This is a genomic window from Isoptericola chiayiensis (assembly GCF_013149805.1).
GTDB classification, from domain to species: domain Bacteria; phylum Actinomycetota; class Actinomycetes; order Actinomycetales; family Cellulomonadaceae; genus Isoptericola; species Isoptericola chiayiensis.
Genome location: NZ_JABEZT010000007.1, coordinates 1 through 57671 on the forward strand (window position 1 = coordinate 1; position 57671 = coordinate 57671).

Consider the following 57671-nt stretch of genomic DNA (forward strand, 5'->3'; position numbering starts at 1 on the left):
TAACCCTCCAGCGGCGTCGCCACCACCTTCACCCCGCCGTCGTTCTTGCGCGTCTCGACATACTCGACCCCCTCGACGACAGGCAACGGAGCACCCGTGACGTTGCCCGGACCGCACTCGTCCGTCCAGGTCGGACGCTCCGGCGTCACCTCCAACAGCTCGGGGGCGACGTCGACCGGATCGACGCTCGTCAGCGTCGGCACGACCGGCTGCATCAGCCCGTCGTCACCGAACGTCAGGCGGTCGATCGTGGTCTCGCGGTGCGTCCCGTCCCCGCCCGGGATCTGGAAGCGGTGGTAGGCGATGTACCAGTCGTCGGTCCCCTCGACGTTCAGGATCGAGCTGTGTCCCGTCCCGAGGATCCCCTGCGAGGTGTCCTTCGACAGGATCACGCCCTGGTAGTCCCAGGGAGCGTCGATGCTGTCCGACGTGGCGTACCCGACGCGGTAGTCCTCCGAACCGGTGTCGTCGATCGAGTACGTCAGGTGGTACAGCCCGTCGCGGAAGTTGACGAACAGTCCCTCGCGGAACCCGTCCAGCCCGTCGATCCGCGCGATCGTGTCCTGCTTCACCGACAGCATGTCGTCGCTGAGCTCGGCGTACACCGGCGACCCGTTGCCCCAGAACAGGTAGTGCTTGCCGGTCGCCGGGTCCTCGTAGGCGGCCGGGTCGATCGCCTGCCCGGAGGTGACGGCCTCGGTGTTGGTGATCATCGCCTCGGGCTGGGCGACGAACGGTCCCTCGGGGTCGTCCGCCACGGCCACGCCGATGGTCTTGTGCCCGTGGTCCGGGTTCTGGCCGGAGAAGTAGAAGTAGTACTTCCCGTCCTTCTCGATGATCGTCGGGGCCCAGGCGTTGCCGGTCGCCCACGGCACGTCACCGTCCTCGCCGTCCAGCGTGAGGAACGGCTCGTCCGACCGCTCCCAGTCGACCAGGTTCGTGGACGACCAGACGTAGAACTCCTGGCCGCCCCAGCCCGGGTACCCGTCCGACGTCGCGTACAGGTAGAAGGTGTCGCCGAACTGGGCGATGTTCGGGTCGGCGTAGTTGCCCGGCAGCACCGGGCTGTTCATCTCGACGGCCCGCAGGGTCCAGGTCCGCTCCGCGCCGTCCGGCCCGGTCAGGGTGTACTCCACCGGCTCGCTGAAGTCCTGCACCGAGCCGTTCGACGGCGCGACCTCGGCCTGGTCCGAGACCTCGAGCGTGGGAGCGAGAGCAGAGGTGTCCGTCCCGGGCTCGACAGGCAGCGTGACCGTGCTGGTCGAGCCGTCGACGATCGCGTCGACCTTCAGCTCGGCGAGCTCCACACCCGTCACCGCCGTGTGGTCGACTCCGATCGTCGCGACCTCGCCCGCGTCGAGGGCCCGGTCGTAGATCCGGAAGTCGGCGACGTCGCCGTGGAGGTGGTTGTCGCCGGAGTAGAGCGAGCGACCGAGGTAGTTCGCCACGGTCTCGCCGTCGCCGATGTCGGCGGGGTCGATCGTGACGCCCGACTGACGCGCGACCTCGACACCGTCCTCGTACAGGACCGCGGTGCTGCCCTCGAGGGTGTAGGTGAGGTTCTTCCACACGCCGCGATCGAGGTTCGAGCCCTTGGCCACGGTCTGCTCCGTGGTCCAGTTGCCCGTCGCGATGGACGTCCGGTACCCGTTGCCGGTCGTGAACAGGTATCCGTCCCCGGCCGACCCGCTGGAGTTGCCCAGCCCGTAGATGAAGTACGGGCTCGACTGCGCGTCGTCGATCCGGACGTCGAGCGTCACGGTGACGTCCTCGATGCCGGCGAGCAGGTTGTCCGGCAGGTCGACGAAGTCGTCCACGCCGTCCAGCGCGACACCCGTCCCCGTGAACGACGCCCCGTTCTCCAGCGTCGCATCGGCGAAGGCGCCGCCCGCCGTGTTCGCCGCCGTCGTGCCCGACGTCTCGTCGAGCGGGTAGCGGACCACGAGCCCGGGGATCTCGGTCGTGACCGTCACCGGGACGTCCACGCCGAACGCCCCGTCCGCCGTCGTCGCCGTGACGACCGTGGTCCCCTCGGCGACGCCGACGACGACGCCGTCCGCGGAGACCGTGGCGACCGTGCCGTCCGCGACCGACCAGGTGACCTCCCGGGCCGTGGCGTTGGCCGGGAGCACCGTCGCGCTCAGCGCACGCTCACCACCGACGGCGAGCTCCAGGCTCTCCGGGGCCACGGACAGCGACTCCACGGCGACGGGCTCGTCCGTCACCGTGACGACGGCGCTCGCCGGCAGGGAGACGCCCTGCCCGAGGACGCCCGCGACCTCGAACTGGCCGGCCTCCGCGTACTCGGCCGGGTCGATCTCGTCCCAGGTGACCTCGGCGGTACCGGTCGACCCGTCGGCGTAGGTCACCGGCACGGCGTCCGGCAGGATCGGCGCGTCACCGGTCTGCACGGTCACCTCGACGGGTTCGACCGCCTCCACGAAGGCGTCCGGCTGGTAGTGGCGCAGCAGGCGGTCGTACTCGGCCTGCGTCACCGGCAGCACGGTGCCGTGGCGGGGCCGCGACGGCATCTCGTAGTCGGTGGACATGGCCCACTCCTCGGCGTCGAGGTCGGTGGTCTCGAACGGTACGTAGCCGCGGCCCCCGAACTCGTCGATGAAGAGGTACCACTTCTCCTCGGTGTTCGACTTGAAGATGGTCGGCCCCTCGCCCTGGTTGATCCCGTCGGAGAGGGAGTTCGCCGCGCCGATGCAGTCGGTGATGTACTCGTAGTCGGTGGACCGGAGCTCGGTCGACTTCTCGGCGGTGATGAACTTCGAGCAGGGCGTGGACGAGGTGTTGTTCCGCTCGTCCTTGGTGAACCGGTAGTACTCGCCGTCGTGGAGCGTGACGGTGGAGTCGATGACGGAGTAGCCGGGGTCGATCCAGACCTGCGGCTCGGTGAACGTCACGAAGTCGCGGGTGGTGGCGTACATCATCCGGTTGTAGGAGTCGCCGGTGTGGCCCGGGTCGTCCTCGGCGTAGAGCTTCGAGGCCCAGAACACGACGTACGCGCCGATGGACTCGTCGTAGTACGCCTCGGGCGCCCACGTGTTGCCCGCCGTCTCCGGTGAGACCTCGACGAGGCGCTGGTCGGTCCAGCTCACCAGGTCGGTGGACTCCCACACCATGATCGACCGCGACCCCTGGCGCTGCGCGGCGTCCCAGCCGTTGCCGTCGTAGATCCGCAGGTCGGTGGCGATCTGGTAGAACTTGTCGCCCTCCGGCGAGCGGATGATGAACGGGTCGCGCAGGCCCTCCTCGCCGAGCTCGGAGGTCAGCACGGGCTCGTTGTCGTTGAGGTTCTGGTAGTTCAGCGGGTCGTTCCCCTGCGACAGGCCGAAGTAGACCTGCTCGCCGTCGGCGTAGCCCTCCCCGATGAAGTAGGAGAACAGGTAGCCCTCGAGGTCCTCCTGCTCCGGCAGTGCGGGGACGTGCGCGGTGAGGACGCGCTCCGCCGACGCCTCGCCGACGGTGACGGTCGCGGTCAGCTCGACCTCCTCGGCCGGCTCGCCGTGGGCGGGCCGCGTCACCTCACCGGTGGGGGTGACGGTGTCCGACGACGTCGCCCAGGCCACGGTGGCGCCGTGCGCCCCGGTGGTCGGCAGGGTCAGGTTGCCGCGGACGTCGTCGAGGTTCGTCACCTCGAGGCCGTCGGCCGCGGCCTGCGCCTGCTCGACGTCGCCGGCAGGTTCCAGCACCGTGACGGAGAAGTCCTTGGTCGCGGTCTGCCCGCGCTGGTCGAGGGTGGCCGTCAGCGTCACCTCCGTGGCCGCGGCCGGCGCCCCGTAGGTGCCGTCGGCACCGAGGACCGTCTCGTCCGAGCTCGCCCAGGTCACGGCCGAGCCGCCCGGCGCGCTGTCCGGCAGGTCGAGGTCGTCCCGCACCCCCGTCGTGTCGCCCAGGTCGAGCGCCTCGACGTCCGCCGCGAGGACGGGTGCGGCCTCTGCCGCGACGAGGTCGGTGACCTCGCCGGACGCCAGCGCCCGGTCGTAGAGGCGCACGTCCTTCATCCGGCCCTCGAACAGGCCGTCCGCGTCGTAGGCGGATCGACCCAGGAAGTTCGACACGGTCGACCCGGCACCGATGTCGGCCGGCGTCAGCGTGACGGCGTCGTTCGTGGCGACGACGTCGCCGTCCCGGTAGAGCGTGCCGGTCCCGCCGGCGAGGGTGTACGCCACGTGCACCCACTGCCCCCGCGGCAGGGCCTCGTCGTCGGAGGTGTTCTGCTCCGCACCCCACGCTGCGTCAGAGATCGCGGCCCGGTAGCTCGCGTCACCGGTGCTGAACAGGTAGCCGTCGCCCGACTGCGGGCTCCCGACGGCCGGGTTGCCGAACGTGTAGAGGAAGTAGTTGCCGCTCAGCGCCGGGTCGATCCACACGTCGGCGGCGACGGTGACGTCCGTGACGCCGTCGACCATGTCGTCGGGCAGGTCGACGAACGTGTCGCCGTCGAACCCGAGGCCGAGCTCGGAGAAGTCGGCGGTCCCGTCGAGGGTGCCGTCGAGGCCGTTGCCGGTCGCGTCGACGACGTCGCCGTCGAGCGGGTAGTGCGCGAGCAGCCCGTCCGTGCTGGGTTCGGCGGCGTGCGCCGCGGGCGTCGCGGCGGCCACGGGTGCTGCGAGGGCGAGGCCGAGCAGTCCGGCCGCCGTACGTCGTGCGGCGCTCCTGCGCCGTCCGGAGGGTAGAGATCGTGAGGTCATCGATGACTCCTCGTCGTCGCCGGCGACGTCGCCGGTCCCGCGTCCGCCGTCGGACACGGGTGCTTGCGTGCATCTGGATGTCCGGCCCCGCCCGCCGGTTGTGGGCATGAGATCTGCAACCCTGGAAAGGTCCGAGCCTGCAGATCTCATGCCCACAACATCGGGCGGGGCGGGTCAGGCGGTCAGCCGGCGCTCACCTCCCACGGACCCCACGGGGACGACGCCGGCACCTGGTTCCGCGTCCACCACTTCGCCGTGTAGGTCTCGCCGTCGTGGACGACGACGTCACCCGCGGTGAAGATCCGCGACGGCGTCCACACCGCGACACCCTCGGCGGTCTCCGCGATCTCCTGCCACGACGAGTACGGCGAAGCACCCGGCTCGTCGCCCCGCGTCCACCACGTCGCCTCGAACACCGACCCCTCGAACGACACCCGGTCACCCGCGGTGTACACCGTCGAGGCGTCCCACGCCGGATACTCCGGCGGGCACTCCTCACCCGAGTCACCCTTCGTCCACGTCCACGACTCCGGGTTCTTCGTCGACGACGGCTTGTCGCTCAGGACGTAACCCTCCAGCGGCGTCGCCACCACCTTCACCCCACCGTCGTTCTTGCGCGTCTCGACATACTCCACGCCCTCGACCTCAGGCAACGGAGCACCCGTGACGTTCGCCGGACCGCACTCGTCCGTCCAGGTCGGACGCTCCGGCGTCACCTCGACCAGCTCGTCCTCGGCCTCGGCGAGGCGCAGGAACGTCACCGAGTGGGCCGGGAAGTCGTAGGCGAACGCGTTCGCCCCGCCGTCCCAGGTCCGGTCGACGGGGACCACCTGGGTCTTGTCCGCCTTGGTGTTGGCCGCCGACGGGTCGGCGACCATCTCGGTGACTGCCACGTCGGAGGCGACCTCGAACGCCCCGGTGACCGACACATCGGTCCGGGCGGTCGAGGCACCGGGGTTGACGACCTTGACGATCATCTCGCCGGTGTCCTCGTCGTGGGTGACCACCTGGTAGAGCGACTTCTCGGCCGGCTCGGTGTAGGTCAGCTGCAGCTCACCGTCGAGGTAGAGCTCGATGGTGCGGCCGTCGACGACGACCTTGACCTGGTAGTCCCGACCGGTCTCGAGCGCCTGGCCCTCGAGCGCGGCGACCTCGCCGGCGCTGCCGCCGTCGGCCCTCTGCAGGACCGACCGGGTGTTGTTCCACCCGCCGAGGTTCCACCAGTAGTAGTCGTTCGGTCCCCCGGCGGCGAACCCGACCAGGAAGCCCTCGTTCCCGGAGATCTTCCTGGCGTCGAGCTCGAGGGTGTAGTTCGACCAGTCGACGTCGTAGCCGTCCGTCGGGACGGATCGGGCGTCGTTCGCGGTCCCCGACTGGATGTACTCGCCGTCCTGCACGGCCCACGACCCGGCGACCGGCGCCCAGTTCTCAGCGACCGCCGCCGCGTCGTCGAACGACTCGGAGAACAGCACGTCGCCGGAGGAGCTGTCCGTGACCACGACGTCGTCGTAGGCGGCCTGGGTGGCCCAGGTCGACAGGAAGACGCCGCCGTCGAGCGGTCCGTTGCCCGGCGCCGCCGGACCCGTGTGCTCGCTCGGCACGACCTCGTCACCGACGTTGTTCATGAACAACCGCTGGTTGTAGTAGTTCGCGGTGCCCCACGACTCGTCGTTGTCGAAGTACATCATGTTCGCCGCGGTCCACTGGACGTAGTCCTCGTTGGCGAACATCGGGGCGTAGGAGGCGAGCTCGACGAGGTCGGAGTTGCGCTCCAGCCCGGTCATGTACGCCGCCTCGGCCAGCGCGTTGCCCCAGGTGTTGCCGCGCGAGGCGTACTCGCCGAGGAACACGTGCGGGCCCTCGCGGTCGTACGAGTCGTACCGCTCGGTGTTCTGCAGGAACCACGACGGGTCGTTGTAGTAGTGCTCGTCGACCATGTCGACGCCCTGGGCGCGGTTGAACTCCCAGAGCTCGTCGAACCGGGCGCCGGTGTCGTCCGGTCCCGAGTTCGAGATGATGGTGACGTCGGGCCACTCCGCCTCGATGGCGTCGCGGAACGCCGGGAAGTTCTCCTCGAACGTCGTGGTGTTCTCCTCGTTGCCCAGGCCGATGTACGGCAGCTCGAAGGGCTCCGGGTGGCCGAGCTCGGCACGCACGGCGCCCCACTCGGTGTCGACGTCACCCTTGGCGAACTCGATGAGGTCCACGGTGTCCTGGACCCAGCGGTCGAAGTTCTCGTCGCCGGGGTGCATCTCCGGGATGGACGAGCCGCAGCCGTTGGCGCCCACGGACACCACGGGCAGCGGGAAGGCGCCGAGGTCCTCGGCCCACTCCATGTACTCGAGGTACCCGATGCCGTACGACTGGTTGTAGCCCCAGAAGTTCCAGTTGGTGGGGCGCTCCTCGACCGGGCCGATGGTCTCCTTCCACTGGTAGGTCCGGGTGCGGTCCTGGCCGTCGGAGCCGAGGTAGGTGTCGAAGGTGCCGACGTTGGTGACGCAGCCCCCGGGGAAGCGCAGGAACTTCGGGTTCAGCTCCTCGACCATCTCGGCCAGGTCCTTGCGCAGCGGGCTCTTGCCGTTGACCGGACCGACCCAGGTGTCCTGCGGGAACAGGGACACCATGTCGAGGCGCAGCGTGCCCTCGGCGCCCGAGACCACCTGGAACCGGGCGTCGTTCGCCGTCCCGGACACCGTCAGCTCGGTCTCGTACTGCTTCCACTCGTCCGAGCCGTCGACGGCGATCGTGCCGGTGGCGTGGACGGTCTCGCCGTCCGCGGAGACCACCTGGACGGTGAGGTCCTGCGCCACGGCGGACCGGGCCCAGACCGAGGCGTCGTAGGACGCTCCGTCCTCGACGGCGACGCCCTCGTTGTACGAGGAGTTCGCCACACCGGTCGTGCCGTCCGAGTCCACTGTCAGGTAGAACCGGTTGGACTCGTTCAGCCACTCGGCCTCGTCCGACTCGACGGCGATGTCGCCGCCGCCCACCTGCTCCCAGGCGGTCAGGCCGGTGAACGACCCGTTGTCGGCGCCGTTGAACTCGAAGGACCGGTTGCGGACGAGCTCGGCGTAGATGCCGCCGTCGGCCGCGTAGTTGATGTCCTCGTAGAACGCGCCGTAGAGGTCGTCGCTCATGTCGGTGCGCTCGGCGTCGGCGTCGATCGCGAGCTGGTGCTCGGTGACCGAGACGGGCACGAGCACGAGGCGCGCGGCCTCGGCCGGGTCGCCCAGGACGAGGGCACCCTCGGCACCCTCGACCAGGGCCTGGTCGCCGACCAGCACGGCGAGCGTGCCGCCGCCGACGTCGGAGAGCCGCACGACCGCGGCCTCGTCACCCTCGGCGCCGACGGTGAGCCGGTCGCCGTCGAGCACCAGCGGCAGGCCGTCCGGCGTGGCCAGCGTGACCGGCGACGTGCCGTCCTCGCCGCCGGCGGCCGTGGCCTCGAAGCTCGTGGCAGCCGCCGGACGCTCGTCGACCAGGGCGAGCCCGCCGTCGTCGACCAGGTAGCGACCGTCCGGACCGGCGAGCGTGAACTCACCGTCGGGCACGATGTCGGCACCCTCGGGCTCGACCAGCGCGAAGTAGTCGAAGACCACCTCGTGGCTGGGGGCGCTGCCCGCGGCCAACGCGTACAGACCGATCTGCGTCGTGCCGGGGGCGAGCGTCGTGGTGGCGACCTGCGTCCACTCGACGTCGTCCCAGACGGAGACGGTGAACTCGTCCCCGGTGCGCTCCAACCGGATCGTCTCCCCGGTGGAGTCCTCGCGGGCGGCGAACGTCGCGGCGTACGCGGCGCTCGTCTCCGTGCCGGTCTCGATGCCGACCGGACCGTTCGCGAACACCGAGGCGTGGGTCAGCCCGGCGCGCACGTAGTTGTCGTGGTCCTGCCACGCCATGATCCCGGCGCCCTGGAAGTCCGCCGTCGGCGTGGCCTCCAGCGACGTCTGGGCGACGAAGTCCCCGGCGGGGACGTCGACGAGGAACATGTTCTCGTAGCTGTTGTCCCCCTGGTAGGTGTCACCCGGCTGCGACTGCAGCGTCAGCGCTCCCCCGCCGAGCGACCAGGCCGAGGCCTCCTCGCGTTCGACGGTCCACCGCGGGTCGAGGGCGTCGCCCTCGAACTCGTCGACCCACGCGTCCTCGGGCAGCGGGGCCGGCGTCGCCGCCGCGACCGTGACGGTCGCGGACGCCGTGCCGTGCCCCCCGTTCGAGGTGGCGGTGATCGTGGCGGACCCCTCGGCCACCGCGGTGACCACGCCGTCGGCGTCCACCGTGGCGACGGACTCGTCGTCGGACGACCAGGTCACGGACCGGTCCACGGCCGTGATCGGCGTGACGGTGGCCTGCAGGGTCCTGCTGTCCCCCGGCTCGAGCGACAGCTCGGAGCGGTCCAGCGAGACGCCCTCGGCGAGCAGCTCGGGCTGGTAGGCCTCGATGACCGCGGTCTGCTCGGCCGCAGTGATCGGCAGCACGGTGCCGTGCCGCGGGTTGGAGGGCAGCTCGACGTCGGGGCGCGACGTCCAGTCGCCGGAGGCGAGGTCGTCGGTCTCGAAGAGCAGGTAGCCCTCGCCGCCGTGGTAGGACGGCTGGTCGATCATGAGGTACCAGCGGTCGTCCGTCAGCGACGGGAACATCGTGGGGCCCTCGCCGGAGGTGAACGTGCCGCCCCACGGGTTGGGCTGGCCGACGCCGATCTGCTCGGCGATCAGGTCCCAGCCGTCGCCGTCGGTCACGCCCTGCGTGCGGCGCAGGTCGTCGGAGACCTCCTGGCGGACCGTGTAGTCGGCCTCGTCCTTGGTCAGGCGGTAGTAGGTGCTGCCGTCGTCGCCCGGGATCTCGGCGATGGTGGAGTCGATCATGCCGCGGCCCTCCCCGCGGTCCATGTCGATCCACAGCTGCGGTTCGCTGAAGCTGCCCTCGGAGAAGTCGGGAGTCGTGGCGTACATCATCCGCTGGTAGGACGTGTTGATGTCGCGGTCCTCGGGCGCCACGTCGTCGGGGTACAGGGCGGACGCCCAGTACACGACGAACTCCCCGGCCTCGGCGTCCCAGTGCGCCTCCGGGGCCCACAGGTTGCCGGCGTTCTCGGGTGCGAGCTCGATCTCGCTCTGCTCGGACCAGCTGACGAGGTCGGGCGAGGACCAGACCATCATCGACCGGCTGCCCGTCTCCTGCGCGGTGCCGAAGTCGCCGCCGCCGTAGATCTGGAGGTCGGTGGCGATGAGGTAGTAGACGCCGGTCTCGGGGTGCCGGATCAGGAACGGGTCGCGCAGACCCTCGGTGCCCAGCGTGGACTCGAGGATCGGTTCGCCGTCGTTGAGGGTGTGCCAGGTGGTGGGGTCGTCGGACTCGCTGACGGCCAGGTAGATCTTCTCGCCGTCCTCACCCTCCCCGGCGAAGTAGGGGAAGACGTAGGCGTCGTAGTCGGCGTCGTCCACCTCGACGGCGGTGGGGACGACGGCGGACGGCGCCGTGGGGACGGACGGGAGTGCGGCTGCTGGTGGGGCCAGGGTGGCCGGCAGCGCCAGGGCGAGGGTCAGCGCGAGCGGCGCCGACCTGCGTACTGCTCTGGACATCGTGTCTACTCCTCGATGAGCGTGACTCGGTGCGGGTCGGACGGTGTTCCGCCCGCCGCCGATGCTCGTCGTCGAGCACCGGTGAACAGCGTGAGCACTGGGTCGAAGTGAGTGTTAGCGCTCACATCGTCTCTGGTCGATGGCCTCCCCAGCGTGGTCGGGACGGGAGAGCCCTGCCCCCGCCGGGTCGACCGGCGGGGGCAGGGACGTCGGTCAGGTCTTGCGCAGGCTCAGCACCCGCTGGAGCACCACGAAGACCAGCAGCAGCACGCCGATGAAGATCTTCGTCCACCAGGAGCTGAGCGTCCCCTCGTAGGTGATGATCGTCTGGATCAGGCCCAGCACGAGCACACCCAGCACGGAACCGAGCACGAACCCGGTCCCCCCGGTCAGGAGGGTGCCGCCGATGACGACCGCCGCGATCGCGTCGAGCTCCATCGCCACACCCGTCAGCGAGTACCCCGAGCGGGAGTACATCGCGAACAGCAGGCCGCCGAGGCCGGCGCACGTCCCGGAGATCACGTAGACGAGCACCTTGGTGCGGGCCACCGGCAGACCCATCAGCCGCGCGGACTGCTCGCTGCCGCCGATCGCGTACACCGTGCGGCCGAACTGGGTGAAGTGCAGCAGGTAGAAGGCTATCCCGATGACGACCAGCGCGACGATCACGCTCGTCGTCATCCGCCACTGGCCGGCGATCCAGGTGTCCCAGCCCGCGATCGCCACGAACGTCTCGTCCGTGATCGGGATCGACTCCGGGGCGATGACGAAGCACAGCCCGCGGGCGAAGAACATGCCGGCGAGCGTGGCGATGAACGGCTGGACCTCGAACACGTGGACCATCAGCCCGATCAGCAGACCGATGATCGACCCGATGAGCACCACGGCCGGCAGCACCACCGCCACCGGCACCCCGGCGTCGATGAGGTACGCGGCGCTCACCGCCGACAGCGCCAGCACCGCACCCACCGACAGGTCGATGCCACCGGTGAGGATCACGAACGTCATGCCGACGGCGAGCACGATGAGGAACGAGTTGTTGATGAACAGGTTCGCCAGCACGCCCACCGAGAGGAAGTTGTCGTACCGCACGCCGCCGATCGCGAGGATCAGGGCGAGCACCACGAACGTGCCGACCACGGGCAGGTAGCGCCGGTCGATCCGCAGGCGCCGCGCGATGCGGGCCGGCCCGGACCCGCCGGGCCGCGGGGCTCCCGGTCCGGAGCCCTCCACCGTGTGCTGGGGCGTCGTCGTCGCCATCAGGCGGCCACCTCCTCCGGCCGGGCCGCGCGCTGGCGGGCGCGCGCGGCGAGCTTGTCACGGACCCGCGGCGACTGCAGCAGGGTCACCGCGATCACCACCAGCGCCTTGAACAGCGGGGTGACCAGCGGCGAGATCCCCACGATCGTCACCGTCAGCGTCAGCGTGGTGATGATCAGCACGCCCACGAGCGTGCCCGACAGCGAGAACTTGCCGCCCTGCAGGGACGTCCCGCCGATGACGACGGCGAGGATCGCGTCGAGCTCGATGAACAGGCCGGCGTTGTTGGCGTCCGCCGCCATGACGTTCGAGGCGAGGATCAGACCGGCGAGCCCGGAGAACAGCCCCGACAGCGCGAACACCGTCCAGACGATGGTGCGCGCCCGCACCCCCGCCAGCCGGCTCGCCGACGGGTTGATCCCGACCGCCTCGACCAGCATCCCCAGCGCCGAGCGCCGCGTGATGAGCGCGACGATCAGGTAGACGCCGTAGGCGATCAGCGCCGCGGCGGGCAGCCCGAGCCAGAAGCCCGCACCGAGCGTCTTGAACGGCGCGCTGGTGACGGTGGTGATCTGCCCCTCGGTGATGAGCATCGCCACGCCGCGACCGGCGGTCATGAGGATCAGCGTCGCGATGATCGGCTGGATGCCGACGACCGAGACGAGGAAGCCGTTCCAGATGCCGAGCACCAGGCACAGCCCCAGGGCGATCGCGATGGCGATGATCACGGTGGACACCGACCCGGGGTCGGGTGCCGTGGCGATGAAGCTCAGCGACAGCGCGCCGGCGATGGCGACGACCGCGCCCACCGAGAGGTCGATGCCGCGGGTCGCGATGACGAGCGTCATCCCCAGCGACACCAGCAGCAGCGGCGCGGAGTTGCGCAGGATGTCGATCGGCGCGCCGAACAGGTGGCCGTCGAGGATCGACACGGACAGGAAGTCCGGGCTGAAGATCGTGTTGGCCACGAGCAGCGCCACGAGGGCGACGACCGGCCAGAACAGGGTGTGGTGGGTGAGGTTGCGCAGCCCGGGCGGGCCGGCGGGGCGGGTGCGTGATCCCGTGGTGGCAGGCATCAGTGCTCTCCTCCGCTCGCGATGAGTTCGACGACGTCGTCGACACCGACGTCGTCGGAGTTGACGATCTCGGCGACCTTGTGCCGGTCCCGCATGACGCCGATGCGGTGGCTGAGACGCAGGACCTCCTCCAGCTCGGCGGAGATGAAGACGACGGCCATGCCCTGCGAGGCGAGCTCGGCGACGAGCTTCTGGATCTCGGCCTTGGCCCCGACGTCGATGCCGCGGGTCGGCTCGTCGAGGATCAGCAGCTGGGGGGCCGTCGCGAGCCAGCGCGCGAGGAGCACCTTCTGCTGGTTGCCGCCCGACAGGTTGCGCAGCAGCGCGTCCGGGTTCGCGGGCCGTACGTTGAGCGCCGCCATGTACTTGTCGACGATCTCGTCGACCTGCCGGCGGGGCAGGCGGCGCATCCAGCCGCGGCCCGCCTGGAGCCCGAGCACGATGTTCTCCCGCACGGTCAGGTCGCCGACGACGCCCTCCGACTTGCGGTCCTCCGAGGAGAACGCGATGCCCTGGGAGATGGCGGCGCGGGGGTTGCGCAGGCGCGTGGGCACGTCCTTGATCCGGGTGGTCCCGCTGTCGGCGCGGTCGGCGCCCGAGAGCAGCCGCGCCACCTCGGTGCGACCCGAGCCGAGCAGCCCGGCCAGGCCCACGACCTCGCCCGCGTAGACGTCGAGGTCGAAGGGCCGGACGTCGCCCTTGCGGCCCAGCCCGACCGCCGACAGGTAGGGGGTGGCACCCTGCTCGACGTCGACCGCGTGCTCGGTCGAGACGTGCAGGTCCTCCAGCACGTCCATCGACCGACCGATCATGGTGGAGACGAGCTCGAGCCGGTCCAGCTCGCTCGTGCGGTACTCCCCCACCCGCTGCCCGTTGCGGAGCACGGTCATGCGGTCGGAGATCTCGTAGACCTGCTCGATGAAGTGCGACACGAACAGCACGGCGACGCCCTGGTCCCGCAGGCGCCGCACGACGGTGAAGAGCTGGGCGACCTCGTCGGCGTCGAGGCTCGACGTCGGCTCGTCCAGGATGAGGACCTTGGCGTCGACGACCATGGCGCGGCTGATCGCCACGAGCTGCTGGATCGCGATGGAGTGCGACCCGAGCGACGACGCCGGGTCGATGTCCAGGCCCATGGTGGCCAGGTGCTCGGCCGCGGCGCGGCGGGCGGCGCGCCAGTCGATCGCGCCCATCCGCCGGGGCTCGTGCCCGAGCATGATGTTCTCCGCGACGGTGAGGTTCTCGCAGAGGTTGACCTCCTGGTACACCGTGGCGATCCCGGCCTCCTGGGCCTCGCCCGGTCCGGAGAACCGGTGCTCGGCGCCGTCGACGACGATACGACCGGCGTCGATGCCGTAGACGCCGGTGAGCGCCTTGATGAGGGTGGACTTCCCGGCGCCGTTCTCGCCCATCAGGGCGTGCACCTCACCGGGGAAGAGCCTGAAGTCGACCTGGTCGAGCGCCTTGACGCCCGGGAACTCGATGGAGATTCCCGACATCTCGACGACCGGCCGGTCCGCGCTCGGTGAGCTCGTCATCGTTGACCTTCCGTGGGTCGCGGCGGGGCGCCGGGCCGACGCCCCGCCGCGGGTCGATGTCCCGGGACGCGGGCGCGTCCCGGGACGTGTCGATCAGTACTGACGGTCCGGCAGGGCCTCGACGGCCGCCTCCTGGTCGAACGCCAGGTCCTCCACGACGATCCGCTTCTCGACCTCCTCGCCGGCGACGACCTTCTGGGCGATCTCGGCCAGGTCCGGCCCCAGCAGCGGGTTGCACTCGACGATGTAGTTGATCTTGCCGTCCGCGAGGGCCTGCATGCCGTCCTTGACGGCGTCGATCGTGATGATCTTGATGTCCTCGCCGGGCGTCATGCCGGCGGCCTCGATGGCCTCGATGGCGCCGAGGCCCATGTCGTCGTTGTGGGCGAAGACCAGGTCGATGTCGTCGTACTTCTGCAGGAAGCCCTCCATGACCTGCTTGCCCTCGGTGCGGGTGAAGTTGCCGGTCTGGGAGTCGATCACCTCGATGTCGCTGCCCGAGATGGCGGTGCCGAAGCCCTCCTTGCGGTCGATGGCGGGCGCGGAACCGGTGGTGCCCTGCAGCTCCACCATCTTGTACCCCTCGCCGTCGTACTGCTCGACGGCCCACTCGCCGGCCATCTCGCCCTCCAGGACGAAGTCCGAGCCGATGAAGGACTCGTAGAGGGTGTCGTCCTCGCTGTCGACGGCACGGTCGGTGAGGATCACGGGGATGCCCGCCGACTTGGCCTCCTCGAGGACCGCGTCCCAGCCGGTCTCGACGACCGGGGAGAACGCGAGGACGTCGACGCCCTGCTGGATGTACGAGCGCAGGGCCTGGATCTGGTTCTCCTGCTTCTGCTGCGCGTCGGAGAAGCTGAGGTCGAACCCGTTCTCCTCGGTCAGGGTGTCCTGGATGGACTGGGTGTTGGCGGCGCGCCACCCGGACTCGGCACCCACCTGGGAGAAGCCGATCGAGATCAGCTCGTCGCCGCCCGACCCCTCGGCGCTCTCGCTGCCGCCGGACTCCTCCGACGCCGGTTCGCTGCTGCAGGCGCCGAGCGCCAGCATCGCCGCTGCCGAGACCGCGGCGATCGTGCCGCGCATCCACATCTTCCGTGCCATGTCTGCTCTCCTCCTCGAGACGCCGGACGGCCGGTCCACCGGCCGTGGGTCAGCTCCGACCCTCCGGCACTTGCTTTGTGACCGCTAACATAGACCTAGATGTGACCGGTCACAAAGAGTCTTCCCAGAATTCGTCATCACGATCGTGTAACACCGTTGCCACAGCCGAGCGCCGCCCCGGGGATCCGGCGGCTCAGGGTTCGTCGTCGAGGCCCAGCCCGTCGAGCTCGGCGGCGATCATCTCGACGATCGTGTCCACCGTGACGCCCGGCCCGTTGCTCAGCTCGCCGATCTTCTCCCGGTCCTTCAGGACCACGATGCGGTCGCTGAGCCGCACCACCTCCTCCAGCTGCGAGGAGATGAAGACGACGGCGACCCCCTCGCCCGCCAGCCGGGCCACGCGCCGCTGGATGTCCAGCTTGGCGCCGATGTCGATGCCGCGCGTCGGCTCGTCCAGGATCAGCACGTGCGGCCGCGTGGCCAGCAGCCGCGCCAGCATCACCTTCTGCTGCGTCCCCCCGGACAGCTCGCCGGCGGGCCGGTCCAGGTCCGCGTGCGACAGGTTCAGCGCGTCGAGATAGACCTCTACCACCGCGTCCTGCTCCGGCCGGGACAGCGGCCGCGTCCACCCCCGGAGCGCCTGCAGCGCCAGCACGATGTTCTCCCGCACCGTCAGGCCCGCGATGATGCCGTCGTGGCGCAGGTTCTCGCTCGACACGGCGATCCGGTGCCGCAGCGCCGCCGCGGGCCCGCGCAGCTGCACCCGCTCGCCGTCGAGCCAGAGCTCGCCCCGGTCGGGTCGCTCGACGCCGCCCATCAGCCGGGCGAGCTCGGTGCGTCCCGAACCCCGCAGCCCCGCGAAGCCGACGACCTCGCCGCGGGCGAGGTCGACGTCGGTGGGCTCGAGCGTGCCCCGGCGGCCGATCGACGCCGCCCGCAGGGTCACCTGGCTGGAGGAGCGCGCGTAGTGGTGCTCCAGCCGCTGGGAGTGCAGGGCCTGCAGCGCGTCGATGTCCTCGCCGATCATCTTGGAGATGAGCTCGGCCCGGTCCACCTCGGCCGTGGCGTACTCCGCCACCACCCGGCCGCCGCGGAGCACCGTGAGGCGGTCGCTGACCTCGAGCACCTGCTCGAGGAAGTGCGACACGAACAGCACCGCGACGCCCTGGTCGCGCAGCCGGCGGACCACACCCAGGAGCTGGGCGGCCTCGGCCTCGTCCAGGCTCGACGTCGGCTCGTCGAGGACGAGCACCCGCGGCTCGAGGACGATGGCCCGCGCCACCGCCACGAGCTGCTTGGTCGCGGGAGCGAGCGACTCCAGCGGCGCGCGCGGGTCGACGTCCTCGATCCCCAGGGTGGCCAGCGCGGCCGAGGCCCGCTCCCTGCTCCGCGCCCACCGGATCCCCCACGGCCCGCGCACCTCGTGCCCGATCATGATGTTCTCGGCCACGGACAGCTGCGGACTCAGGTGCGACTCCTGGAAGACGGTCGCGATACCTTCCGCACGGCTCCGGGCGACGCTCGTGGGCGTCCGGGACTCGCCGTCGACCCGCACCGAGCCCGCCAGCAGGGGCACGGTGCCCGTCAGCGCGCCGATGAGCGTGGACTTGCCCGCGCCGTTCTCCCCCATCAGCGCGTGCACCTCGCCGGGACGCAGCGTCAGGTCGGCGCCGTCGAGCACCCGCACGCCCGAGTACTCCACGGTGATCCCGCGCATCTCGACCACGGGCCGTGCCGTCGCCTCCGGACGCGTCTCCCGGGCCGCCATCAGTCGACCTTCCTCGGTGCCGCGCTCGAGGCGCGCACGACGATCTCGGCGGGGATCCGCGTCACGTCCGGGATCTCGCGCTCCTCGATCGCGGCCCGCAGCACGTCCACGACTGAGATGCCGAGCGCGTCGAAGTTCTGCCGCACGGTGGTCAGCGGCGGGATGACGTGGCGCGCCAGCGGGATGTCGTCGAAGCCGACCACGCTGACGTCGTCGGGCACCGAGAACCCCCGCTCGTGGAGCCCGTGGACGAACCCCACCGCCATGTCGTCGTTCGCCACGAAGACGGCCGTGTACTCGGGCAGCTCGCGGATCCCCCGGGCGAAGTCGTAGGCGAAGTCCGCCGTCCAGTCCCCCACCACGATCGGCCGTTCCCGCAGCCCCCAGGCCTTGGCCCGGGCATGGAAGGCCCGCTCGCGCGTGCGGGCGTCGAGCCAGTCCAGCGGGCCGGCGACGTGCAGGATGTCGCGGTGGCCGAGCGAGACGAGGTGGTCGACGGCCAGGACCGTGCCGGCCTGCTGGTCCACGGTCACGGTGAGGTAGGCCGGGTCCTTGTCCGGCTTGACCACCAGCACGGGCACCCCGACGGCGATGTGGCGCAGCGCGGCGATCGACGACGACCGCGGCGCGACGACGCACAGCGCGTCGATGCCCAGCGCGATGAGGTGGTCCACGGCCTCCTGCGGGCTGATCTTCTCGCCGGCCCGCAGGAGGATCGAGCTGACCTCGTAGCCCGAGGCGCGGGCGGCCGACTCGACGGCGTACAGCGTGCTCGTGGGCCCGAACGTCGCGGCGCTCTCCACGAGGACGCCGATGCGGCGGCTGCGCTGGGTGGCGAGCGCCCGGGCGGTCATGCTGGGCCGGTAGCCGAGCTCCTCGATGGCCTCCTCGACGCGGCGCCGGGTGGCCTCCCGGATGTTCGGGTGGTCGTTGAGCACCCGCGACACCGTCATGTGCGACACGCCGGCGAGCTGCGCGACCTGCCGGATGTTCGGCTTGTCCGCACCGGTACTCGCCATCGCAGGCCTCCGTCGGTTGCTGCCGGGCACCGGGCGGCCGGTGCGGCGACCACAGACTACCGCCGCCGCACAGCGCATCGAGCGTGCCGACTTCTTCCTCTCGACCGGGTCAGGAGGGAGATGTCGGCACGCTCGATGCGCCGGGTGGGGTGCGACCGGACGGTCAGAGACCCTGCGCGAGCTTGTAGTAGACCTGGTTCCAGCGCACCTGGTCGGCGAACCCGCGACGCGTGGTGTCCTCGTCGATGACCAGCAGCTCGGTGCCGGAGATCTGGGCGAACATCTCGAAGGCCTCGATGCCCAGCGCCGTCGACATGACGGTGTGGTGGGCGCCGCCGGCGGTCAGCCAGGCCTCGGCCGACGTCGCGAAGTCCGGTCGCGGCTTCCACACGGCCCGCGCCACGGGCAGGTTCGGCAGCTCGTGCGTGGGCGGGACGACGTCGACGACGTTGGCGGTGAGCCGGAACCGGTCGCGCATGTCGGCCAGGGACACGACGACGGCACCCTCGGTGGCGTCGGTGTCGAACACCATGCGCACCGGGTCCTCCTTGCCGCCGATGCCGAGCGGGTGGATCTCCACGCGCGGCTTCGACGTCGTCAGGGTCGGGCAGATCTCGAGCATGTGGGCCCCGAGGATCAGCTCGGACCCGGGCGTGAGGTCGTAGGTGTAGTCCTCCATGAGGGAGGCGCCGCCGGGCAGGCCCTCGCCCATCACCTTGGCGGCGCGGACCAGCACGGCGGTCTTCCAGTCGCCCTCGGCGCCGAACCCGTAGCCCTTGGCCATGAGGCGCTGCACCGCGAGGCCGGGGAGCTGGCGCAGGGCACCGAGGTCCTCGAAGTTCGTGGTGAAGGCCTTGGCGCCGCGCTCGGTGAGGAACGCCTCCATGGCGGCCTCCTGCCGGGCGGCGTAGCGCAGCGACTCGTGCCGCTCCCCCCCGGCCCGCAGCTCGGCCGCGACGTCGTAGAGCTGCTCGTACTCGGCGACGAGCGCGTCGACGTCGGACTCGGCGACCGCGTCCACGGCCGCGACGAGGTCGTTGACGCCCCAGGTGCTGACGTTGACGCCGAACTGCAGCTCGGCCTCGGTCTTGTCGCCCTCGGTCACGCCGACGTTGCGCATGTTGTCGCCGAAGCGGACCAGCTTGAGCTCCTGCGTGGCCAGCCGTCCGGCGGCGGCCCGGACCCAGGTGCCCACGCGGCGCTGCACGGCCGGGTTCGAGGCGTGCCCCACCACGGTGGTCCGCGCGACGCCGAGCCGGGACAGCATGTAGCCGTACTCCCGGTCGCCGTGGGCGGCCTGGTTGAGGTTCATGAAGTCCATGTCGATGTCGGACCAGGGCAGCTCGACGTTCGCCTGCGTGTGCAGGTGCAGCAGCGGCTTGCGCAGGGCGTCCAGGCCGGCGATCCACATCTTGGCCGGGCTGAAGGTGTGCATCCAGGTGATGACGCCCAGCACGCCGTCGTCGCTGTTGGCGTCCAGCATGGCGCGGCGGATCGACGCCGCGTCCTTGAGGACGGGCTTCCAGACGATCGTGGCGGGGACGTCGTCGGACGCGTCGAGCGCGGCGGCGACCTCGCGGGACTGGCTGGCGACCTGCTCGAGGGTCTCGGGGCCGTAGAGGTCCTGGCTGCCGGTGAGGAACCAGATCTCGCGGTCGCCGTAGGGCTTGGGCATGGGGGTCCTTTCGGGAGGTTCGGGGTGGTCCGACGCCGGCGTCAGCGCTGGCCGTAGACGTTCTGGTAGCGCTCGTACAGGGAGTCGACGTGCTGCTGCTCGATGGGCAGCGGCTCGCCGAGCTGGCGCGAGACGTGCACGGCGCGCGCGACCTCCTCGCAGAGCACCGCGGCCTTGACGGCGCCCTTGGCGTCGCCGCCGATGGTGAACGGGCCGTGGTTCTTCATGAGCACGGCCTTGGAGCGGGACCCGCGCAGGGTCTCGACGATGCCCCGGCCGATCGAGTCGTCGCCGATGATCGCGAACGGTCCGACGGGGATCGGTCCGCCGAACTCGTCGGCCATCATGGTCAGCACGCAGGGGATCTCCTCGCCGCGTGCGGCCCAGGCGGTCGCGTAGGTGGAGTGGGTGTGCACGACGCCGCCGACCTCGGGCATGTGGGCGTAGACGTACGCGTGGGCGGCGGTGTCGGACGAGGGCGAGCGGTCGCCCTCGACGAGGTTGCCGTCGAGGTCGCACACGACCATGGCCTCGGCGGTGATGTCGTCGTAGGAGACGCCGGAGGGCTTGATGACCAGCAGGTCCTCCCCCTGGTCGTTCCGCACCCGCTCGGAGACGTTGCCGGCGGTCCACACGACGAGCTCCCAGCGGGGCAGCTCGGCGTGCAGGTCGGCGACCTTCTGCTTGGCGGTGTCGACGGCGGTGCGCAGGTGGGCGGGCACCTCGGTCAGGGGCGCGTCGTTCGACATGGGTTGCTCCGGTTTCGTCACGGGGTCAGAGGGCTTCGGTGGCGGCCCGCTCGACGGCGAGGCCGGCGGAGTACCGCTCGAGGTAGGCGGCGAACCCGGCGACGTCGTCCGCGTCGGGCCGGGCGACGTCGAGCGCGGCGTCGGCGAACACCTGCTCGGTCAGGTAGGCGTCGAGGGTCGGTCCGTCCTCACCGTCGACGGCGGCCGCGTAGGCGGCGAGCACGGCGATGCCCCAGGCGCCGCCCTCGGAGGCGGTCTGCCCGACGGCGACCGGGGCGTCGACGGCGGCGGCGAGGAACCGCTGGGCGACGCCGGCGGTCCGGAACATGCCGCCGTGCGCGAGCATGGTGTCGATGGCGACGCCCTCGCCGTGCAGCACGTTCATGCCGAGCGCCAGCGTGCCGAAGGCGCCGTAGATCTGGGTGCGCATGACGTTGGCCAGGGTGAGCCGGCTGTCCGGGGTGCGCACGATGAGGGGGCGGCCCTCCTCGAGCCCGGTGATGGGCTCGCCGGCGAGGTAGTTGTAGGCCAGGAGCCCGCCTCCGTCGGCGTCGCCGTCGAGGGCGGCGGTGAACAGGGCGCCGAAGACGTCGTCGGCCGAGCTGGGGTGGCCCAGGGCCGCGGCGAACTGGCCGAAGACGCCGGCCCAGGCGTCGAGCTCGCTCGCACCGTTGTTGCAGTGCACCATCGCCACGAGGTCGCCGGCCGGGGTGGTGACGAGGTCGAGCTCGTGGTGGACGCTGGTCAGCGGCTTCTCGAGGACGACCATCGCGAAGATCGACGTGCCGGCACTGATGTTGCCGGTCCGCGGCGCGACGGCGTTGGTCGCGACCATGCCGGTCCCGGCGTCGCCCTCGGGCGGGCAGAGCAGGACGCCCGGTCGCAGCTCGCCGCTGGGGTCCAGCAGGGCGGCGCCGTCGGCCGTGAGACGACCGGCGTCGGCGCCGGCGGGCAGCACCTCGGGCAGCAGCCCCTCGACGTGCAGCCCGGGACGCTTCGCGGCCGCCAGGTGCCGGAACTGCTCGAGCATGCGCTGGTCGTAGTCGCGGGTGGCGGGGTCGATCGGGAACATGCCGGAGGCGTCCCCGACGCCGAGGACGTGCCGGCCGGTCAGCGCGCGGTGGACGTACCCGGCGAGCGTGGTGAAGGAGGCGATCTGCGGCACGTGCGGCTCGTCGTCGAGGATCGCCTGGTACAGGTGCGCGATGGACCAGCGCAGGGGGATGTTGTACCCGAAGAGCTCCGACAGCTCGGCGGCGGCCGGTCCGGTGCTGGTGTTGCGCCACGTGCGGAACGGCACCAGCAGCTGGTCGTCCGCGTCGAACGCCAGGTAGCCGTGCATCATCGCGGAGACACCGAGCGCCGCGTAGGTCGTCGGCCGGACGCCGTAGCGCTGCTCGACGTCGGCGACGAGCGCGGCGTAGGCGCCCTGCAGCCCGCGGTGGACCGCCTCGAGCGGGTACGTCCACAGTCCGTCGGCGAGCTCGTTCTCCCAGGCGTGCGAGCCGCCGGCGAGCACCTGGTGCTCGGGTCCGATCAGGCACGCCTTGATGTTCGTCGAGCCGAGCTCGATGCCGAGCGTGGTCCGCCCGGAGGTGATGGCGTCCCGCGCCTCGGTCTCCTGGTCTGGCAGCGTCATCGCCGTGTTCACTCCTTGATGGTCGTCCTCTTGATGTTAACGCTCACACGAGCTCGTTTCCAACCGCCCGAGGTCAGCGCGGCGGCGCCGTCGAGGACCGCACCACGAGCTCGGGCATGATCCGCTGCGCCGCGACCGGCTCCCCGGCCAACGAGGCCACCACCATCGCCACGGCACGGGACCCGAGCTCGGCGAACGGCTGACGCACCGTGGTCAGCGGCGGCACGAAGTAGGCCGCGCCCTCGACGTCGTCGAACCCCACCACCGAGACGTCGTCGGGCACCCGCACCCCCCGCTCCCACAGCGCGCGCAGGATCCCCAGGGCGAGCTGGTCGTTGCCCGCGAGCACCGCCGTCGGCCCCTCCCCCGCCGCGACCGCCTCGGCCAGGTCACGCCCCGCCGCGTAGCCGTCCGCGGCCGACCACGAGCACAGCCGGGGCCGTGCCGGCTCGAGGCCGCGGGCCTGCAGCGCCTCGCGCCAGCCGGCCGCGCGCTCGCGCGCGTCGAACCAGCCCTGCGGACCGGCCACGTGCACGACGTCCGGGTGGCCCAGGTCGAGCAGCAGCTCCGTCGCCTGCCGAGCGCCCGAACGCTGGTCGACGGCCAGCGACACGGTGGCCGACGGCGAGCCGTCGCCGTGGTCCGGGGAAGCGTCGTCGAGCGCCGCCACGACCACGACCGGCACCGGCGCCCGGAACGACTCCACCGCCGCCGCGACGTCGGCGTGCGGGGCGATGACCACGATCCCGTCGACGCCCTGGGCCATGAAGTGCTCCATCGCCGCGTGCATCGCCGCCGTGTCGTAGGTGCGCAGCGTGGCCACGGACACGAAGTAGCCGCGGTCGCGCGCCGCCTCCTCGACGGCGATGAGCGTGCTGGTCGGCCCGAACAGCGCCGAGCCCGTCGTGACCACGCCGAGGGTCGCCGACCGCGAGGTCACCAGCGCGCGGGCCGCGCTGTTGCGGCGGTACCCGAGCTCGTCGATCGCGGCCAGCACGCGCTCCCGGGTCTCCGGGCGCACGCTCGGGTGCTCGTTCAGCACCCGCGACACCGTCTGGTGGGAGACGCCCGCCACCCGGGCGACGTCGGCCATCGACGGACGGCGTGCCGGGCGGGACGCGCTCACGAGCCGCTGGCGGACGGACCCGCCGGCTCCTGCCCCGACCGACGCGCGTCGACCTCGTGCAGCACCCGGCGCAGGTAGGTGTACGTCAGCTCACCCGCGGCCTCGTCGTACTGCGCCTCGTAGCCGTGCTTGGTGTACATCGCCAGGTTCTGCCGCGAGTCCTTGCCCGTGAACGCCCAGATCTCCGAGATCTGCTCGGGCAGGAACTCCAGGATCGCGAACAGCAGCGTCGTGCCCAGCCCGCGGCCCTGCTGGTCCGGGGCGACGGCGAGCCGCCCGAGCGTGGCGCGCTCGGCGTCGATCTCGACGCGGATGGACCCGACCAGGCGGTGCCCGTCCCACGCCCCGATCGTCACGACGTCGTCCCGGGCCATGTCCTCGCGAAGCTCCGGCAACGTCTGAGTCAGCGGCGGGATGTTCGGGTCGCCGTACACCTGCGCCTCGGAGACGAACGCCGCACGACGCAACGTCAGCAGCTCGCCGGCGTGGTCGTCGTCGACCAGCGCGATCCGGGTGGGGGCGTCGTGGGCCGCGGCGCCGGCAGTGCCGGCCGAGGTGGCGGTGCTCTCGCTCATGGCCCCATCGTGGCAGACGGTGGGCGACAATGGCGGACGTGACCACCGAGCCGACGCAGCCCCCCGCACCGACGACGGACCACCGACCCACCGAGTGGGTCCTGACGCTCTCGTGCCCCGACCGGCCGGGCATCGTCCACGCCGTGAGCGGGATGCTGGCCCAGCACGACGGCAACATCACCGAGTCGCAGCAGTTCGGCAACCCCGGCTCGGGGCTGTTCTTCATGCGCGTCCAGGTGGAGACGCACGCCGCCCGCGAGGAGCTGGCCGCGGCGATCGGCGAGGTGGCCGACCGGTTCGAGATGACGTGGACGCTCGACGTCGTCGGACGCCCGGTGCGCACGCTGATCATGGTCTCGAAGGCCGCGCACTGCCTGGTGGACCTGCTGTACCGCGAGCGCAACCAGAAGATGCCGGTCGAGATCGTCGGCGTCGTCGGCAACCACCCGGACCTGGCCGAGCTCGCCGAGTTCTACGGCAAGCCGTTCCACCACGTCCCGGTCACCGCGGCGACCAAGTCGCAGGCGGAGGACCGGCTGCGCGAGCTGGTGGACCGCCTCGACGTGGAGCTGGTGGTGCTCGCCCGCTACATGCAGATCCTGTCGGACGACCTGTGCCGCGACCTGGCCGGCCACGTGATCAACATCCACCACTCATTCCTGCCCTCGTTCAAGGGCGCGCGCCCGTACGCGCAGGCGCACGAGCGGGGCGTCAAGCTCATCGGCGCCACGTCGCACTACGTCACCGGCGACCTCGACGAAGGGCCGATCATCGAGCAGGACGTCGAGCGGGTGGACCACTCCCGGGCCGTGTCGGACCTGGTGGCGCTCGGTGAGGACGTCGAGCGGCGCACCCTGGCGCGGGCGGTGCGGTGGCACGCCGAGCACCGGGTGCTGCTCGACGGCCACCGCACGGTCGTCTTCCACTGACGTCGGCGGACGCCGGCCTCAGGCGACCGCGACCTCGACGAGCGTCTTCCACGGGTCGTCGAACCGCAGCGTGCGACCGTCGTCGCGCACCGGGACCCGGGCGTGGCGCAGCCGGTCGCGCAACGCGTCGACGTCGTCCTGCCCGGGCACGGTCAGGGCGACCTGCCCGAGGCCGAGCGACGCCGCCCGCGGAGCTGCGCCGGCGCTGTTCCACGTGTTGACGGCCACGTGGTGGTGGTACCCGCCGGCGGCGACGAAGAGCGCGCCGGGAAGATCCGCCGTGAGCTCGAGGCCGAGGGTGTCGACGTAGAACCGGCGCGCCACCGTGAGGTCGCCGACCTGCAGGTGGACGTGGCCCACCCGGGCCTCCTGCCCCGAGGCGCCGGCCAGCGCCGACTCGTCCAGGTGCTGCTGGAGATAGGCCTGCGGGTCGAACCAGTCCGAGCCCATCGCCACGCGACCACCGGACCGCTGCCAGGTCTCCCGCGGACGGTCCCAGTAGAGCTCGATGCCGTTGTCCTCGGGGTCGGTGAAGTAGAACGCCCGGGAGACCCAGTGGTCGGCGTTGCCGACGAACCGGGACAGCGGGTGCCGCGCGGCGTGCGCCACGGCGGCGGCGAGCGCCTCCTCGGTGTCGAGGAGGACGGCGGTGTGGAACAGCCCGGCCTGGTGCCGGGAGGTGGGCGGGAGTCCGGGCGTGTGCCGGAGCACGACGACGGGCGTGCGCCCCCTCCCGAGGACCACCCGGCCGGGTCCCCCGGTGCCGGGCAGCTCGGTCAGCGCGAGCGCCTCGCGGTAGTAGGCGCTCATGGCGACGAGGTCGCCGACGTGGAGCGTGACGGCTCCCATGGTCGTCGACGCCGCGAGCAGGTCGTCGCGGCGGAGGTTCTGGGCCGCGGTCACAGCAGGGCGAAGCCGGTGGTCCACGACGTCTTCTCGCCGGCGGCCAGCGTGAGCTGGAGGAAGCCGAGCGCCTCGAGCTCGCGGGCGCGGCGCAGCGGACCGGCGTCGACGATCCGTACGGCCGATCCGTCGAAGGCGGCGGTGAGGGAGCCCTTGGCGTCGGGGTCGTCGCCCGCGACGAGCACGGTGGTCGGCACGTCGCCCACCGTCCCGGTGGCGAGCGTGGCGGCGAAGGTGGTGTTGAACGCCTTGAGCACCTGCGCGCCGGGGAGCCTGGCGGCGAGCTCGGTCGCGGCGGAGGAGTCGGCGGGCACCACGAGGGAGTCGAAGGTCGAGAAGTCGAGCGGGTTGGTGATGTCGACGACGGTCCGGCCCGCGAGCTGGTCGCCGTAGGTCGCGACGACGTCGTCCAGCGCGGGGTACGGCAGGGCGAGCACGACCACGTCACCGGTGAGCGGCTCGCCGAAGGCGGTGGCCTCCACGGCCGGGTCGACGGCCTGCGCCGCGGCGACGTCGCGGGTGACGACCTGGACCGGGCGTCCCGCGGCGAGGCCGAGGCGGGCGATGGCCGCGCCCATGCTGCCGGCTCCGACGACGCTGATGCTGTTGCTCATGAGGGTTCCTCTCGGACGCGCGTCGATCACTTTGATTGACGCTACAACCAACATAGGGCGGTATAGTTGTCGCGTCAACCAATGCGGGAGGGCTCATGGACGACGACGCATCACCACGATGGCTCGACGACGAGCAGATGCGCAGCTGGCTACGGCTCCAGGCCGTCATCGGGCTGCTTCCCGCGCTGCTCGACCAGCAGCTGCGGCACGACGCCGACCTGACTCACTTCGAGTACCTGACCCTGGCGATGCTGTCCCAGGCCGACGACCGCTCGTTGCGCATGAGCGACCTCGCCCGCCGGACGAACGCCACGCTCCCCCGCCTGTCCCACGTCGCGCGACGCCTCGAGGACCGGGGGTTCCTCCGGCGCGGCCCCGCCCCCGACGACGGGCGGGTCACGGTCGCCACACTCACCGAGGCCGGCTGGCACAAGGTGGTCGCCAGCGCACCCGGCCACGCCCGGACCGTCCTGGAGAACGTCTACGACGACCTGGACCGCGACGACCTGCACGCCTTCACGCGCGTCCTCGACACCGTCCTGGCGCACGTCGACCCGCACGACTCCTTCGGCCTCCGGACCGGCCGTCCCTGACCTGGCCGCCGCCCGCCGAGATCGACGGACCCGTACCGAGATCGACGGACGGTACGTCGATCTCGGGACGGGTCCGTCGATCTCGGCGGGGTGGGAGCGCTCAGTCGGCCGCGATCTCCGCCGCGGTCAGGTAGCCGCTGTCCACGAGCACCTCGTCGATGTCGTCGCGCAGGACGACCTCGACGTCGATCGTGAGGGTCGGCACCACCTTGGCCCCGTTGTCGTAGGTCGTGGTGTCGTCGACCTCCGGCTGCCCGCCCTCGAGGTAGGCCAGCGCGGCGTCCACCGCGCTGTCGGCCAGCACGCGCGTGTCCTTGAAGACCGTCGACTGCTGGACGCCGTCCCGGATCAGCGCCACCGAGTCCGCCTCGGCGTCCTGGCCGGTGACGACGGGGAGCCCGTCCGCCAGCGACGGGCCCAGGCCCCACAGCTGGAGGGCCTCGATGATGCCGCGGGACATACCGTCGTACGGCGACAGCACGCCGTCCAGCTCGGAGCCGTCGTCGTAGTGGCTCTGCAGCAGCACGGCCATGCGTTCACGGGCGTTCTCCGCCAGCCACTGCTGCGTGCTGGCGGCCCCCACGTCCGTCAGCGACGACGGCACCCGCAGCGTCCCGTCGTCCAGGTACGGCTGGAGGGTGTCCATCGCCCCCTGCCAGAAGATGAAGGTGTTGTTGTCGTCCGGGGAGCCGGCGAAGAGCTCGACGTCGTACGGGCCGGTGTCGCCCGTCAGCTCCCCCTGCTCGTCCACGACGCCGAGGCCCTGGAGCAGCGCGGTCGCCTGCGCGACCCCCACCGCGTAGTTGTCGAACGTGACGTAGTGGTCGACGTGCTCCGACTCGAGCAGCAACCGGTCGTAGGCGATGACGGGGATGCCCGCCTCCGCCGCCGCGGCGAGCTGCTCGCCGAGCCCGGCACCGTCCACGGCCGCGACGATCAGCAGCTCCACGCCGTCGTCGATCATCTCCTGCACCTGGTCGGCCTGCCGGTACCCGCCGCCCTCGTCCCCGGCGTACCGCAGGTCGACCTCGTACCCGGCCTCCTGCAGGCCGTCCGACAACGCCGCACCGTCGGCGATCCAGCGCTCGGACGTCTCGGTGGGCATGGCCACGCCGATCGTGTCCTCGCCGCCGAGCGCCCCGCACCCGGACAGGGTCAGCACGCCGGCCGAGGCCAGCACGGCAGCCGTTGCTGCCACGCGTCGCATCATCACGTTCCTCTCGTCGGCCGCCCACCGATGGGCGGCCCGTCGTTCCTCGTCGTCAAGAAACCACGCGGCATGACGCCCCGACGTCGGCGGCGGCACGCAGGTGGGCGACGGCGTCCGTGCCGTCGTGCCCGTCCGTGGCGGTCCGTCCCGCCCGGCAGGTGTGGGGGTCAGGCCGCTCCGGTGATCGCGGCCAGGATCGACTCGTGCGACGCCGTGGCCGGGAACGAGCCGTTGTTGCGCCCGTGGCGCAGCACCTCGATGCGGTCGGCGACCGCCCGCACGTCGTTGAGGTTGTGGCTGATGAGGATGACCCCGAGGCCCATCTCCCGCAGCCGCTGGATGTGGGTGAGCACCTCACCGGTCTGCGCGACGGACAGCGCCGCGGTCGGCTCGTCGAGGACCACGATCCGTGGGTTGCCGATGAGCGTGCGAGCGATGGCGACCGCCTGCCGCTGCCCGGCCGAGAGCTGGCGCAGCGTGGTGCGCACCGAAGGGATGCGCACGGTCAGACGCTCGAGGAGCTCGCGCGTCTGGACCTCCATCTCGCCCTCGTGCAGGAGACCGACCCGGTTGCGCAGCTCCCGTCCCAGGAAGAGGTTCGCCGTCACGTCGAGGTTCTCGCAGACGGCCAGGTCCTGGAAGACGCTGGCGACCCCGAGCCGGTTCGCCGCCGACGCCGAGCCGAGCGTCACGGGTTCGCCGTCGATCTCGATCTGTCCCGCGTCGGTGGACAGCACCCCGGCCACGACCTGGGCCAGCGTGGACTTGCCGGCCCCGTTGTCGCCGACGAGCGCCACCACCTCGTGGGCGTGCACCTCCAGATCGACCCCCACGAGCGCCTCGACGGCGCCGAAGTACTTGCTCACCTCGTGCAGGGCGAGCAGGGGCGTGCGGTGCGGTGCCGGCGGCATCATCGTCCAGCCATCTCCTCGTCGCTTCGGTCCGTGCGTCGGGCGGGGTCGAACACGTCGGTGCTCTGCAGGGCGAGCGCCACGGCGCCCACGAGCTCGGCGCGCAGACCCCACGCGGCGGGCACCACCTCGGGCCCGCCCGCCTGGTGGAGCACCGTGCGACGCTCGACCGCCGCACGCAAGGGTGCCAGAAAGGTCTCCCCGGTCTCGGCGAGCTCCCCGCCGACGACGATCCCCTGGGGTCCGAGCCCCGTCGCCAGCGCGGCGACGACGGCCCCGACCTGCTCGCCGGCGTCGGCGACGATCTGCCGGCAGCCCGGGTCGTCGGCCCGGGCCAGCCGGACGACGTCGCCCAGGGTGAGGTGACCGTGACTGGTCTCCAGCGGTTCGAGCAGAGCAGGCAGACCCACCACGGTGTTGAGGCATCCTCGGCTGCCGCACAGGCAGATCCGGCCCGCCGGGTCGACCTGGACGTGGCCGATCTCGCCCGCGGTGCCGTCCACACCGTGGTGCACCGACCCGCCGATGACGATCCCGGCACCCACCCCGTGGGAGACACCCACGTAGATCATGTCCCGCCACGGGCGGCCGACGCCGACCGTGGACTCCGCCAGCGCCCCGAGGTTGGCGTCGTTGTCCACGAAGACGGGGCGGGAGAGCCGCTTCTCGAGCACCTGGGCGATCTGCACGGCGTCCCAGCCGCGCAGCACGCCCCGCACGCTGAGCATCCCCGTGGCGGGGTGAACCGGCGCGGGGATCCCGAGGCCGATGCCGAGGAGCTCGTCCAGATCGGATCCGACGCGTTCGAGCAGGTCCACCACGAGCAGCGCGGCCCGGTCGAGGCTGGTGTCGGGCCGATGGTCGGCCGGCAGGGGCAACGACTGCTCGGCGAGGATCTCGTGGGCGACGTCGGCGAGCGCGACCCGCATGGTGCGGTAGCCGACGACGACGCCGGCCACGAGGCCGACACGGTGGGCGAGGGTGACGAGCTGAGCGCGGCGACCGGACCGGACCGTGTTGCGGACCTCGACGACCTCGGCGGCCACGAGCTCCTTGACGATCGTCGAGACGGTCGCCGCGGACAGGCCGGTGGCACCGGTCAGCTCCACCTGGGTGAGGCTGCCGTGCTTCTTGACGGCGTCGACCACGCGGGCACGGTTGGCCTCGCGCAGCGACGACTGCGTCCGCGCCATCGCCTGCCGTCCCTTCACGACCCGGAGTGTACGGGGAAGACGGACGGGCAGGTGGGAGGCCCCACCTGCCCGTCCGCGGTGCTCATCCGGTTCAGCGGGCCACGGCGGCGCGCTTCTTGTTCCAGATGTCGAAGGCGACGGCCAGCAGCAGCACCAGGCCCTTGATGACCTGCTGCATCGACTGCGGCACGCCCATGAGCTGCATGCCGTTCGACATGACGGCCATGATCAGACCACCGATCATGGCGCCGCCCACCCGGCCGATGCCGCCCGTGGTGGACGCTCCACCGATGAAGCAGGCAGCGATCGCGTCGAGCTCGAACATCTCGCCCGCGCTGGGCTGGGCGCCGTTCATCCGCGAGGAGAACACCACACCGGCCACGGAAGCCAGCACACCCATGTTCACGAAGACCCAGAAGTTGATCTTGCGCACGGACACGCCCGACAGCTCCGCCGCGTGGCGGTTGCCGCCGACGGCGTAGATGTGCCGGCCGAAGACGGACTTCTGCGTGACCAGCGTGTAGGCGATGATCAGCACCGCCAGGATGATCAGCACCACCGGCAGGCCTCGGGACGTGGAGAGCTGGTAGCCGAACCACATGACCACCGCGGCGACGACGACGAGCTTCAGTGCGAACATCGGCAGCGACTCGACCGACTGCTGGTAGGCGATCTTGCCCTGGCGGGAGCGCCACTGGGACACGGCGTAACCGACGACGGCGATGCCGAAGATCACGAGCGTGAAGACGTCGTAGCCGTACCCGCCGAGCCAGCCGTTGAGGAAGCCGTTCGCGATGTCGTAGTAGGTCCCGCCGAACGGCGAGAGCGACCGGTTGTCCAGGACGAGGAACGTCAGGCCACGGAAGAGCAGCATGCCCGCGAGCGTCACGATGAAGCCGGGGATGCCGACGTAGGCGACCCAGAATCCCTGCCAGATCCCGACCAGCAGACCCACGAGCAGGGCGGCGGCGACGCCGGCCCACCAGGGCATGCCTTCCCGGATGACGACCGCGGCGGAGACCGCACCCGAGAGTGCCACCACCGACCCAACCGACAGGTCGATCTGCCCGGCGATGATCACCATCACCATGCCGATGGCCAGGATCAGGATGTAGGAGTACTGCAGGACGAGGTTCGTCAGGTTCCCGGGAGACAGGAAGCTGTCGTTCAGGGCGGCGAACAGCACCACGATCGCGACGAAGGCGATGAGGATGCCGCTCTGGCGCATGTTCCGGGTCAGGGCGTCCCGGACCGAGGCGATGGCGTTCATGAGGCAGTTCCGTTCGTGGGCAGGGGCTGGTCGCGCTCGAGCGTCATGAGCTCCATGAGGCGTTCCTGCGTCGCGTCGGCGACGGGGAGCTCACCGGTGATGCGGCCGAAGGCGAGGGTGTACACGCGGTCGCAGATGCCGAGCAGCTCGGGGAGCTCGGAGGAGATGACGACGACCGCCTTGCCCGCCGCGACCATCTTGTTGATGATCGTGTAGATCTCGTACTTGGCACCGACGTCGATACCGCGCGTGGGCTCGTCGAGGATGAGCACGTCGGGGTCGGTGTACAGCCACTTGGACAGCACGACCTTCTGCTGGTTGCCGCCCGAGAGCTTGCCGACGTCGACGACGACGCTCGGCGTCTTGATGTTCAGCGAGGCCCGGTAGTCCTCTGCGACGCGCAGCTCCTCGTTGCTGTTCACCCAGCCACCGGGGGCCAGCTGGCGCAGGCCCGCGGCGGAGATGTTGTGCCGGATGTCGTCGATGAGGTTCAGGCCGTAGTGCTTGCGGTCCTCGGTGGCGTAGGCGATGTGGTGCTTGATCGCCTCCGCGACCGTCCGGGCCTGGATCTCCTTGCCGTCCTTGAAGATCTTGCCGCGGATGTTGCGCCCGTAGGACCTGCCGAAGATGCTCATCGCGAGCTCGGTGCGGCCGGCGCCCATGAGACCCGCGATGCCCACGACCTCACCGGCCCGCACGTTGAAGGACGCGTCGGTGATGACCTGCCGGCCGGCCTGGGTCGGGTGGTCGACGTTCCAGTCCTCCACCCGCAGCACCTCGTCGCCGAGGACGCTGGCACGCTCCGGGTAGCGGTGCTCGAGGTCGCGACCCACCATGCCGCGGATGATGCGGTCCTGGGTGGCGTCCTCGGCGGACATGTCGATCGTCTCGATCGTCTGCCCGTCACGGATGATCGTCGTGCGGTCGGCGATCTCCTCGATCTCGTTGAGCTTGTGCGAGATGATGATGCACGTGATGCCCTCGCCGCGCAGGGCGCGGAGGAGCTCGAGCAGGTGCTCGGAGTCGGTGTCGTTCAGGGCGGCGGTCGGCTCGTCGAGGATGAGCAGACGGACCTTCTTCGAGAGGGCCTTGGCGATCTCGATCAGCTGTTGCTTGCCGACACCGAGCTGTCCGATCGGCGCCGTCGGGTTCTCGTGCAGCCCGACCCGCTCCATCAGCGCAGCGGCGCGATGGTTGGCGTTGTTCCAGTCGATGAGTCCGAGGCGGCCGCGGGTCTCGTTGCCGAGGAAGATGTTCTCGGCCACGGAGAGGTAGGGCACCAGGGCGAGCTCCTGGTGGATGATGACGATGCCCTGCTCCTCGGAGTCCGAGATGGACCCGAACTCGGCCGACGCGCCGTCGAAGACGATCTCGCCGTCGTACGTGCCGTGCGGGTAGACGCCCGACAGCACCTTCATGAGCGTCGACTTGCCGGCGCCGTTCTCACCACAGATGGCGTGGATCTCGCCCTGCTCGACGGTGAGGGTGACGTCCGACAGCGCCTTGACGCCCGGGAACTCCTTGGTGATGGAGCGCATCTCCAGAATGGTGCTCATCTGCGCTCTCGTCCCTCCTTCGATGAAGGGGTGCCGTCCGCGGTGTGTCGCCGGGGGCGGACCCGGGGCGGGCCGCCCGTCGTGGGTGCACGACGGACGGCCTCGCCCGTGCTGAGTTGGCTCAGAGCAGCCGGGTCACTCGGCCGTCTGGCCGGACTCGACCTCGTCCATGGTGTAGTAGCCGGAGTCCACGAGCACGGGCTCGATGTCCTCGGCGAACACCGTCTCGACCTCGAGGAGGTAGGAGGGCACGACCTTGACGCCGTTGTCGTACGTCTCGGTGTCGTTCGCCTCGGGGTCCTCGCCCTCGACGAAGGACTGCGCCGCGGCGACGGCCTGCTCGGCCAGCAGGCGGGTGTCCTTGAAGATGGTCGAGGACTGCACACCGTCGTTGATCAGCTTGATGTTCGCGATCTCGGCGTCCTGACCGGTGATGACGGGCAGACCGTCCTCGAGGGTCGGGCCCATGCCCGCGCTCTGCAGGGCGTTGTTAATGCCGCGGGAGAGCACGTCGGCCGGGGCGAGCACGCCGTGCAGCTCGGTGTCGTTGCCCGTGTACGTGGAGGTCAGCAGGTCCTCCATGCGGCTCTGGGCGGTCTCGAGCTCCCAGCGCTGCGTGGACACGGTGTCGAAGTTCGTCTGGCCCGAGGGGACCACGACGGTTCCGTCGTCGAGGAGCGGCTGGAGCACCGACATCGCGCCCTCGTAGAAGAAGGTCGCGTTGTTGTCGTCCGGGGACCCGGCGAAGAGCTCGACGTTGTACGGGCCCTCCTCACCGGTCTCCTCGCCGTTCTCGTCGAGGTATCCCATGCCGCGCAGCAGCGCGTTGGCCTGGGCGACGCCGACGGCGAAGTTGTCGAACGTGGTGTAGAAGTCCACGTTCTCGCTGTCACGGATGAGGCGGTCGTAGGCGATGACCGGGATGTTCTCGGCCGCGGCGGCCTCGAGCTGGCTGGTCAGGGCCGTGCCGTCGATCGAGGCGATGATGAGGACGTCCACGCCCCCGGTGATCATCGAGTCGATCTGCTGGGTCTGGGTGGGGATGTCGTCGTTCGCGAACTGCAGGTCCACGTCGTAGCCGAGCTCCTCGAGCCCGGCCTCGACGTTGCCGCCGTCCTGGATCCACCGCTCATAGGTCTGCGTCGGCATCGCGACGCCGACCTTGACGTTCTCGTCGCCGTCGCCCGCCGCACCGTCGGTGCTCGAGCCGGCGCCCTCGCCACCGCAGGCAGCCAGGGAGAGCGTCAGCGCCGTACCTGCGGCGACCGCACCCATCTTCTTGCCGAGTCGCATCCTCGCGCTCCTTCTCGTCGTCGAGGGTCCCCGGCGGCGACCTTCACCACCGGCGCCCGTAGGCGGGACCACTGCCGCCTCGGAGGACGGCTGCGGACCAGATTGCTGGCTTCGGGTCTCAAAGTCAACGCAGGAGAGAAACCTTCTCGTCACAATCTGGTTACGACATGGACGCGCTCCCTGTCCGTTTCACCCGCTTCACGACAGCGAACCGCCGCTGCTGCGTTCACCTACCGAACGCAACGGCGGCGGTTCGCCGCCGTCAGCGACTGCTCCGTCGACGGCTCACACCTGTGCCTCCACCAGCACCGCGACTGTCCTCGCCGGCACCGTCACGCTCCCGGCATCACCGTCCCAGGAGGTCTCCTGGACGACGGGGTCGACGCCGCCGGCCTGCACCGGCGAGAGCTCGAAGCCCCGTCCGGCGAGGTCCGGCAGGTCGACCGTGGCCGCCTCGGGCGAGGCGTTGAACACCACGAGCACCCCGTCGAGCGCCGGGTCGACGTCGGCGCCGACCGTGTCGTCGATCGCCATGACGATGACACCCGGGACGGCGTCCGGACCCGAGCCGGGGAAGGTGACCTTCTCGCCGATCAGCTCGGCCGACCCCAGCCGGAAGAGCCGTGTCGAGGTGCGCAGCTCCAGCAGCTCGCGGGCCCGCTCGGATGCTTCCGCGATGTGGTCCGGCGTCGGCCGGAGCGCCGGGTCGGCCAGCAGCGGCGCCATGAGCGGCCACTTGTCCTCGTTGTCCGCGGCCATCGGCAGCCCCCGGGCGAACCCGTTGTCCTGACCCGTCCAGTCGATGGCGTTGAACCAGTCGCCGGAGTCGTAGGAGTTGCGGTCCAGCGACTTCGAGCGGAGCAGGTCCGTGCCCCCGTGCCAGAACGAGGGCGTCTGGGCCAGTGCCGTCGTCGCGAGCGAGACGGTGTTCATTCGGACCCGGTCGTCCATCGACGTCGCCTGCGGCAGCTTGAGCGTGAGCAGGTCGAACAGCGTCTCGTTGTCGTGGGCGTCGACGTAGGTGACGACCTCCTCCGGGGAGTCGGCGTACCCGGCCGGGGAGCCGCGGTAGTCGAGGTCCTCGCCCCGGGTCGTCTTGCCGTCGGACGTCAGGAACGTGAAGTCGCGCAGGTTGCCGGCCAGGCCCAGGCGGACCAGGTCGGTCTGGTGACCGAGGTCGGCCGCCTCGTCGTCGGAGCCGTCGTTGACCGTGCCGGGCTCGCCGGTCCGGGCCTCCCGCCCGTTCGGGTCGGTGAACAGCCCGGTGCCGAACCCCTGCGTGAACGTCGAGGCGCCGTCGACGGGCGAGCCGCCGTGCACGGCGTCGCGGAGCCGGTCGCTGAACGTCCCGATCCCGGTGCCGCCGAGCTGGCCCTGCGTGGCCTGCGTGAACAGCGCGTCGTCCGCCACCTCGCCGAAGTTCCAGCCCTCGCCGTACAGGTAGACCGCCGAGCCGTCGACGCCGTCGGACTCGACCGTCAGCGCGTCGAGCGCCTCGCGCACGGCGAGCATGTTCTCGCGGGAGTGGTGACCCATGAGGTCGAACCGGAACCCGTCGACCTTGTAGTCGCGGGCCCAGGTGACCACGGAGTCGACCATGAGCTGCTCGGCCATCGCGTGCTCGGTGGCGACGTTCTGGCAGCAGGTGCTGGTCTCCACGGTGCCCGTGGTGGGGTTCAGCCGGTGGTAGTAGCCCGGCACGACCCTGTCCAGCACCGACTTGTCCGCCTGACCGCTGGCGGCGGTGTGGTTGAACACCTGGTCGAGGACCACCTGGAGCCCGGCCTCGTGCAGCGAGCCCACCATCGTGCGGAACTCGGCCACGCGGGCCCCGCCCTCCCGGTCGACGGCGTACGAGCCCTCCGGCGTCGTGAAGTGGTACGGGTCGTAGCCCCAGTTGAAGGCGTCGGACCCCTGGACCTCGGCCACGGCGGCCTGCTGCTCCGTGGAGTCCGGGGCGAACCCGGACAGGTCGCCGACTTCGGCGCGATCCACTGGGTCTTCAACGATCGTCGCGATGTCGAACGTCGGCAGCAGGTGCACCGTCGTCATGCCGGCCTCGGCGAGCTCGCGCAGGTGCGTCATGCCGTCCGAGCCGGACTCGGCGAAGGCCAGGTAGGAGCCCCGCACCGTCTCGGGGACCGTGGAGTCCGCGATCGAGAAGTCGCGCACGTGCAGCTCGTAGATCGTCTGGTCGACGGACCGTTCGACGACGGGTTGCGGCGTCGTGCGCCACACCTTCGGCTGGAACCTCTTGTCGTCCAGGGACACGACCACGGAGTGCGTCGAGTCGGTGGTCAGCGCGACCGAGTACGGGTCGGTGACGAGGTTCGTCTCCATCCTGCCCGGGGCGCCCCCGCCGCCAGGCACGTACACCTGCACGGCGTACCGGTAGCGCGCGCCGTACCAGGCGTACTTCTTGTCCTCGGCCTTGCCGTCGAGCGTCCACGTGCCGTCGTCGGCCCGTGTGGTGTCGAAGCGGTCGGGCTCGTCGCCCAGGTCGCGGCCCTCGGGCCAGACCAGCAGGTCGACGTCCTGGGCCGTCGGCGCCCACAGGGCGAACGAGGCCCACTTGCGGTTCGGGTGCACGGCGGCCCCGAACGTACGATCCGCCGCATCCTCGGCGTACAGGTCGTCCAGCACGCCCGGGATCTGCACGCCCGTGGCGGCGGTCAGGGTGTCGCCGCCGCTGCGGGTCACCAGGAGCTGGCCGGTGAGCAGGTCCTCGACCGTCGCACGGTCCAGGGCCTCCCCGCCCGACGTCGGCACGAGCGTCGTGTGGTCGGCGAACGCCGGGAAGTCCTCGGCCACCCCGTCGGGCAGGTCGCCGCCGGGCTCGAGGGGGTAGGACGCCGCGCCGTCGGGCAGGTCGCCACCGTCCGGTCCGGTCACCGCGTCGGCGTCGCCGCCCGCCGGTGACTCCGAGACCTCGAGGCCGCCCTCGGGGGCGGTCCACAGCGTCCACTCGTCACCGGTGCCGAGGTCGCCGGGGGCGAGCAGCAGGTCGGTGCGCACCCAGTGCGCGGCCTGCTGCCCGAGACCCGCGAGCGGCGGGTTCTCGGTCCCGACGGTCAGCTCGTGCGTGGCGAGGTCGTAGGAGAACGTCACGGTCTCACCCTCCCCCACGGAGAAGGAGTAGTTCGCGCCGTCGGGTGCTCCGCCCACCCCGTAGTTCTCGGCCCAGCTCAGGCCGTGTGCCACCTTGGCCTCGTAGGCGCCGCCGGGCAGCGCGTCGGTGGACCAGGTGTGCACGCCGTCCCCGTCCGGGTCCTTGGCCCAGGTGGCCAGGCAGTCGGGCTGCCAGTCGCCGGGGCAGCCGGCCTCCTCCTGGTAGGACCCGGGCAGGGTGACGATCGGGCCCTGAGCGGTGGAGGAGAAGTCCTTGCTCACCGGGTCCCAGTAGAACGTGACCTCGCCGCCGTCGTGGGTGTAGGTGGCGTTGGGACCGTTCTGCTCGCCCCCGGTGCCGTAGTTGAGGTCCCACGAGCCGTTGATCGCGACCTTGTACTCGTAGTCGCCGGCCGGCAGGTCGAACGTGCCGGAGTACACGCCGTCGGCGCGCTCGGTGAGGCGGGCGTTCTCGCAGTCCGGCGTCCAGTCCCCGGCACAGCCCATCTCGCTGTTGTGGCTGCCGGGCACGGTCACCAGGTCGATGTCCGTCTCGGGCTCCTCCTGACCGGGCACCCCGGAGACGTCGACGCCCACGGAGGCGAACGTCGAGGCCGCGGCGCGGTCGCCGTCGGCGTCGACGGTCACCGCGCGGTACTCGACCAGGGTGCCCTCGGGCAGGGTGTCTGTGGTGTGGAAGACCCGCGGGGTGGTGTCCTCGGCGGTGCCGAGCGGGGTCCAGTCGGTGGTGCCGACCTCGCGCCACGCGAAGGAGGTCTCCGCCCAGGCGTCGTCGATCGCGGCGCGCACCGGAGCGGTTCCCGTCACGGCGGCACCGGCGGACGGCACCTCGACGGCGACGTCCCCGTGGGTCTCGGCGCCCACGGTGCGGTCGGCGACCAGCACGACGGCGGAGGTCGCCGGGACGGTCACCGTCACCTCGCCGGCGGCGTCGGCGGTGACCTCGCCGGTCTCCCCGGACAGCACGCTGTACGTGGCTCCCGGGGTGAGTGTGGTGAAGGTGGCGGTGCGCTCGGAGCTCGCGTTGTTCAGCGCGACGAGGTGCTCGACCTTCTCGTCGCGGTCGACGCGGCTGAAGGCGTAGATCCCCGCACCCTCGGCGACGAACCGTTCGATCTGTGCCCCGGACTGCAGCGCCGGCGTCGACGAGCGCAGGGCCGACAGCTCGGCGATGTGCTGGTACAGCGGGGCGTCGGTGTCGTAACGGTCCTGGCTGCCGGCGCTCTCGCCGGTGACCAGGTCCTGGTTGGCGTAGGAGTCCACCTGGGTGGCGAACAGCGTCTGGCGGGCGTCCTTGTCGCCGCCGGTACCGGCGAAACCCTGCTCGTCGCCGTAGTAGACGACCGGCTGACCGCGGGTGAGGTACATCAGCTCGTGGGCGAGCTCGTCCCGGGCGAGCGGGTCGTCGGAGCTCTGCAGCATGTAGCCGACGCGGCCCATGTCGTGGTTGCCGAGGAAGGTCGGCAGCGCGGCCGCCGAGGTGTCCGGCGTCGTGTACCGGTCGTCACCGGCGAACAGTCCGGCGAGGCCCTGGGCGCTGTTGCCGCTGGCGTAGCTGGTGGCCGAGGCCTGGAAGGCGAAGTCGAGCACGGAGCTCATGTCGGTCTCGCGCACGTAGGGCGAGAGGAGCTTCGGGTCGGCGTCGTACACCTCGCCGAACATGAAGAACTCGTCCTTGCCGGCGGCGTGGGCGTGGTCGAGGACCTCGGTGGTCCAGGTGTCCCAGAACTCCCGGTTCACGTGCTTGACGGTGTCGATGCGGAAGCCGTCGATGCCGAGGTCGACCCAGTCCTGGTAGACCTCCACGAAGCCGCTGACCACGGTGGGGTGCTCGGTCATGAGGTCGTCCAGACCGTCGAAGTCGCCGTAGGTGACGGACTCCCCGCTCCAGGTCGAGTTGCCGCGGTTGTGGTACAGCGTCGGGTCGTTCAGCCAGGACGGCACCTTGACGTCGGCGTCGTCGTCGGCGATCACGGGCGTGTACGGGAACGACGTCGCGGCGTCGAGCTCGGGGAAGTCGCCCGTGCCGGCGTGGTCGGCGGGGTCGAAGACGTTCCCAGCGGCGTCGGTGTACGCCCGGGTGGCCTGGTCGATGTACGAGTACTCGCCCTCGGCGTAGTCGATCACGTCGGCCGTGTGGTTGGTGATGATGTCGAAGTACACCTTGATGCCCCGGGCGTGGGCGTCGTCGATGAGCGCCTCGAGCTCGGCGTTGGTGCCCAGGTGCGGGTCGATCTGCGTGAAGTCCGTGATCCAGTACCCGTGGTAGCCGGCGCTGACGTCGTCGCCGGTGCCCTGGACGGGCCGGTTCATGAACGACGGCGTCAGCCAGATCGCCGTCGTGCCCAGCCCCTCGATGTAGTCGAGGTTGTCGTGCAGGCCGGCCAGGTCACCACCCTGGTAGAACCCCTTGTCCGTCGGGTCGAACCCGTGGTCGAGGGCGTCGCCCTCGATGCCGCCCGTGTCGTTGGTGGTGTCGCCGTTGGCGAACCGGTCGGTCATGACGAAGTAGAACTGCTCGTCGCCGCCGGCCTGCCGGGCCGGTGCCGCGACGAGCGCGTCGTCCGTGGCGGCGTCGTACTCCCCCGCGAGCTCGAGCGGGGTGAGCGCGGTCAGGTGGGTGGCGTCGTCGTAGGTGACGCGCAGGCGGGTGTCACCGCCGAGCACGAGGGGTGCGTCGTCGCCGCCGCCGTCGCGACCGTAGGCCTCGTCCCAGGCGTCGTCGATCGCGACCTTGTACGCGTAGGTACCGGCCGGGACGTCGAACTCGGCACTGTAGGTGCCGTCGCCGGCGGGCGCGAGCTCCGTGGCCTCGCAGGCGGGGTCCCAGTCGGCGCCGCAGCCGAGCTCGTCCTGGAGGTCGCCGACGAGGGCGACGGTGCGGTCCGCGGCGCCGGCAGCGGGGGCTCCCGCGAGCGCGACACCCCCGGCGACGGCGGGGACGGCGACGGCGAGCGCCGCCAGGGAGGCGATCGCACGACGGGGCGCCGTGGGGACCGGTCCCGCGGGCGGCGGGACCGCCCGGGATGGCACCGCGTCCGTTGACGCAGGGGGACGGGGGGCACGGGCCATGGAGGACTCCTTCGTCGACCGGGCGCGGCGATCGCGACCATCGTCGACTGTAGCGTTGCTGCAACCTTGCAGCAAGAGTCAGCAGACGTCCGGCACTCGCCCGACGTCTCACCCCGCCAGGAACGCCCAGCGCCGCTCCAGCTCCGCCCACGGCCCCACGGCGGCGACACGCCCCTCGACGAGCACCACGACCCGGTCGGCCCGCGCCAGGGCCGCCCGCTTCGACGTCGAGCCGATGACCGTCAGCCCCTGCGCCCGCAGCGCCGCCCACAGCTCGACCTCGGTGGCGGCGTCCAGGGCGCTGGAGACGTCGTCGGCGAGCAGCACCTCGGAGCCCGTCGCCAACGCGCGGGCCAGAGCGAGCCGCTGCACCTGCCCTCCCGAGAGCCGCACCCCCCGGTGCCCCACCAGCGCGTCCGGGCCGCCGGCGTCGGCCACGTCGGGCGACATCCGGGCCGTCTCGAGCGGCCCCACGACGTCGCGGGCGTGGTCCAGCGCGACGTTCTCGGCGAACGTCCCCGACAGCACCCGCGGCACCTGGGCGACGTGCGCGACCCGGGCAGGACGCAGGAACGTCTCGGCGTCCGTGACGGCCTCGCCGTCCCACCGCACCTCGCCACGGTGGGCCATGAGGCCCGCGAGCGCCGACAGCAGGCTCGACTTGCCCGATCCCACCTGCCCGAGCAGCAGCACCAGCTCACCCCGCTCGACGCGCAGGTCGACGTCCGTGACGCCGATCGTGCCGTCGTCGTGCACCGCCTCCAGGCCGCGCAGCTCCAGGTGCCGCAGCGGCGCGGGTGACGGCGCCGGGGGCACGGGTGCGGGGGCGGTGCCGGCGGCCAGGTCGACGCCGGCCGGCAGCCGGGTGAGGTCCGCCCCCGCGGCGAACGTCTGGGTGGCGCGCAGCCAGGCGCGCGTCCCGGGCGCCTCGGTGATCACCGCGCCGGCCACCACGCCGAAATAGGCGAACCCGCCGACCGCGGCCGTGACGAGGAGCGTGGTGGCCAGGTCCCACGTCCCGGCGAGCAGGAGCGCCCACGACACGACCACACCGGCCTGCACCATGATGGTCGGGATCCCGTCGAGCACGGCCTGGACCCGGTGCTCCCGGATGGCGGCCTCGACGCGACCGGCGTCGACCTCGTCGAGGTGGCGGCGCGTCTGCGGTGTGCGGGACGCGAGCTTGACGGTCCGCGCGGCGTCCAGCACGGAGACCAGCGCGCGCCCGAACCCGGCACGGGCCTCGGCGGAGCGCGTGGCCGTGCGCCCCGCCACGGGCCGGCCCGCCAGCGCGCAGACCGCCGTCACGACCATGACGGCGAGCAGCACCAGGCCCGCCAGGGCCGACCCGCTCACCGCCCAGGTCACCAGGACGACCAGGAACCCGTTGATCAGGTCCACCCACCGGTCGACGTAGAGCACGAACCGGTCGGCGTCGAGCGCACGGGCGACCACCTCGCCCGGAGGTGACCGGCGCAGCCGGTGGCGACGCGTCTGGCCCACGAGGACACCCACCCGCACCCGCAGCAGCAGCTCGATCCACCACGACGGGTACAGGCGGATCGCGACGGCCAGGCACAGCGGCGCGGCGAGCAGCATCACCACGAGCACGGCGGTCAGCAGCAGCGGCACGCCGCCGTCGGCCAGGGACTCCACGGCACGCCCCCACAGGAAACCGGCGAGCGCCCCCTGCGCGGCGAACAGGCTGGTGAGCAGGAACAGCACCGCGCCCGCCAGACCCCAGCGCGGACGGGTCACCAGCGCGTGCAGCACGCTGCGCGCCAGGCTCGGGCCGCCGGCGGGCTCGGCGAGCACCGGCGGCTCGCCGGTCCGGCGCCGGCCACCGACGCCGCCGGCCCCACCGGGCGCGACGCCGTCGGGCGCGACGCCGTCGTCCTCGGACGGTCCGGACGGGCTCGCGCCGTCGAGCAGCGCCGCCTCGCCCCCGGCGGCCAGCAGGTCGCGGAACGGGCCGGCCGCGCGAGCCAGGTCCTGGGACGCGCCCTGCTGGAGCACGCGGCCGTGGTCGAGCACGACGACGCGGTGCGCCCGGCGCACCGTGCCGAGCCGGTGGGCGACGACGACGCCGGTCCGACCGGCGAGCAGGCGCTCCGAGGCCGCGACCACGCGCGCCTCGGTGTGCGGGTCCATGCGGGCGGTCGCCTCGTCGAGCACCACCAGGCGCACGTCGCGCACGAGCAGCCGTGCGAACGCGACGAGCTGCTCCTCCCCCGCGGACAGCGAGGTGCCGCCCGGTCCGAGCAGCGTCTCGAGCCCGTCCGGCAGCCCGGCCACCCAGCCGGTCAGCCCGAGCTCGCGCACGGCGGCCTCGACGTCCGCGCGCGGCACGTCGGCGAACAGCGTGATGTTCTGCGCGAGCGTGCCCGCGAGGATCTCGGTGCGCTGGGTGACCACGCCGACGCCGGCGCGCAGGTGCTGCAGGTCGGCGTCGCGCACGTCCACGCCCCCGAGGAAGACGGCACCCCGCGGCGGCTCGACCGCCCGCGAGAGCAGGGAGGCGAGCGTCGTCTTGCCCGAGCCGGTCCGGCCCACGAAGGCGACGGTCTGCCCGGCCGGCACCGCCAGGGAGACGTCCTGCAGCGCGAACGTGCCCTCGGCGTAGGCGAAGTTCAGCCCGCGCACCTCGATGTCGAGCGGCCGGTCGGGCAGCGCCGCACCGCCGACCGGCTCCGGCTCGCTGTCCAGGAGCTGGCGGATGCGCACCACGGCGCCCAGCCCCTCCTGCAGGTCCGGCAGGTGCTGGGCCAGGCGGTCCACCTGCCCCACGAACAGCGACGTGGCGAGGAACAGCGTGACGAGCCGCTCCACGGACATGCTGCCGCCGGCGGCGAGCGCCACCCCGGCCACGACGACGCCGGCCAGCAGCGCGTGCAGCAGGACGCCGGCGCGTCCCATGAGGCGGGTCTCCACCCGGACCACGGCCAGCAGGGTGCGGTGCACGCGGGCGGACATCTCCGCGAGGCGTCGCAGGGCGAAGGCCTGCCCGCCCGCCGTGCGCAGGTCGTCGCGGGCGGCGACGCCCTCCTCGAGCACCGCGGCGTTGTCGGTCCAGGCGCGCTCCTCGACCACCTTGCGCCGGGCGATCTCCCCGAGCAGGGGCCGCACCAGCCACCACACGGCTGCGCCGAGCAGCGGGAACAGGATCGCTGCCGGCCACCAGGTCACACCCGCCACCACCCAGATCGGCACGACGCCGAAGACGGTGCGGCCCATGCCCCACAGCTGCCGTCGGGCGAGCGCCCCGACGGCGTGCGTGTCGTCGTCGACCCGGTCGAGGATCTCACCGACGGCCTGCTCGGTGAGGACGCCGAGCGGCTGGTGCAGCGCTGCGCTGAGCAGGTCGCCGCGCAGCCGCCCCTCGGCGCGGTCGACCACGCCGGCCCACGCGACCTGGCCGACGGCGTCGAGCAGGGCCCCGCCCACCAGGCACAGCGTGAGCAGCAGCACCCCGGTGCGGGTGGGGTCGGCGGCGAGCCCGCCGGCGACGGCGGTCCCCAGCGCGGTACCGACCGTCCCGATCGCGAGCGCGACCAGCGCGACGGCGCTCACGGGCCCCCGCAGGCGCCGCCAGTCCAGGCGCCGCGCCGGGTCGTCGGCGACGGCCGACCGCCGGGTCGGGGGTGCGGGAGCGTCGATCACTCCCTGAGGCTAGGCCGAGGGTCCGACGGCGCTCGACTCTTTTGTCGCCCGGGGACGTCCCGGGCCGCGCCGCCGTCGCGTCAGATCAGCCCGAGCCCCCGCACGGTGTCCCGCTCGGCGGCGAGCTCGGCCACGCTCGCGTCGATGCGCTCGCGCGAGAAGTCGTCGATCTCCAGGTCCTCGACCACGTGCCAGGCGCCGTCCGAGGATGTCACCGGGAAGGAGCACACGAGTCCCTCCGGGACGCCGTATTCGCCGCGCGAGGGCAGCCCGACGCTGGTCCAGTCCCCCGCCGGGGTGCCGTGCACCCAGTCGTCGACGTGGTCGATCGCGGCGTTCGCCGCCGAGGCCGCCGACGACGCGCCGCGGGCGTCGATGATCGCCGCGCCACGCTTGGCGACGGTCGGGATGAAGTCGTCGGTGAGCCACGCGGTGTCCGCCGTCAGGGCGCCGCCGGGGCTGCCCGCGACGTCGGCGTGGAAGAGGTCGGGGTACTGCGTGGCCGAGTGGTTGCCCCAGATCGTCAGGCGCCGCACCTCCGAGACCGGCACACCGGCCTTGTGCGCCACCTGCGACAGCGCTCGGTTGTGGTCCAGGCGCGTCATCGCGGTGAACCGCTCGGCCGGCACGTCCGGCGCGTGGGCCGAGGCGATGAGGGCGTTGGTGTTGGCCGGGTTGCCGACCACGAGGACCCGCACGTCGTCCGCGGCACCGGCGTTGATCGCCCGGCCCTGCGGCCCGAAGATGCCGCCGTTGGCCTCCAGCAGGTCGGCACGCTCCATGCCCGGGCCGCGGGGCCGCGCGCCGACGAGGAGCGCGACGTTCGTGCCGTCGAACGCGCGCGTGGCGTCGTCGTCGATGTCGATGCCGGCCAGCAGCGGGAAGGCGCAGTCGTCGAGCTCCATCGCGGTGCCCTCGGCGGCCTTGACGCCCTGCGGGATCTCGAGCAGCTTCAGCCGCACGGGGGTGTCGGGGCCCAGCATCGCGCCCGAGGCGATGCGGAACAGCAGGGCGTACCCGATCTGACCGGCGGCCCCGGTCACGGTGACGTTCACAGGAGTCCTCATGAGCCCACTCTGGCCTACGCGGACGCGTCCGTCATCCCCTCGCACGCCGACGATCGGTGTCATGTCCGACGTCACGCCCCAGGTGCGCGGTACCGTGCCCACAGGCAACCGACGGTTCCCACGGACACAGTTCCCGTTCAGGAACCGGTGCCAGCATCGCCGCCGCGCCCGGTCGGCGCACGTTCTCTTCCTCCGACGAGCAAAGGACCACCATGGCCGAGCAGACCGCGACCGTACGCGACGTCGAGACGGCGCCGCCCCCACCGCGCCTCTTCACCCGGATGGCCGCCGAGGCCTTCGGCACCTTCGTCCTCGTCCTGGGCATCGTCGGCACCGCGACCTTCAACGCCGCCAACGGCGGGTCGATCATGACGGTCGCCTTCGCCGGTGGCATCGCCCTGATCGCCGCCATCGCCGCCGTCGGCCACCTCTCGGGCGGCCACTTCAACCCCGCGGTCACGTTCGGGCTCACCCTCGCCGGCCGTTCCTCGTGGGCCGACCTGCTGCCCTACTGGCTGGCGCAGTTCGTCGGCGCCGCCGCCTGCGGTGCACTGCTGCTGCTGATCATCCCCGGCTCCTACGGCGCCCTGGTCGGGTCGGCCACGTCCGGCGAGGTCCTCGCCGCCACGGCCAACGGCTACGGCGACCACTCGCCGATGTTCGCCGTGTCCCAGGGGCAGGCGACCTTCGACCTGGGGGCCGCCGCCATCGTCGAGGTGCTCATCGCCGCGATCTTCGTGGGCGTCATCCTCGGCGTCACCAACCCGCGCGCCAAGATCGGCTACCCGGCCGTCGTCATCGGCCTCACGCTGGCCGCGCTGCACATCGTCTCGTGGCTGGTGACCAACACGTCGTTCAACCCGGCCCGCTCGCTGGCCTCCGTGATCTCCCCCGACGCCTGGGGCGAGGGCGGCGTCGGCGGCCAGCTGTGGCTGTTCCTCGTGGCGCCGCTCGTCGGCGGTGCGCTCGCGGCGCTGTTCGCCCGGGCGTTCGCCCCGGTGCCCGCCGTGGCCGAGCCCGCCGAGGGCTGGGAAGCCCAGCCGGGCACCGCCCCGGCCGCCGCCGAGGCCGCGACGGTGGCCGCCGTGGCCGCGGCGACCGCGACCGCGGTCGAGGAGCGCGAGGCCGTGGAGTCTCAGGCCGTGGAGCACGAGTCGCCGTCGGCCGCGACCGAGGACACGACGTCCGAGGGCTCCGAGGAGCCCGGCGACCCGGAGACCCCCGCTCGCCCGTGAGACCACCGCGCCCGTGCCCGACCGGACGGTCGGGCACGGGCGTTCGTGCGTCCGGTCAGACGCCGGGAGCCGTCAGGGCGAGGAACCCCACCGCCGCGGCGGCGGTCCAGCACAGGAAGACGTCGAAGCCGCGGGTACGGATGGCCAGCCCCGCCGGACCGGAGGGCGACGTCGCCCGCCACAGCCCGGCGACGGCCAGCGTCGCGGCGATGGTCAGCGAGCCCCAGCGCGCCGAGAGCAGGAACCCGAGCGCGACGGCCAGCATGATGCCGCCGATCGCCATCAGGATGGCGGGGACCGGCGTGCTCGGCGCGCCCGACGGTGGGGTGCGGGGGGCGGCGTCGACGGTGTGCCAGTGCGGCTGCGCGGACTGCTCGGGGTCGGGGGCCACCCCTCGAGCGTACCGTCGGCGTCACCGTCCCGACGACGGCGTAGCGTGGCCCCGTGCACACCCCCGCCTCCGCGGCTCCTGCCGCCCGCCCCGGGTCCGTCGTCGTCGTGGGTGCCGGTCTGGCGGGCGCCCAGACCGTGGCGGCGCTGCGCAAGCACGGCCACGACGGCCGCGTCACCGTGCTCGGTGACGAGGGCGTGGCGCCCTACGACCGGCCGCCCTTGTCGAAGGAGCTCTGGACCCGCCCCGAGCCCGTCTGGCTGCGCGACGACCTGGGGATCGACCTCGACGACCTGGCCGACGACGTACGCCTGGACGACCCGGCCGTCGAGCTGTTGCCGGGCCCGGCGGTCCGCACCCGCGGTGGTGAGGTGCTCACCGCGGACGCCGTCGTGGTGGCCTCCGGCTCACGGCCGGTGCTCCCGCCGGGCTGGGACGCCGACGTGCTGCACACCGCGGCCGACGCCGCCCGCCTGCGTGCCGCGCTGCGGCCGGGTGCCCGGCTCCTCGTCGTCGGTGCCGGCTGGATCGGCGCGGAGGTCTCCGGCGCCGCCCGCGAGGCCGGGGCCGAGGTGACCGTGCTGGAGGCGGGAGACGCACCGCTCGAACGCCAGCTCGGGCACGCCGTCGGCGCCCACCTCGTGCCCTGGTTCGACGACGCCGGTGTCCGGCTGCGGCTGCGCTCCCCCGCCCAGGAGGTGCACCCCGACGGCGTGACGCTGGCGACGGGCGAGCACGTCCCGGCGGACGTCGTCCTGGCGGCGGTCGGCGCGCGCCCGGCGACGGGCTGGCTCCGCGGCACCGTGCCGCAGCAGGCGTTCGACCCGGCGGGCAGCCTCCTCGTCGACGCGTCGGGAGCGGTGCCGGACGTCGCCGGCCTGTATGCCGTCGGGGACACCGCGTCCCGGCCGCACCCGGTCCTCGGACGGGTCCCGGGCGGGCACTGGTCGGCGGCGCTGCACGACCCCGACGCCGTCGTGCGCGGGATGCTGGGCCTCGAGCTGCCCGACCCGCAGGCGCCGTACGTCTTCTCCCGGCAGCTCGGTCACGACCTCGCGCTCTTCGGCCTGCCCGCCGGGGAGCCGACGGCGTGGCGCGGCACGCCCGGCGAGGGGCCGTGGGCCGCGTTCTGGACCGACGCCGGCGACGTCCCCGACGACGGGGCCGCCGTCGTGCAGGCCGTGCTGCTGGTCGACGCCCCGCGCGAGGTGGGGGCGGTCCGGCGGCTCATGAACCGGCCCGAGCCGCTGCGGCTCGACCTGGTCCGGGCGAGCGACCCGTCCGTGCGGCTGCGCGACACCGTCGCGCGCTGACGCACCACTCCGTGCCGGGGCCGGACCGGGCAGCACGGGCACGGCCCGGTCAGCGCGGCACGTCGCGGCGTCGCAGGCCGAGCAGCCCGACGGCCAGCAGCACCACCACGACCGTCGACACGACCGCCACGGCCTGGCCCGACGCGTCGTCGCCGGGCAGCCGTCCGATCGCGTGGAACGGCGAGAGGTCCAGGGCCCAGTCCGGCATCGAGAGCGCCTCCCCGATGAGCTCGACGACGGCGACGTAGCCGAACGCCGCCCACACCAGCGACGTGCCGCGCGGCAACGCCCCGAACAGCCCCACGCCCAGCGCGGGCACCGCGGCGACGGCCGGCAGGTACTCGACCGTGGCGGTCAGGGTGTCGACGTCGCCGCCGCTCGCGGTCACGGCGACCCCGAGCCCGGCACCGCCCGCGAGCGCCACCGCCATCGCCCCGAGCACGGCGACCGCGGCGTGCGTCCCGAGCCAGCCGGCGCGCGGCACGGCGCGCGACAGGGTCGTCTCGAGGCGTCCGCCGGTCTCCTCGCGCCGCACGCGGGTGACGACCTGGACTCCGGCGCCGACGGCCATCAGCAGGACCAGCACGAGGCAGTAGGCGACGTACCAGGTCGCGGCGTCGCCGCCACCGGCGCTCATGAGCTGCTGCACGTCCGGGTTGGCCTCGACGACGTCGTCGATGTCGTCAGTGAAGACCCCGAAGACGCCACCGACGACGGCGGCACCGACGGTCCAGGAGACGAGCCCGGCGCCGTGCTGGCGCAGGGCGAGTCCCGGGAGACTGCTCAGGAAGCGGCCCGCCCGGGCGGGGCCGGGCCGGCCGGCGACCAGGGCGCTGCCGAGGTCGCGGCGTCCGACGAGGACCAGTCCCGCGGCGACCAGGGTCGCGGCGACCCCGAGGGCGAGGAGGAGCGGCCACACGCGGGCGTCGTCGGCGAACGGTCGGGTCTCCTGCTGCCACGCGAGGGGCGACAGCCAGCGCCACCCGGTGTCCTTGACGTCGCCGGCGGCACGGGCGACGTAGGCGATGCCGAGCACGAGGACGCCGACGGCGGTGACACCGGCGGCGCGGCGCAGGAGCTGACCGGCCAGCGTCGCGATCCCGGCGAAGACCGCGCCGAGCCCGGCGATCGAGGCGGCGTACAGGGCGGCGTCGGCCGCGTCGACGTCGTAGGCGAGCAGGGTGGCGAGCATCCCGAGCGCGACGAGGACGAGTGCGCCGCCGGTGACGAGCAATGCTGCCGTCCACGGGGCGCGGGCGGAGACCGATCGCGAGCGCAGCAGCTCGAGCATCCCGGTCTCCTCCGGGGCGCGGGTGGAGCGGGTCACGAGCAGCAGTCCCATGAGCGGGATCGCGATGGCGGAGATGAAGCCGAACTCGTTGGACACGACGCCGCCGAGGGTGTCGGCGCCGTAGGGGGTGCCGTTGATGGCGGCCATGGTGGGGTCGGCGCCGACGGTGGCGCCGTAGGTGGCGAGCTGCTCCGGCGTGCCGTAGGTGGTGTCGATGGCGGCGACCGTGGCGGCGTACGTGCCGACGAGCCCGACGACCCAGGCCGCGAGCACCTTCCAGCCGGTGCGCAGCTGCAGGCGCAGGGCGACGGCGAGCCCGGAGCGTGCGCGGCTCATCGGTCCGCCTCGCCGGCGGCCCCGGGCCGGTCGGCCGCGTCGGCCGCGTCGTCCCGGTCGGGACCGGCGTCGTACTCGGAGAGGAACAGCTCGTCGAGGCTGGGCGGCCGGACGGTGAGCGCGGCCAGCCCGCCGTCGACCAGCGGCTTGAGGACCCGGTCGAGGTGGGCGGGCTCGACGGTGAACGTGACGTCGGCGCCGTCGCCGGACCCGCCGGGCTCGACGGAGGGTTCGACGACGAGGTCCGCCACGCCGTCGTCGTCGCGCAGCTCCGGGGCGGGCCCGCGGGTGACCGCGTGCACGGTGGTGCGCGCGAGGTTGCGCAGCTCGGCCACCGACCCGTCGCGGACGACCTTGCCGTGGCGCACGATCGTGACCGTCGAGCACAGGGCCTCGACCTCGCTGAGGATGTGGCTGCTGAGCAGCACGGTGGCGCCGTCGGCGGCGCGTTCGGCGACGCATTCGCGGAAGACCTCCTCCATGAGGGGGTCGAGGCCGGAGGTGGGTTCGTCGAGGACGAGCAGGTCGGCCTGCGCGGCGAACGCGGCGACGAGGGCGACCTTCTGCCGGTTGCCCTTGGAGTAGTCGCGCACGCGCTTGGTGTGGTCGAGGTCGAACCTGTCGACGAGCTCGGTGCGCCGTGCCGGGTCGAGCGGGGCGCCGGATGCGCCCAGCACGTCGATGCACTGCCCGCCGGTCAGGCCGGGCCACAGGGCGACGTCGCCGGGCACGTAGGTGAGGTGGCGGTGCAGGCGGACGGCGTGCTTCCACGGGTCCTCGCCGAAGAGTCGCACCTCGCCGCCGCTGGGGCGCATCAGGCCGAGCAGGACGCGGATGGTGGTGGACTTCCCGGCGCCGTTGGGTCCGAGGAAGCCGCGCACCTCTCCGGGGTCGAGCCGGAGGTCGAGCCCGTCGAGCGCGCGGAACGACCCGAACGTCTTCTCGAGTCCCTGGATGTTCACGATCGGTGCCGTCACGACTCTCCTCGATGTGTCAGTCGCTGCCAGTTGGCAGTCACTGTACTATCGATGCACCCGGTCGGCACCGGGACGGACGGAGACCGATGGACCTCAGAGCACGACGCCGGACCACGACGATGCGGCACGTCCAGTCCGTGGCGCTGGACCTGTTCGAGCGCCACGGGTTCGACGCCGTCACGGTCGCGGACGTCGCCGCGGCGGCCGAGGTCGCCGAACGCACCGTGTTCCGCCACTTCGGCACCAAGGAGATGCTGGTCGCCCACGACGACGCGGACGCCGCGTTCCTGGCGCAGGTCGCCGACCGCGCGACGGCCACCGGACTGCTCAGCGCCGTGCGCGACGTCGCCGCCCGGATCCCGCCCGGGGCCTGGACCGGCCGGACCGACCCGGGTGCCACCTGGCGGCGCAAGCTCCACCTGCTGCGCTCGACGCCGTCGCTCGCCCACGTCCTGGACCAGGAGTCGGGCCGGTTCGGCGACCTGCTCGCCCGCGTCGTCACGGGCAGCGAGCACCCGCCGTTCGTCGCCCGCGCCCGCGGGCGCGCCGTCGCCGCCGCGCTCACCGCCGCGATCACCGCGTGGGCCGAGGGCCCCGAGGACGACGACCTGCGCGACCGCGTCCTCGAGGCCCTCGCGGCGCTGGAGTCCCTCGACGCCCGCTGACGACCGCCGAACGCCCGCTGACGCATCGAGCGTGCCGGGTTGTCCCTCAACCGTTCGCGGTAGGGGACAACCCGGCACGCTCGATGTGCACCCCGGGGCGGTGCGGGTCAGTGGGCGAAGTGGCGCGTTCCCGTCAGGTACATCGTCACGCCCGCCTCCTGCGCGGCCGCGACGACCTCCTCGTCGCGGATCGACCCACCGGGCTGCACGACGGCGCGCACCCCGGCGTCCAGCAGCACCTGCAGCCCGTCGGCGAACGGGAAGAACGCGTCCGACGCCGCGACGGCACCCCGGGCGCGCTCGGCGTCGTCCGCGAGGGTGTTGGCCCGTTCGACCGACAGCCGGCAGGAGTCCACGCGGTTGACCTGACCCATGCCGATCCCGACGGCGGCACCGTCGGCGGCCAGCAGGATGGCGTTCGACTTCGCGGCCCGCACGGCCCGCCAGGCGAAGGCCAGGTCGGCCAGCGTGGCCTCGTCGGCGGGCTCGCCGGCCGCCAGCGTCCAGGCGGCCGGGTCGTCGCCGTCGGCCTGGAAGCGGTCGACGGCCTGGACGAGCAGCCCGCCGGAGATCGGCCGCGTCTCCACCGGGGACGACGGCGGCGCGTCCACCGTCAGCAGCCGGATGTTCTTCTTGGCCTGCAGCACCTCGAGCGCCTCCGGCTCGAAGCCCGGAGCAACGACCACCTCGGTGAACACCGGCGCGATCTGCTCGGCCGCCGCCTTGGTGATCGTGCGGTTGGCGGCGATGACCCCGCCGAACGCCGAGACCGGGTCGGTGGCGTGGGCGCGGGCGTGCGCCTGGGCGACGTCGGCCCCGACGGCGATGCCGCACGGGTTGGCGTGCTTGATGATCGCCACGGCCGGGTCGGTGTGGTCGTGCGCGGCGCGCCACGCGGCGTCGGCGTCGACGTAGTTGTTGTAGCTCATCGCCTTGCCGTGCAGCTGGGTGGCCTGCGCCAGCCCGGTCGCGCCGTCGGCCGCCGTGTACAGGGCGGCGCGCTGGTGCGGGTTCTCGCCGTAGCGCAGCACGTCCGACCGCTCGTACGTGGCGCCGACGACGTCGGGCATGCCGGACTCGCCCGCCGCCTCGTCCGCCGCGTAGGCGCTGGCGAACCAGGCGGAGACGGCGACGTCGTAGGTGGCGGTGTGCGCGAACGCAGCGGCGGCCAGGCGCTTGCGCTCGGCGAACGTGAAGCCGCCCGCCTGCGTGGCGGCGGTGACGTCGTCGTACCGGGCGGGGTCGACGACGACGGCGACGCTCGGGTGGTTCTTCGCCGCGGCCCGGACCATGGACGGCCCGCCGATGTCGATCTGCTCGACGACGGCGTCCGGGGCGGCGCCCGAGGCGACGGTCTCGGCGAACGGGTACAGGTTGACCACCACGAGCTCGAACGTGTCGATCTCCAGCTCGCGGAGCTGGTCGAGGTGGTCGGGCTTGCGGGTGTCGGCCAGGATGCCGGCGTGCACGCGCGGGTGGAGCGTCTTGACCCGGCCCTCGAGGCACTCGGGGAAGCCGGTGAGCTCCTCGACGCGGGTCACCGGGACACCGGCGTCGGCGATCCGCGTCGCGGTCGACCCGGTGGAGACGAGCTCGACACCGGCGCCGTGCAGGGCGGTGGCGAGCTCGACGAGGCCGGTCTTGTCGTAGACGCTCAGCAGGGCCCGGCGGATCGGGCGGCGGGCGTCGTCGGCGAGCTGGACGTCGGGGTTCGTGGGGATGCCGGACATCGGGGTGGTCTCCTCGCTGGCGGTGTCGTCGCGGAAACCCTGGCGCCCAGGCGGGCGGCGCGCACGGTGTGGCCCGACCCGGCGCGACGTCGGCCGCACAGGTCGAGGCGGCCGCTCCCCGGTGGTTGTCCACCCTCGCCAGTCACGGCCGCCTCGATCCTACCGGTCGCGTGCGGCCGATGTCGTCGACCCGACCCTTGCCCGGTCTGCCGTCCGACGGCTCAGCGCGGCGCCGGGGTGACCTCGAAGCCCAGCAGCCGCCAGGCGCGCACGGCGTACCGCTCCCGGTCGTCGGCGGGCCGGCGCGTGAGCGCGGCGGCCACCATCTCCACCCCGAGCAGGACGTCCTCGACCGTGGTCCCGGGACGCGCCAGTCCGGCGTCGATCGCCGGGCCGATGCGGGTGCTGAGCACGTCGGCGATCCGGTCGCGCAGGTCCACCAGGCGGGGGTCGGGCCGGATCTCGGGGCTGCCCGCGGCCAGGTCGATGCTGACCACCGAGTCGATCGCGTGCCGGGTGACGAGTCCGAGCAGGTCGGCGAGCGTGGTCCGCGGGTCGCGGGCCAGCTCCTCCACGGTGGCCACCTGCTCCTCGAACAGGGCCAGCACGAGCGCCAGCCGGTCCGGGAAGTGGCGGTACAGGCTGCCCTGCCCCACGCCGGCCCGTCGCGCGACGGCGTTCAGGGGCGCGTGCGCGCCGTGCTCGGCGAAGATCTCGCGGGCGGCCGCGAGCAGGGCCGCGCGGTTGCGCGCTGCGGCCCGCGGGCCGGCGTTGGTGCGTCGCGTGCTCTTCGGCTCGGAGGTGGTCACGAGTGCTACCTTAGGACTGAGAATCCGGACATGAATGTCCGGTTGATCCGACGGAGGTAGACCATGGCAGACCTGACCCTGAACAACACCGTGGCGGAGTGGCTCGCTGACCCCGTCGGCGAGCGGGTCTTCTCCGACATGCTGGCCGAGGCCGGCGCCACCACGAAGTCGCTGGCCCCGGCCAAGCGCCTCAAGCTCGGCAAGCTCGTCAAGCTCTCGCGCGGCAAGTTCTCCGCCGAGGCCGCCGACGCGATGGTCGCTCGCGCGGCCGAGCTCAAGGCGGCCGGTGCCGACGCGCCCGTCGAGGGCGCCCCGGCGGAGACGACGGCCCCGACGGAGCAGGACGCCGCTCCGGAGCCTGCCGACTGGGACGAGCAGATCACGCCGGGCCGGTTCGCCGGGCAGACCGTCGTGGTCACCGGCGCCGCCTCCGGCATCGGCCGCGCCACCGCGTCCCGCGTCGCCCGTGAGGGCGGCCGCGTCGTCGCGGTCGACATGACCGAGGGCGGCCTGGACGACCTCGCCGCGGAGCTCGGCGGTTCGCTCCCCGACGGCGCCGCCGTCGTGCCGGTCACGGCCGACATCACCGACGACGCCGCGGTCGCCCGCATCGTCGAGGCCGCCGGCGGTCGGATCCACGCCCTGGCCAACGTCGCGGGCATCATGGACCGGTTCGCCCCCGTGCACACCGTCGACGACGCCACCTGGGACAAGGTGTTCGCCGTCAACGTCACCGGCACCATGAAGCTGATGCGCGCCGTCGTGCCCGGCATGCTCGCCGCCGCCGAGGGCCGGATCGTCAACGTCGCCTCGGAGGCCGGGCTGCGCGGCTCCGCGTCCGGCGCGGCCTACACGGCCTCGAAGCACGCCGTCGTCGGGCTGACGAAGAACGCGGCGTTCATGTACACCGGCACCGGCGTCCGCGTGAACGCGGTCGCGCCCGGCGGGGTGGCCACCGGCATGAGCCCGCAGGACGTCGACGAGTTCGGCATGGGCCGGGTGCAGTCGGCCATGGGGATCATGGCGGACATCGCGATGCCGGAGCAGCTCGCGGCGTCGATCACGTTCCTGCTGTCCGCGGACTCGACGAATGTCAACGGGCAGGTCCTCGCGTCTGACGGCGGCTGGTCCGCCGCCTGACCCACCCGCCGATCCACCCACCCGTCGCTGTGGGCGCATCTCGTGGCCCGTTAAGCCCCATTCCTCCTGGTATGGAGTCACACGAAGTGCGCCCACAGCGACGGGCGGGAACCGTCGTCGTCAGCCGTCGATCGCGTCGTCAGCCCAGGACTCCGGCAGCCCGATCCGGCGCACGGGCCGGGCGCACCACACGCCGACGACGGCGGCCCCCAGCACCGCGGCGAGGACGACGAGCGCCGTCGGCAGACCGGCGAGCGCGAGCAGGCCCGACCCGACCAGCGGCGCCAGCGGCATGGCGACCACCCCCGAGAGCTCCATGACCGAGGAGAACCGGCCCTGCATCTGCGGCGGAGTGATCGCCGCGGCGTACCCCGCCAGCCCCGCGTTGGCCGCCGGAACCCCGAGCACGCCCAGGCCGAGCGCCAGCAGGTAGACGACGAAATCCTGCGACGCAGCCATGACGACGGCGGCCGCGGCGACCATCGCCAGCGCGACGGGCGTGACCACCCCGACCCTGAACCGGCGGACCAGGACGGGCGCCAGCACGGCGCCGAGCAGCATCGAGGCCCCCGCCGTGCCCGACACCAGCCCGATGCGGGCCGCGGACGTCCCGCCGGCGGTCAGGTCGAGGACGATCGCCATCAGCAGCGCGTTGATGGCCACGTTGATCACCGCGAACAGCCCGAGGCACAGGCGGAACAGCGGCACGGACCAGACGTAGCGCAGCCCTTCGCGCAGCGCGGCGACAGGGTGGGTCCGGCGTGCCTCGGCCGTGTCGGCGTTGAGTGGCTCACGCACCAGCCAGGTGCAGACCGCCGTGGCGAGGTGTCCCACAGCGCCCGCGATCAGCGGGACCGCGTGCGCGATGCCGTACAGGACGCCGCCGAGCGGGCCGGCGACCAGGCTCGCCGCGGCGTCCCTGCCCTGCGCCGCGGCATAGGCGGTCGGGAGCTGTGCGGCCGGCACCACGGACCGGAACGCCCCGGCGACCGACGGGTCGACGAACGCCCCCGCGACGGAGGACACGAGCAGCACCGCGGTCAGGTGGACGGCGGTGAGCCCGCCGGCGAGCGCCGCGGCACCGGCGCTCGCCCAGGCCAGGGCTGCCGTGGCCGAGGTCAGCACCACGATCCGACGGCGGTCCACCCGGTCGGCGACGACGCCGGCCGGGAGCGTGGCGAGCAGGGCACCCACGTGCCCGAGGGCGGTGACCAGACCGGCCTGCCAGACGGAGTCGGTCACGGCGTAGGCCAGCAGCGGCACGACGAACGCGGCGACCCCGGCACCGAACGCCTGGGCGGTCAGGCCGCTCATGACCAGCATGTAGGAGCGGTTGCGCAGCAGGCTCGACGGAGCAGCCGTGTCCGGGGAGGTCGTCGTCATACGCGCAATAGTACTTGCGCACTTATCGCTGCGCAATGCTTCTTGCGCAACATGTGTTGATAAGGTCACCGCATGGAGGAGACGTTCCTGGTGCAGAGCCCCGAGGAGCTCAAGGCGATCGCCCATCCCCTGCGCCAGAAGATCCTCATGCAGCTCGCGGTGCTGGAGCACGCACGAGCCACGGACCTGGCCCAGGCCGTCGGCGAGCCCGCCAACTCGGTCAGCTTCCACCTGCGCACGCTCGCCAGGGCCGGCATGGTCGTCGAGGCCCCCGAGCTGGCGCGCGACAAGCGCGACCGCGTCTGGCGCAACGTCGCCGAGTCGTACCGAATCGACTCCAGCTCCCCCGGCGCGACGGCTCAGGCGATGCGCCCGGCGACGGCATGGCTCTCGGACCTCGTCGCCCGGGCCTCGGACGGCGGGCCTGCGGACGCCGACGGCCGGCGCCGCACGCTCGTGCTCAACAACGTGCTGCTGACGGCCGACGAGGCGGAGCAGTTCGGCAACGAGCTCGTCGAGCTCCAGGAACGCTGGACCGACCGCGCCCTCGCGGCCGCCCGCGAGCACCGCGGCGAGAACCGCGAGTACTACCAGCTCCTGCTGGCACTGGGTCCCCGCGACGCCGAGACGACGACGGACTAGCCGAACACGGCGCGGCGACCCGCCACGCGGAGCCCCTCACGCGCCGCACGGCCCACGGTCTCCACCAGCAGCGAGCGCTCGGCCACCTTGATGCGCTCGTGCAGGGCTGCCTCGTCGTCGTCGTCCAGCACCGGCACCGCCGCCTGCGCGACGATCGGGCCGGTGTCCACGCCGTCGTCGACGACGTGCACGGTGCAGCCGGTCATCTTCACGCCGTAGGCCAGGGCGTCCCGCACCCCGTGCGCACCGGGGAACGCCGGCAGCAGCGCCGGGTGGGTGTTGAGGACCCGCTGGGGGAACCGCGCCAGGAACTCGGGCGACAGGATGCGCATGAACCCCGCGAGCACCACCCAGTCGGGCCGAAAGACCTCGACGGCCTCGCCGATCCCGGTGTTCCAGGCGGCGCGGTCGGCGAAGTCGGCCGGGGCGACGGCCACGGAGGCGACGCCCGCGTCCCGCGCCAGGTCGAGCGCTCCCGCGGCGGGCTTGTCCGAGACGACGCCGACGACGCGCGCCCCGAAGGCGACGTCGTCGTGCGCGGCCAGCAG

38 protein-coding genes and 1 riboswitch (1 of these 39 running past the window's edge) are annotated in these 57671 nt (G+C 72.3%); of the genes, 7 read left to right on the forward strand and 31 right to left on the reverse strand.

Annotation, left to right across the window (positions count from 1 at the left end; genetic code table 11):
* From HDG68_RS17140 to HDG68_RS12645, 13 genes are all read right to left on the reverse strand, one after another.
* Nucleotides 1-4703, reverse strand: a 4703-nt coding sequence (locus HDG68_RS17140) for a family 43 glycosylhydrolase (RefSeq protein ID WP_172152625.1), incomplete at its 3' end; no start/stop codon positions are given.
* A gap of 182 nt (nt 4704-4885) precedes the next feature.
* The gene (locus tag HDG68_RS12590; protein ID WP_172152627.1) at nt 4886-10282 is read right to left on the reverse strand and encodes an alpha-L-arabinofuranosidase C-terminal domain-containing protein; all 5397 of its coding nucleotides are present in this window, start codon (nt 10280-10282) and stop codon (nt 4886-4888) included.
* Between the two features lie 213 nt (nt 10283-10495).
* Nucleotides 10496-11542 (reverse strand): galactofuranose ABC transporter, permease protein YjfF, encoded by a 1047-nt coding sequence (yjfF, locus tag HDG68_RS12595; RefSeq protein WP_172152629.1) that lies wholly within the window; start codon nt 11540-11542, stop codon nt 10496-10498.
* A complete protein-coding gene (locus tag HDG68_RS12600; protein WP_172152631.1) occupies nt 11542-12618 on the reverse strand; it encodes an ABC transporter permease in 1077 nt (358 codons plus the stop codon). The genes yjfF and HDG68_RS12600 overlap by 1 nt, the downstream gene beginning before the upstream one ends.
* Nucleotides 12618-14156 (reverse strand): sugar ABC transporter ATP-binding protein, encoded by a 1539-nt coding sequence (locus tag HDG68_RS12605; RefSeq protein WP_172152633.1) that lies wholly within the window; start codon nt 14154-14156, stop codon nt 12618-12620. Before HDG68_RS12605 ends, HDG68_RS12600 begins: the two co-directional genes overlap by 1 nt.
* Before the next feature lie 93 nt (nt 14157-14249).
* A complete protein-coding gene (locus HDG68_RS12610) occupies nt 14250-15260 on the reverse strand; it encodes an ABC transporter substrate-binding protein (RefSeq protein WP_172152635.1) in 1011 nt (336 codons plus the stop codon).
* A 193-nt stretch (nt 15261-15453) separates the two neighbouring features.
* The gene (locus HDG68_RS12615; protein WP_172152637.1) at nt 15454-17028 is read right to left on the reverse strand and encodes a sugar ABC transporter ATP-binding protein; all 1575 of its coding nucleotides are present in this window, start codon (nt 17026-17028) and stop codon (nt 15454-15456) included.
* Complete coding sequence (locus HDG68_RS12620) at nt 17028-18047, reverse strand: LacI family DNA-binding transcriptional regulator (protein WP_172152639.1); 1020 nt, start codon at nt 18045-18047, stop codon at nt 17028-17030. Before HDG68_RS12620 ends, HDG68_RS12615 begins: the two co-directional genes overlap by 1 nt.
* A 163-nt stretch (nt 18048-18210) precedes the next feature.
* Nucleotides 18211-19722, reverse strand: a complete 1512-nt coding sequence (gene araA, locus HDG68_RS12625) for an L-arabinose isomerase (protein WP_172152641.1) — start codon at nt 19720-19722, stop codon at nt 18211-18213.
* Nucleotides 19723-19763: 41 nt separating this feature from the next.
* Nucleotides 19764-20471 (reverse strand): L-ribulose-5-phosphate 4-epimerase, encoded by a 708-nt coding sequence (locus HDG68_RS12630; RefSeq protein ID WP_172152643.1) that lies wholly within the window; start codon nt 20469-20471, stop codon nt 19764-19766.
* Nucleotides 20472-20496: 25 nt separating this feature from the next.
* Entirely contained in the window at nt 20497-22110 is a 1614-nt protein-coding gene (locus tag HDG68_RS12635) for a xylulokinase (RefSeq protein WP_172152645.1), read from the reverse strand.
* Between the two features lie 73 nt (nt 22111-22183).
* Complete coding sequence (locus HDG68_RS12640) at nt 22184-23203, reverse strand: LacI family DNA-binding transcriptional regulator (protein ID WP_172152647.1); 1020 nt, start codon at nt 23201-23203, stop codon at nt 22184-22186.
* 29 nt (nt 23204-23232) lie between these two features.
* Nucleotides 23233-23811, reverse strand: coding sequence for a GNAT family N-acetyltransferase (locus HDG68_RS12645; protein WP_172152649.1), 579 nt, complete (start codon nt 23809-23811; stop codon nt 23233-23235).
* Between the two features lie 29 nt (nt 23812-23840).
* Here HDG68_RS12645 and purU point away from each other — a divergent pair, with 29 nt between their 5' ends.
* Nucleotides 23841-24740 (forward strand): formyltetrahydrofolate deformylase, encoded by a 900-nt coding sequence (purU, locus tag HDG68_RS12650; RefSeq protein ID WP_172152651.1) that lies wholly within the window; start codon nt 23841-23843, stop codon nt 24738-24740.
* Nucleotides 24741-24758: 18 nt separating this feature from the next.
* Here purU and HDG68_RS12655 read toward each other — a convergent pair whose 3' ends face one another.
* Together HDG68_RS12655 and HDG68_RS12660 are read right to left on the reverse strand one after the other, a co-directional pair.
* Nucleotides 24759-25667: a VOC family protein gene (locus tag HDG68_RS12655; protein ID WP_425483767.1), complete on the reverse strand. Its 909-nt coding sequence runs from the start codon at nt 25665-25667 to the stop codon at nt 24759-24761.
* Nucleotides 25640-26257 carry an NADPH-dependent F420 reductase gene (locus tag HDG68_RS12660; protein ID WP_172152653.1) on the reverse strand — a complete coding sequence of 206 codons (618 nt, stop codon included), beginning with the start codon at nt 26255-26257 and terminating at the stop codon, nt 25640-25642. Before HDG68_RS12660 ends, HDG68_RS12655 begins: the two co-directional genes overlap by 28 nt.
* A gap of 95 nt (nt 26258-26352) precedes the next feature.
* On the opposite strand from HDG68_RS12660, the gene HDG68_RS12665 reads away from it, so the two are divergent.
* Complete coding sequence (locus tag HDG68_RS12665; RefSeq protein ID WP_172152655.1) at nt 26353-26850, forward strand: MarR family winged helix-turn-helix transcriptional regulator; 498 nt, start codon at nt 26353-26355, stop codon at nt 26848-26850.
* Between the two features lie 100 nt (nt 26851-26950).
* Here HDG68_RS12665 and HDG68_RS12670 read toward each other — a convergent pair whose 3' ends face one another.
* The 9 genes from HDG68_RS12670 to HDG68_RS12710 form a co-directional block, all read right to left on the reverse strand.
* Nucleotides 26951-28057: a substrate-binding domain-containing protein gene (locus tag HDG68_RS12670; protein WP_172152657.1), complete on the reverse strand. Its 1107-nt coding sequence runs from the start codon at nt 28055-28057 to the stop codon at nt 26951-26953.
* Nucleotides 28058-28227: 170 nt separating this feature from the next.
* Nucleotides 28228-28974 (reverse strand): ATP-binding cassette domain-containing protein, encoded by a 747-nt coding sequence (locus HDG68_RS12675; protein WP_172152659.1) that lies wholly within the window; start codon nt 28972-28974, stop codon nt 28228-28230.
* Nucleotides 28971-30164, reverse strand: a complete 1194-nt coding sequence (locus HDG68_RS12680; RefSeq protein ID WP_172152936.1) for an ROK family transcriptional regulator — start codon at nt 30162-30164, stop codon at nt 28971-28973. Before HDG68_RS12680 ends, HDG68_RS12675 begins: the two co-directional genes overlap by 4 nt.
* Nucleotides 30165-30255: 91 nt before the next feature.
* Nucleotides 30256-31434: a multiple monosaccharide ABC transporter permease gene (mmsB, locus tag HDG68_RS12685; RefSeq protein WP_172152661.1), complete on the reverse strand. Its 1179-nt coding sequence runs from the start codon at nt 31432-31434 to the stop codon at nt 30256-30258.
* Nucleotides 31431-32990: a multiple monosaccharide ABC transporter ATP-binding protein gene (mmsA, locus tag HDG68_RS12690; RefSeq protein ID WP_172152663.1), complete on the reverse strand. Its 1560-nt coding sequence runs from the start codon at nt 32988-32990 to the stop codon at nt 31431-31433. The genes mmsB and mmsA overlap by 4 nt, the downstream gene beginning before the upstream one ends.
* A gap of 135 nt (nt 32991-33125) precedes the next feature.
* Nucleotides 33126-34283 (reverse strand): multiple monosaccharide ABC transporter substrate-binding protein, encoded by a 1158-nt coding sequence (gene chvE, locus HDG68_RS12695; RefSeq protein ID WP_172152665.1) that lies wholly within the window; start codon nt 34281-34283, stop codon nt 33126-33128.
* Between the two features lie 285 nt (nt 34284-34568).
* Entirely contained in the window at nt 34569-40445 is a 5877-nt protein-coding gene (gene pulA, locus HDG68_RS12700) for a pullulanase-type alpha-1,6-glucosidase (RefSeq protein WP_343037565.1), read from the reverse strand.
* A gap of 147 nt (nt 40446-40592) precedes the next feature.
* Nucleotides 40593-44144, reverse strand: a complete 3552-nt coding sequence (locus HDG68_RS12705; RefSeq protein ID WP_172152669.1) for an ATP-binding cassette domain-containing protein — start codon at nt 44142-44144, stop codon at nt 40593-40595.
* Nucleotides 44145-44224: 80 nt separating this feature from the next.
* Nucleotides 44225-45211 carry a malate dehydrogenase gene (locus HDG68_RS12710; RefSeq protein ID WP_216648410.1) on the reverse strand — a complete coding sequence of 329 codons (987 nt, stop codon included), beginning with the start codon at nt 45209-45211 and terminating at the stop codon, nt 44225-44227.
* A gap of 212 nt (nt 45212-45423) precedes the next feature.
* Between HDG68_RS12710 and HDG68_RS12715 the strand changes: the two genes are divergently transcribed.
* Nucleotides 45424-46446, forward strand: coding sequence for an aquaporin (locus HDG68_RS12715; protein ID WP_172152673.1), 1023 nt, complete (start codon nt 45424-45426; stop codon nt 46444-46446).
* A gap of 55 nt (nt 46447-46501) precedes the next feature.
* Here the strand turns inward: HDG68_RS12715 and HDG68_RS12720 are convergent, their stop codons facing one another.
* On the reverse strand, nt 46502-46837 hold the full coding sequence (locus HDG68_RS12720; protein ID WP_343037566.1) for a DUF3017 domain-containing protein: 336 nt from the start codon (nt 46835-46837) through the stop codon (nt 46502-46504).
* 53 nt (nt 46838-46890) lie between these two features.
* Between HDG68_RS12720 and HDG68_RS17585 the strand changes: the two genes are divergently transcribed.
* A complete protein-coding gene (locus tag HDG68_RS17585; RefSeq protein WP_172152675.1) occupies nt 46891-48150 on the forward strand; it encodes an FAD-dependent oxidoreductase in 1260 nt (419 codons plus the stop codon).
* Nucleotides 48151-48199: 49 nt separating this feature from the next.
* Here HDG68_RS17585 and HDG68_RS12730 read toward each other — a convergent pair whose 3' ends face one another.
* Together HDG68_RS12730 and HDG68_RS12735 are read right to left on the reverse strand one after the other, a co-directional pair.
* Nucleotides 48200-49777 carry an ABC transporter permease gene (locus HDG68_RS12730; protein WP_172152677.1) on the reverse strand — a complete coding sequence of 526 codons (1578 nt, stop codon included), beginning with the start codon at nt 49775-49777 and terminating at the stop codon, nt 48200-48202.
* Nucleotides 49774-50754 (reverse strand): ATP-binding cassette domain-containing protein, encoded by a 981-nt coding sequence (locus HDG68_RS12735; protein ID WP_172152679.1) that lies wholly within the window; start codon nt 50752-50754, stop codon nt 49774-49776. The genes HDG68_RS12730 and HDG68_RS12735 overlap by 4 nt, the downstream gene beginning before the upstream one ends.
* 86 nt (nt 50755-50840) lie before the next feature.
* Here HDG68_RS12735 and HDG68_RS12740 point away from each other — a divergent pair, with 86 nt between their 5' ends.
* Nucleotides 50841-51419, forward strand: a complete 579-nt coding sequence (locus HDG68_RS12740; RefSeq protein WP_172152681.1) for a TetR family transcriptional regulator — start codon at nt 50841-50843, stop codon at nt 51417-51419.
* 107 nt (nt 51420-51526) lie between these two features.
* On the opposite strand, the gene purH is transcribed toward HDG68_RS12740, so the two are convergent.
* Nucleotides 51527-53149 (reverse strand): bifunctional phosphoribosylaminoimidazolecarboxamide formyltransferase/IMP cyclohydrolase, encoded by a 1623-nt coding sequence (gene purH / locus HDG68_RS12745; RefSeq protein WP_172152683.1) that lies wholly within the window; start codon nt 53147-53149, stop codon nt 51527-51529.
* Nucleotides 53150-53237: 88 nt separating this feature from the next.
* Nucleotides 53238-53305, reverse strand: a riboswitch (ZMP/ZTP riboswitch).
* 65 nt (nt 53306-53370) lie between these two features.
* Complete coding sequence (locus tag HDG68_RS12750; RefSeq protein WP_172152685.1) at nt 53371-53958, reverse strand: TetR family transcriptional regulator; 588 nt, start codon at nt 53956-53958, stop codon at nt 53371-53373.
* A gap of 63 nt (nt 53959-54021) precedes the next feature.
* On the opposite strand from HDG68_RS12750, the gene HDG68_RS12755 reads away from it, so the two are divergent.
* Nucleotides 54022-55098: an SDR family NAD(P)-dependent oxidoreductase gene (locus tag HDG68_RS12755; protein WP_172152687.1), complete on the forward strand. Its 1077-nt coding sequence runs from the start codon at nt 54022-54024 to the stop codon at nt 55096-55098.
* Nucleotides 55099-55218: 120 nt separating this feature from the next.
* Here HDG68_RS12755 and HDG68_RS12760 read toward each other — a convergent pair whose 3' ends face one another.
* Nucleotides 55219-56481 (reverse strand): MFS transporter, encoded by a 1263-nt coding sequence (locus tag HDG68_RS12760; RefSeq protein WP_172152689.1) that lies wholly within the window; start codon nt 56479-56481, stop codon nt 55219-55221.
* Between the two features lie 72 nt (nt 56482-56553).
* Between HDG68_RS12760 and HDG68_RS12765 the strand changes: the two genes are divergently transcribed.
* Nucleotides 56554-57123, forward strand: a complete 570-nt coding sequence (locus HDG68_RS12765; protein WP_172152691.1) for an ArsR/SmtB family transcription factor — start codon at nt 56554-56556, stop codon at nt 57121-57123.
* On the opposite strand, the gene purN is transcribed toward HDG68_RS12765, so the two are convergent.
* Nucleotides 57120-57671 carry the 3' portion of a phosphoribosylglycinamide formyltransferase gene (gene purN / locus HDG68_RS12770; RefSeq protein WP_172152693.1) on the reverse strand. 90 nt of this gene lie beyond the right edge of the window, so 552 of the gene's 642 nt are visible here — the last part of the coding sequence; its start codon lies off the right edge, out of view — the gene reads right to left on this strand; the stop codon is at nt 57120-57122. The genes HDG68_RS12765 and purN overlap by 4 nt on opposite strands.

Excerpts from the sequence above, each read along its gene's own strand:
- HDG68_RS12590 (WP_172152627.1), bottom strand. The coding sequence starts at position 10,282 with ATGTCCAGAGCAGTACGCAGGTCGGCGCCGCTCGCGCTGACCCTCGCC.
- yjfF (WP_172152629.1), bottom strand. The coding sequence starts at position 11,542 with ATGGCGACGACGACGCCCCAGCACACGGTGGAGGGCTCCGGACCGGGA.
- HDG68_RS12600 (WP_172152631.1), bottom strand. The coding sequence starts at position 12,618 with ATGCCTGCCACCACGGGATCACGCACCCGCCCCGCCGGCCCGCCCGGG.
- HDG68_RS12605 (WP_172152633.1), bottom strand. The coding sequence starts at position 14,156 with ATGACGAGCTCACCGAGCGCGGACCGGCCGGTCGTCGAGATGTCGGGA.
- HDG68_RS12610 (WP_172152635.1), bottom strand. The coding sequence starts at position 15,260 with ATGGCACGGAAGATGTGGATGCGCGGCACGATCGCCGCGGTCTCGGCA.
- HDG68_RS12615 (WP_172152637.1), bottom strand. The coding sequence starts at position 17,028 with ATGGCGGCCCGGGAGACGCGTCCGGAGGCGACGGCACGGCCCGTGGTC.
- HDG68_RS12620 (WP_172152639.1), bottom strand. The coding sequence starts at position 18,047 with ATGGCGAGTACCGGTGCGGACAAGCCGAACATCCGGCAGGTCGCGCAG.
- araA (WP_172152641.1), bottom strand. The coding sequence starts at position 19,722 with ATGCCCAAGCCCTACGGCGACCGCGAGATCTGGTTCCTCACCGGCAGC.
- HDG68_RS12630 (WP_172152643.1), bottom strand. The coding sequence starts at position 20,471 with ATGTCGAACGACGCGCCCCTGACCGAGGTGCCCGCCCACCTGCGCACC.
- HDG68_RS12635 (WP_172152645.1), bottom strand. The coding sequence starts at position 22,110 with ATGACGCTGCCAGACCAGGAGACCGAGGCGCGGGACGCCATCACCTCC.
- HDG68_RS12640 (WP_172152647.1), bottom strand. The coding sequence starts at position 23,203 with ATGGCCGACGTCGCCCGGGTGGCGGGCGTCTCCCACCAGACGGTGTCG.
- HDG68_RS12645 (WP_172152649.1), bottom strand. The coding sequence starts at position 23,811 with ATGAGCGAGAGCACCGCCACCTCGGCCGGCACTGCCGGCGCCGCGGCC.
- purU (WP_172152651.1), top strand. The coding sequence starts at position 23,841 with ATGGCGGACGTGACCACCGAGCCGACGCAGCCCCCCGCACCGACGACG.
- HDG68_RS12660 (WP_172152653.1), bottom strand. The coding sequence starts at position 26,257 with ATGAGCAACAGCATCAGCGTCGTCGGAGCCGGCAGCATGGGCGCGGCC.
- HDG68_RS12665 (WP_172152655.1), top strand. The coding sequence starts at position 26,353 with ATGGACGACGACGCATCACCACGATGGCTCGACGACGAGCAGATGCGC.
- HDG68_RS12670 (WP_172152657.1), bottom strand. The coding sequence starts at position 28,057 with ATGCGACGCGTGGCAGCAACGGCTGCCGTGCTGGCCTCGGCCGGCGTG.
- HDG68_RS12675 (WP_172152659.1), bottom strand. The coding sequence starts at position 28,974 with ATGATGCCGCCGGCACCGCACCGCACGCCCCTGCTCGCCCTGCACGAG.
- HDG68_RS12680 (WP_172152936.1), bottom strand. The coding sequence starts at position 30,164 with ATGGCGCGGACGCAGTCGTCGCTGCGCGAGGCCAACCGTGCCCGCGTG.
- mmsB (WP_172152661.1), bottom strand. The coding sequence starts at position 31,434 with ATGAACGCCATCGCCTCGGTCCGGGACGCCCTGACCCGGAACATGCGC.
- mmsA (WP_172152663.1), bottom strand. The coding sequence starts at position 32,990 with ATGAGCACCATTCTGGAGATGCGCTCCATCACCAAGGAGTTCCCGGGC.
- chvE (WP_172152665.1), bottom strand. The coding sequence starts at position 34,283 with ATGCGACTCGGCAAGAAGATGGGTGCGGTCGCCGCAGGTACGGCGCTG.
- HDG68_RS12710 (WP_216648410.1), bottom strand. The coding sequence starts at position 45,211 with ATGAGGACTCCTGTGAACGTCACCGTGACCGGGGCCGCCGGTCAGATC.
- HDG68_RS12715 (WP_172152673.1), top strand. The coding sequence starts at position 45,424 with ATGGCCGAGCAGACCGCGACCGTACGCGACGTCGAGACGGCGCCGCCC.
- HDG68_RS12730 (WP_172152677.1), bottom strand. The coding sequence starts at position 49,777 with ATGAGCCGCGCACGCTCCGGGCTCGCCGTCGCCCTGCGCCTGCAGCTG.
- HDG68_RS12740 (WP_172152681.1), top strand. The coding sequence starts at position 50,841 with ATGGACCTCAGAGCACGACGCCGGACCACGACGATGCGGCACGTCCAG.
- purH (WP_172152683.1), bottom strand. The coding sequence starts at position 53,149 with ATGTCCGGCATCCCCACGAACCCCGACGTCCAGCTCGCCGACGACGCC.
- HDG68_RS12755 (WP_172152687.1), top strand. The coding sequence starts at position 54,022 with ATGGCAGACCTGACCCTGAACAACACCGTGGCGGAGTGGCTCGCTGAC.
- HDG68_RS12760 (WP_172152689.1), bottom strand. The coding sequence starts at position 56,481 with ATGACGACGACCTCCCCGGACACGGCTGCTCCGTCGAGCCTGCTGCGC.
- HDG68_RS12765 (WP_172152691.1), top strand. The coding sequence starts at position 56,554 with ATGGAGGAGACGTTCCTGGTGCAGAGCCCCGAGGAGCTCAAGGCGATC.